The organism is Niallia sp. Sow4_A1 (genome assembly GCF_052116745.1).
Lineage (GTDB): Bacteria > Bacillota > Bacilli > Bacillales > Cytobacillaceae > Niallia > Niallia hominis.
In genome coordinates this window covers 1-57671 of the sequence record NZ_JBQKKM010000022.1, presented here as the reverse complement: position 1 = coordinate 57671, position 57671 = coordinate 1, and the positions used below count along the sequence as shown (strand labels likewise).

Annotated in this window: 58 protein-coding genes, 4 pseudogenes and 2 riboswitches (1 of these 64 running past the window's edge); of the genes and pseudogenes, 16 read left to right on the top strand and 46 right to left on the bottom strand. The window is 36.1% G+C overall.

The window, feature by feature from the left end:
• From ACTQ5K_RS13555 to ACTQ5K_RS13495, 13 genes are all read right to left on the bottom strand, one after another.
• Positions 1 to 406, bottom strand: the 5' portion of a protein-coding gene (locus tag ACTQ5K_RS13555) for a VOC family protein (protein WP_109768652.1). It extends 26 nt beyond the left edge of the window; only the first 406 of its 432 coding nucleotides appear in the window; its start codon is at positions 404 to 406; its stop codon lies beyond the left edge, outside the window.
• Positions 407 to 557: 151 nt separating this feature from the next.
• A complete protein-coding gene (locus ACTQ5K_RS13550; RefSeq protein ID WP_109768653.1) occupies positions 558 to 2627 on the bottom strand; it encodes a PAS domain S-box protein in 2070 nt (689 codons plus the stop codon).
• 70 nt (positions 2628 to 2697) lie between these two features.
• Positions 2698 to 5403, bottom strand: coding sequence for an ATP-binding protein (locus ACTQ5K_RS13545; protein WP_109768654.1), 2706 nt, complete (start codon positions 5401 to 5403; stop codon positions 2698 to 2700).
• Between the two features lie 279 nt (positions 5404 to 5682).
• Positions 5683 to 6288 carry a precorrin-2 dehydrogenase/sirohydrochlorin ferrochelatase family protein gene (locus tag ACTQ5K_RS13540; RefSeq protein ID WP_441993984.1) on the bottom strand — a complete coding sequence of 202 codons (606 nt, stop codon included), beginning with the start codon at positions 6286 to 6288 and terminating at the stop codon, positions 5683 to 5685.
• Positions 6269 to 7036, bottom strand: a complete 768-nt coding sequence (locus ACTQ5K_RS13535; RefSeq protein WP_109768656.1) for a sirohydrochlorin chelatase — start codon at positions 7034 to 7036, stop codon at positions 6269 to 6271. Before ACTQ5K_RS13535 ends, ACTQ5K_RS13540 begins: the two co-directional genes overlap by 20 nt.
• On the bottom strand, positions 7036 to 7809 hold the full coding sequence (gene cobA / locus ACTQ5K_RS13530) for a uroporphyrinogen-III C-methyltransferase (RefSeq protein ID WP_109768657.1): 774 nt from the start codon (positions 7807 to 7809) through the stop codon (positions 7036 to 7038). The genes ACTQ5K_RS13535 and cobA overlap by 1 nt, the downstream gene beginning before the upstream one ends.
• 113 nt (positions 7810 to 7922) lie before the next feature.
• Positions 7923 to 8528: an adenylyl-sulfate kinase gene (gene cysC, locus ACTQ5K_RS13525; protein ID WP_031535108.1), complete on the bottom strand. Its 606-nt coding sequence runs from the start codon at positions 8526 to 8528 to the stop codon at positions 7923 to 7925.
• 15 nt (positions 8529 to 8543) lie between these two features.
• Positions 8544 to 9692, bottom strand: a complete 1149-nt coding sequence (gene sat / locus ACTQ5K_RS13520; RefSeq protein ID WP_109768658.1) for a sulfate adenylyltransferase — start codon at positions 9690 to 9692, stop codon at positions 8544 to 8546.
• Positions 9693 to 9758: 66 nt separating this feature from the next.
• On the bottom strand, positions 9759 to 10835 hold the full coding sequence (locus ACTQ5K_RS13515) for an inorganic phosphate transporter (RefSeq protein ID WP_109768659.1): 1077 nt from the start codon (positions 10833 to 10835) through the stop codon (positions 9759 to 9761).
• 19 nt (positions 10836 to 10854) lie between these two features.
• Complete coding sequence (locus ACTQ5K_RS13510) at positions 10855 to 11571, bottom strand: phosphoadenylyl-sulfate reductase (RefSeq protein ID WP_109768660.1); 717 nt, start codon at positions 11569 to 11571, stop codon at positions 10855 to 10857.
• A 187-nt stretch (positions 11572 to 11758) separates the two neighbouring features.
• On the bottom strand, positions 11759 to 11905 hold the full coding sequence (locus ACTQ5K_RS13505) for a YezD family protein (protein WP_081836543.1): 147 nt from the start codon (positions 11903 to 11905) through the stop codon (positions 11759 to 11761).
• 179 nt (positions 11906 to 12084) lie between these two features.
• Positions 12085 to 12191, bottom strand: a riboswitch (SAM riboswitch).
• 426 nt (positions 12192 to 12617) lie between these two features.
• Positions 12618 to 13205: an ECF transporter S component gene (locus ACTQ5K_RS13500; protein ID WP_109768661.1), complete on the bottom strand. Its 588-nt coding sequence runs from the start codon at positions 13203 to 13205 to the stop codon at positions 12618 to 12620.
• A gap of 401 nt (positions 13206 to 13606) precedes the next feature.
• Positions 13607 to 14500, bottom strand: a complete 894-nt coding sequence (locus tag ACTQ5K_RS13495) for a LysR family transcriptional regulator (protein ID WP_284561137.1) — start codon at positions 14498 to 14500, stop codon at positions 13607 to 13609.
• Between the two features lie 444 nt (positions 14501 to 14944).
• On the opposite strand from ACTQ5K_RS13495, the gene ACTQ5K_RS13490 reads away from it, so the two are divergent.
• The 4 genes from ACTQ5K_RS13490 to ACTQ5K_RS13475 all read left to right on the top strand — a co-directional run bounded on the left by ACTQ5K_RS13490 (position 14945) and on the right by ACTQ5K_RS13475 (position 20433).
• Positions 14945 to 16771 (top strand): assimilatory sulfite reductase (NADPH) flavoprotein subunit, encoded by a 1827-nt coding sequence (locus ACTQ5K_RS13490; RefSeq protein WP_235248562.1) that lies wholly within the window; start codon positions 14945 to 14947, stop codon positions 16769 to 16771.
• A gap of 29 nt (positions 16772 to 16800) precedes the next feature.
• Complete coding sequence (gene cysI / locus ACTQ5K_RS13485; protein ID WP_441993983.1) at positions 16801 to 18525, top strand: assimilatory sulfite reductase (NADPH) hemoprotein subunit; 1725 nt, start codon at positions 16801 to 16803, stop codon at positions 18523 to 18525.
• 343 nt (positions 18526 to 18868) lie between these two features.
• Positions 18869 to 19489 carry a cupin domain-containing protein gene (locus ACTQ5K_RS13480; protein ID WP_031535123.1) on the top strand — a complete coding sequence of 207 codons (621 nt, stop codon included), beginning with the start codon at positions 18869 to 18871 and terminating at the stop codon, positions 19487 to 19489.
• Positions 19490 to 19521: 32 nt separating this feature from the next.
• Positions 19522 to 20433, top strand: coding sequence for an SDR family oxidoreductase (locus ACTQ5K_RS13475; RefSeq protein ID WP_441993982.1), 912 nt, complete (start codon positions 19522 to 19524; stop codon positions 20431 to 20433).
• 52 nt (positions 20434 to 20485) lie between these two features.
• Here ACTQ5K_RS13475 and ACTQ5K_RS13470 read toward each other — a convergent pair whose 3' ends face one another.
• A complete protein-coding gene (locus ACTQ5K_RS13470) occupies positions 20486 to 21286 on the bottom strand; it encodes a beta-galactosidase trimerization domain-containing protein (protein WP_235248604.1) in 801 nt (266 codons plus the stop codon).
• Between ACTQ5K_RS13470 and ACTQ5K_RS13465 the strand changes: the two are divergent.
• Positions 21273 to 21686 (top strand): annotated as a pseudogene (locus ACTQ5K_RS13465) (substrate-binding domain-containing protein); the annotation flags it as partial. The gene ACTQ5K_RS13470 and the pseudogene ACTQ5K_RS13465 sit on opposite strands and share 14 nt — an antisense overlap.
• Before the next feature lie 32 nt (positions 21687 to 21718).
• The gene (locus ACTQ5K_RS13460; RefSeq protein WP_441993981.1) at positions 21719 to 22300 is read left to right on the top strand and encodes a CBO0543 family protein; all 582 of its coding nucleotides are present in this window, start codon (positions 21719 to 21721) and stop codon (positions 22298 to 22300) included.
• Here ACTQ5K_RS13460 and ACTQ5K_RS13455 read toward each other — a convergent pair.
• The 5 genes from ACTQ5K_RS13455 to ACTQ5K_RS13435 form a co-directional block, all read right to left on the bottom strand.
• On the bottom strand, positions 22297 to 23022 hold the full coding sequence (locus ACTQ5K_RS13455) for a YjjG family noncanonical pyrimidine nucleotidase (RefSeq protein WP_441993988.1): 726 nt from the start codon (positions 23020 to 23022) through the stop codon (positions 22297 to 22299). The two genes, ACTQ5K_RS13460 and ACTQ5K_RS13455, sit on opposite strands and share 4 nt — an antisense overlap.
• Positions 23023 to 23088: 66 nt before the next feature.
• The gene (locus ACTQ5K_RS13450) at positions 23089 to 23565 is read right to left on the bottom strand and encodes a DMT family transporter (protein ID WP_109768668.1); all 477 of its coding nucleotides are present in this window, start codon (positions 23563 to 23565) and stop codon (positions 23089 to 23091) included.
• Between the two features lie 3 nt (positions 23566 to 23568).
• On the bottom strand, positions 23569 to 24282 hold the full coding sequence (locus tag ACTQ5K_RS13445) for a Crp/Fnr family transcriptional regulator (protein ID WP_109768669.1): 714 nt from the start codon (positions 24280 to 24282) through the stop codon (positions 23569 to 23571).
• Between the two features lie 12 nt (positions 24283 to 24294).
• Positions 24295 to 24720 carry a DMT family transporter gene (locus ACTQ5K_RS13440; protein WP_109768670.1) on the bottom strand — a complete coding sequence of 142 codons (426 nt, stop codon included), beginning with the start codon at positions 24718 to 24720 and terminating at the stop codon, positions 24295 to 24297.
• Between the two features lie 177 nt (positions 24721 to 24897).
• On the bottom strand, positions 24898 to 25539 hold the full coding sequence (locus ACTQ5K_RS13435) for an FMN-dependent NADH-azoreductase (RefSeq protein ID WP_109768671.1): 642 nt from the start codon (positions 25537 to 25539) through the stop codon (positions 24898 to 24900).
• Between the two features lie 194 nt (positions 25540 to 25733).
• On the opposite strand from ACTQ5K_RS13435, the gene ACTQ5K_RS13430 reads away from it, so the two are divergent.
• Positions 25734 to 26204 carry a GNAT family N-acetyltransferase gene (locus ACTQ5K_RS13430; protein WP_109768672.1) on the top strand — a complete coding sequence of 157 codons (471 nt, stop codon included), beginning with the start codon at positions 25734 to 25736 and terminating at the stop codon, positions 26202 to 26204.
• Between the two features lie 47 nt (positions 26205 to 26251).
• On the opposite strand, the gene ACTQ5K_RS13425 is transcribed toward ACTQ5K_RS13430, so the two are convergent.
• The 7 genes from ACTQ5K_RS13425 to ACTQ5K_RS13395 all read right to left on the bottom strand — a co-directional run bounded on the left by ACTQ5K_RS13425 (position 26252) and on the right by ACTQ5K_RS13395 (position 29927).
• The gene (locus ACTQ5K_RS13425) at positions 26252 to 26746 is read right to left on the bottom strand and encodes a GNAT family N-acetyltransferase (protein ID WP_109768673.1); all 495 of its coding nucleotides are present in this window, start codon (positions 26744 to 26746) and stop codon (positions 26252 to 26254) included.
• Complete coding sequence (locus ACTQ5K_RS13420; protein WP_268817950.1) at positions 26730 to 26864, bottom strand: hypothetical protein; 135 nt, start codon at positions 26862 to 26864, stop codon at positions 26730 to 26732. Before ACTQ5K_RS13420 ends, ACTQ5K_RS13425 begins: the two co-directional genes overlap by 17 nt.
• A 32-nt stretch (positions 26865 to 26896) precedes the next feature.
• Positions 26897 to 27763 carry a permease gene (locus tag ACTQ5K_RS13415; RefSeq protein ID WP_109768674.1) on the bottom strand — a complete coding sequence of 289 codons (867 nt, stop codon included), beginning with the start codon at positions 27761 to 27763 and terminating at the stop codon, positions 26897 to 26899.
• A gap of 90 nt (positions 27764 to 27853) precedes the next feature.
• Positions 27854 to 28300: a MarR family winged helix-turn-helix transcriptional regulator gene (locus ACTQ5K_RS13410; protein ID WP_251627894.1), complete on the bottom strand. Its 447-nt coding sequence runs from the start codon at positions 28298 to 28300 to the stop codon at positions 27854 to 27856.
• A gap of 106 nt (positions 28301 to 28406) precedes the next feature.
• Positions 28407 to 28880 carry a GNAT family N-acetyltransferase gene (locus ACTQ5K_RS13405; RefSeq protein WP_441993980.1) on the bottom strand — a complete coding sequence of 158 codons (474 nt, stop codon included), beginning with the start codon at positions 28878 to 28880 and terminating at the stop codon, positions 28407 to 28409.
• Positions 28881 to 28899: 19 nt separating this feature from the next.
• The gene (locus ACTQ5K_RS13400) at positions 28900 to 29385 is read right to left on the bottom strand and encodes a GNAT family N-acetyltransferase (RefSeq protein WP_235252566.1); all 486 of its coding nucleotides are present in this window, start codon (positions 29383 to 29385) and stop codon (positions 28900 to 28902) included.
• Positions 29382 to 29927 (bottom strand): GNAT family N-acetyltransferase, encoded by a 546-nt coding sequence (locus tag ACTQ5K_RS13395; protein WP_441993979.1) that lies wholly within the window; start codon positions 29925 to 29927, stop codon positions 29382 to 29384. Before ACTQ5K_RS13395 ends, ACTQ5K_RS13400 begins: the two co-directional genes overlap by 4 nt.
• 139 nt (positions 29928 to 30066) lie before the next feature.
• Between ACTQ5K_RS13395 and ACTQ5K_RS13390 the strand changes: the two genes are divergently transcribed.
• Positions 30067 to 31224, top strand: a complete 1158-nt coding sequence (locus ACTQ5K_RS13390; RefSeq protein ID WP_441993978.1) for a class I SAM-dependent methyltransferase — start codon at positions 30067 to 30069, stop codon at positions 31222 to 31224.
• Between the two features lie 48 nt (positions 31225 to 31272).
• On the opposite strand, the gene ACTQ5K_RS13385 is transcribed toward ACTQ5K_RS13390, so the two are convergent.
• Positions 31273 to 32181: an NAD(P)/FAD-dependent oxidoreductase gene (locus tag ACTQ5K_RS13385; RefSeq protein ID WP_441993977.1), complete on the bottom strand. Its 909-nt coding sequence runs from the start codon at positions 32179 to 32181 to the stop codon at positions 31273 to 31275.
• 158 nt (positions 32182 to 32339) lie between these two features.
• Between ACTQ5K_RS13385 and ACTQ5K_RS13380 the strand changes: the two genes are divergently transcribed.
• Positions 32340 to 32873, top strand: coding sequence for a sigma-70 family RNA polymerase sigma factor (locus ACTQ5K_RS13380; protein WP_441993976.1), 534 nt, complete (start codon positions 32340 to 32342; stop codon positions 32871 to 32873).
• Positions 32857 to 33984, top strand: a complete 1128-nt coding sequence (locus ACTQ5K_RS13375; RefSeq protein WP_441993975.1) for a hypothetical protein — start codon at positions 32857 to 32859, stop codon at positions 33982 to 33984. Before ACTQ5K_RS13380 ends, ACTQ5K_RS13375 begins: the two co-directional genes overlap by 17 nt.
• Before the next feature lie 445 nt (positions 33985 to 34429).
• On the opposite strand, the gene tnpB is transcribed toward ACTQ5K_RS13375, so the two are convergent.
• A complete protein-coding gene (gene tnpB, locus ACTQ5K_RS13370; RefSeq protein WP_109768683.1) occupies positions 34430 to 35611 on the bottom strand; it encodes an IS200/IS605 family element RNA-guided endonuclease TnpB in 1182 nt (393 codons plus the stop codon).
• 144 nt (positions 35612 to 35755) lie between these two features.
• Between tnpB and ACTQ5K_RS13365 the strand changes: the two genes are divergently transcribed.
• Positions 35756 to 36394, top strand: a complete 639-nt coding sequence (locus ACTQ5K_RS13365) for an SDR family NAD(P)-dependent oxidoreductase (RefSeq protein ID WP_441993974.1) — start codon at positions 35756 to 35758, stop codon at positions 36392 to 36394.
• Here ACTQ5K_RS13365 and ACTQ5K_RS13360 read toward each other — a convergent pair.
• Positions 36391 to 36948 carry a DNA-3-methyladenine glycosylase I gene (locus ACTQ5K_RS13360; protein WP_109768685.1) on the bottom strand — a complete coding sequence of 186 codons (558 nt, stop codon included), beginning with the start codon at positions 36946 to 36948 and terminating at the stop codon, positions 36391 to 36393. The genes ACTQ5K_RS13365 and ACTQ5K_RS13360 overlap by 4 nt on opposite strands.
• A 196-nt stretch (positions 36949 to 37144) precedes the next feature.
• On the opposite strand from ACTQ5K_RS13360, the gene ACTQ5K_RS13355 reads away from it, so the two are divergent.
• Positions 37145 to 38077, top strand: a complete 933-nt coding sequence (locus ACTQ5K_RS13355; RefSeq protein WP_235252572.1) for a sigma-70 family RNA polymerase sigma factor — start codon at positions 37145 to 37147, stop codon at positions 38075 to 38077.
• A gap of 52 nt (positions 38078 to 38129) precedes the next feature.
• On the opposite strand, the gene ACTQ5K_RS13350 is transcribed toward ACTQ5K_RS13355, so the two are convergent.
• Positions 38130 to 38873 (bottom strand): SDR family oxidoreductase, encoded by a 744-nt coding sequence (locus ACTQ5K_RS13350; protein WP_441993973.1) that lies wholly within the window; start codon positions 38871 to 38873, stop codon positions 38130 to 38132.
• 381 nt (positions 38874 to 39254) lie between these two features.
• Here ACTQ5K_RS13350 and ACTQ5K_RS13345 point away from each other — a divergent pair.
• Positions 39255 to 39488, top strand: a pseudogene (locus tag ACTQ5K_RS13345) (helix-turn-helix transcriptional regulator); the annotation flags it as partial.
• An 89-nt stretch (positions 39489 to 39577) separates the two neighbouring features.
• Here ACTQ5K_RS13345 and brnQ read toward each other — a convergent pair.
• Complete coding sequence (brnQ, locus tag ACTQ5K_RS13340; protein ID WP_235251581.1) at positions 39578 to 40906, bottom strand: branched-chain amino acid transport system II carrier protein; 1329 nt, start codon at positions 40904 to 40906, stop codon at positions 39578 to 39580.
• A gap of 115 nt (positions 40907 to 41021) precedes the next feature.
• A complete protein-coding gene (locus tag ACTQ5K_RS13335) occupies positions 41022 to 41495 on the bottom strand; it encodes a GNAT family N-acetyltransferase (RefSeq protein ID WP_235251580.1) in 474 nt (157 codons plus the stop codon).
• Between the two features lie 133 nt (positions 41496 to 41628).
• Between ACTQ5K_RS13335 and ACTQ5K_RS13330 the strand changes: the two are divergent.
• Positions 41629 to 42106 (top strand): annotated as a pseudogene (locus ACTQ5K_RS13330) (DsrE/DsrF/DrsH-like family protein).
• A gap of 61 nt (positions 42107 to 42167) precedes the next feature.
• On the opposite strand, the gene ACTQ5K_RS13325 reads toward ACTQ5K_RS13330, so the two are convergent.
• The 3 genes from ACTQ5K_RS13325 to ACTQ5K_RS13315 form a co-directional block, all read right to left on the bottom strand.
• The gene (locus ACTQ5K_RS13325; RefSeq protein WP_235251579.1) at positions 42168 to 43037 is read right to left on the bottom strand and encodes an aminoglycoside 6-adenylyltransferase; all 870 of its coding nucleotides are present in this window, start codon (positions 43035 to 43037) and stop codon (positions 42168 to 42170) included.
• Positions 43038 to 43157: 120 nt separating this feature from the next.
• A complete protein-coding gene (locus tag ACTQ5K_RS13320) occupies positions 43158 to 44732 on the bottom strand; it encodes a hypothetical protein (RefSeq protein WP_441993972.1) in 1575 nt (524 codons plus the stop codon).
• Positions 44733 to 44904: 172 nt separating this feature from the next.
• Positions 44905 to 45594, bottom strand: coding sequence for a CPBP family intramembrane glutamic endopeptidase (locus ACTQ5K_RS13315; protein WP_441993971.1), 690 nt, complete (start codon positions 45592 to 45594; stop codon positions 44905 to 44907).
• A gap of 90 nt (positions 45595 to 45684) precedes the next feature.
• Here ACTQ5K_RS13315 and ACTQ5K_RS13310 point away from each other — a divergent pair, with 90 nt between their 5' ends.
• Entirely contained in the window at positions 45685 to 46437 is a 753-nt protein-coding gene (locus ACTQ5K_RS13310; RefSeq protein ID WP_441993970.1) for a MerR family transcriptional regulator, read from the top strand.
• Positions 46438 to 46476: 39 nt separating this feature from the next.
• On the opposite strand, the gene ACTQ5K_RS13305 is transcribed toward ACTQ5K_RS13310, so the two are convergent.
• The 11 genes from ACTQ5K_RS13305 to ACTQ5K_RS13255 all read right to left on the bottom strand — a co-directional run bounded on the left by ACTQ5K_RS13305 (position 46477) and on the right by ACTQ5K_RS13255 (position 56658).
• Positions 46477 to 47829, bottom strand: a complete 1353-nt coding sequence (locus ACTQ5K_RS13305) for a TrkH family potassium uptake protein (RefSeq protein ID WP_284561139.1) — start codon at positions 47827 to 47829, stop codon at positions 46477 to 46479.
• Positions 47830 to 47975: 146 nt separating this feature from the next.
• Positions 47976 to 48129, bottom strand: a riboswitch (cyclic di-AMP (ydaO/yuaA leader).
• 156 nt (positions 48130 to 48285) lie between these two features.
• On the bottom strand, positions 48286 to 48789 hold the full coding sequence (locus ACTQ5K_RS13300; protein WP_109769218.1) for a hypothetical protein: 504 nt from the start codon (positions 48787 to 48789) through the stop codon (positions 48286 to 48288).
• Positions 48782 to 49258, bottom strand: a complete 477-nt coding sequence (locus tag ACTQ5K_RS13295; RefSeq protein WP_235251577.1) for a hypothetical protein — start codon at positions 49256 to 49258, stop codon at positions 48782 to 48784. The genes ACTQ5K_RS13300 and ACTQ5K_RS13295 overlap by 8 nt, the downstream gene beginning before the upstream one ends.
• Positions 49259 to 49476: 218 nt before the next feature.
• Positions 49477 to 50280 (bottom strand): ABC transporter ATP-binding protein, encoded by an 804-nt coding sequence (locus tag ACTQ5K_RS13290; RefSeq protein ID WP_109769216.1) that lies wholly within the window; start codon positions 50278 to 50280, stop codon positions 49477 to 49479.
• Complete coding sequence (locus ACTQ5K_RS13285; RefSeq protein ID WP_109769215.1) at positions 50280 to 51311, bottom strand: FecCD family ABC transporter permease; 1032 nt, start codon at positions 51309 to 51311, stop codon at positions 50280 to 50282. The genes ACTQ5K_RS13290 and ACTQ5K_RS13285 overlap by 1 nt, the downstream gene beginning before the upstream one ends.
• Positions 51308 to 52342: a FecCD family ABC transporter permease gene (locus ACTQ5K_RS13280; RefSeq protein ID WP_235251576.1), complete on the bottom strand. Its 1035-nt coding sequence runs from the start codon at positions 52340 to 52342 to the stop codon at positions 51308 to 51310. The genes ACTQ5K_RS13285 and ACTQ5K_RS13280 overlap by 4 nt, the downstream gene beginning before the upstream one ends.
• Complete coding sequence (locus tag ACTQ5K_RS13275) at positions 52343 to 53392, bottom strand: iron-siderophore ABC transporter substrate-binding protein (protein ID WP_235251575.1); 1050 nt, start codon at positions 53390 to 53392, stop codon at positions 52343 to 52345. It abuts the gene before it with no gap.
• Between the two features lie 243 nt (positions 53393 to 53635).
• Complete coding sequence (locus ACTQ5K_RS13270) at positions 53636 to 54502, bottom strand: hypothetical protein (protein ID WP_235251574.1); 867 nt, start codon at positions 54500 to 54502, stop codon at positions 53636 to 53638.
• A 101-nt stretch (positions 54503 to 54603) separates the two neighbouring features.
• Entirely contained in the window at positions 54604 to 54759 is a 156-nt protein-coding gene (locus ACTQ5K_RS13265; RefSeq protein WP_235251573.1) for a hypothetical protein, read from the bottom strand.
• A gap of 189 nt (positions 54760 to 54948) precedes the next feature.
• Positions 54949 to 55209 carry a DUF3243 domain-containing protein gene (locus tag ACTQ5K_RS13260; protein WP_419181466.1) on the bottom strand — a complete coding sequence of 87 codons (261 nt, stop codon included), beginning with the start codon at positions 55207 to 55209 and terminating at the stop codon, positions 54949 to 54951.
• A 231-nt stretch (positions 55210 to 55440) separates the two neighbouring features.
• Complete coding sequence (locus ACTQ5K_RS13255; protein WP_109769211.1) at positions 55441 to 56658, bottom strand: CynX/NimT family MFS transporter; 1218 nt, start codon at positions 56656 to 56658, stop codon at positions 55441 to 55443.
• 388 nt (positions 56659 to 57046) lie between these two features.
• On the opposite strand from ACTQ5K_RS13255, the pseudogene ACTQ5K_RS13250 reads away from it, so the two are divergent.
• Positions 57047 to 57671, top strand: a pseudogene (locus tag ACTQ5K_RS13250) (IS21 family transposase); the annotation flags it as partial.

The window sequence follows — 57671 nt, the reverse complement described above, 5'->3', positions numbered from 1 at the left end:
CATCAAAAATAGAACTCGGATTCCAAGCTACTTCCCAAAGATTATTTTCTGGATCTGCGAAATAAGAGGTTCTGCCGCCCCAAAAAGCATCACTTGGCTCTCTAAGGATTTTCCCGCCTGCCATTCTTACCTTTTCCATAACACTATCTATTTCCTCTGCTGCATTTACATTGATAGCAAAAGTAACTCCCCTAAAGCCTTCGATCGGACTTTGAAGCTCCACCCCAGCATCCTTCGCCAATTCCTCTAAAGGAAACAATGTTAAGAAAACACCAGCCGTCTTAAAAACAGCATATTCATCTGAGCTAGCTTCCGTTTCCTCCCATCCTAGAAGTTGATAAAACTTACGCAATTCTGGTAATCTCAAAGCTCCTAATGTTAGTAATGAAACCCTTTGTGGAACCATACAAATCCCCACCTTCTCCCTATTTTATATATATAAGTTCGATGGTTCTGCAAGATTTTCCTTTAAAAATATTTCGCTATTACAAAAAGGCTTCTTATTACTAAACAGAGCGAAAATCATCCAAAAAAAAAGAAAAATAGAAGACTGCTAACTAAGCCAATCCCAATTTTCCTTGCTCTATTTCAAAATATACCGAGAATTTCGTCCCCTTCTCGCTCGTCTGAACATTTATTCTTGCCATATGACGTTCTGCTATTCGATAACACACAGCAAGTCCCAGTCCTGTACCATTGTCCTTCGTTGTAAAAAAAGGTGTTCCTAGCTTCTTTAATATTTCCTCATCGATCCCATTACCACCATCAATGATTTCTAACACAAGATGCTTTCCTTTACAGAATGTTCTTATTGTAAGAATTCCTTCTGCCTCCATTGCCTCTAATCCATTTAATGCTAAATTAAGTAAAAGCTGCCTTATTTCTTTCTCATCCAAATAGAGTTCTGGGCAAACACCCAATTGAAGAATAACTTTTTTTCCTGTCAATAAGGCTTCTGCATTAATTAATGGAAATATGATTTCAATAATTCTATTTAACGAATATCGCCTCTTATCACTTGTCTTGTTTTTAGCTAACGTAAGAAATTCCTTGATTATCTTATTAGCCCGATCCAATTCATCAATCATTAATTCCATATGTTCTAATGACAGATTGGATGGATTAGATTTTCCTATTTGTAGGAATCCATGAACTGTTGTCATTGGGTTTCTAATTTCATGTGCAATGCCCGCAGCCATTTCTCCAACTAGATTTAATTGATCTAGCCTTGCCATTTCTTTTTCAAAAGCCAATCTTTCTGTTATATCATTTAATACAATTAACACACAATTTTTATTCTGAATCGTTATTATTTCGGTAGATAATAATCCCTGCTTTTGTTCTCCATTTTTTATCGTAAAAATGACTCTTTGATTTTTTAAAGGGAACTGCCAATCTTCTTCATAAAAGTTTTCTTCCATACCATTTACATCTTTAAAAATCTCCCAATGGTAGCCTTCTTCCTTAAGCTCATCCATCGTATATCCTGTGCTTTTCACCCAATTTTTATTTACAGCAATAAAAGTTGGATCTTGCAGGGAACGAATTGCCATCAAGCATGGACTTGCTTCAAATATTTGCCGGAAACGTCCTTCTGAAAGCATTAGATCATCTGTTACCTTCGATTTTTCTTCTCGTTCTCTATGTAGCTTATGATTCATGGATAACAGTTCTAGCGTCCTTTCTTCCACGGCATGTTCTAGTTGATCCACTTGTTGCTTTCTTAAGCGTTCTACCTCTTTTCTTTCGGAAATATCACGAATTGTACAAACAAATAGTTGGTAATCTTCAACCATTGCGTCCCCAATATATAGATCTACAGGAAATACAATATTATTTTTTCGTTTAGCTTTTGCTTCTATCATTCTACCAATAAAATTTGGAACTAACATATCAAAGGTAATAGGTGTCTCTATAGAAACCTCTGATTCAATCGAATGTAAAAGCACTTCAATAGAAGAACCGATTAAATCTTCTTCTACATAGCCAAACATTCTTCTTACACTTGGATTTACACTAATAATTGTTCCTTCTTCATCAAAAGTAACAATCGTATCCTGCAATGCTTTCTGTAAGATAGAAGAGAAGACTGCATTTTTAGTTAAATCCATTTTGGTTATTCTTAGTTCCTTATTCATTTTTTCCAATTCAGATGTTGTTTGCCAGTTCATCTCATGGAGGCTTTTCGTATGACTTTCATAGATTTGAACAAACTGAGCTACTTTGCTTTTCAACGCTTCTGGATTGAATGGCTTTACAATATAATCAATGGCACCTACTTGATATCCTTGCATAATATGTTGCATATCTTGGCTGATAGCGGTAATAAAAATAATAGGAATATGACGGGACTTTTTTCGTTCTTTAATCAATTTTGCTGTTTCAAAACCATTTAGCCCTGGCATTTGGACATCTAACAAAATAACAGCAAAATCATATGTCAAAATGAATTTTAAAGCATCTTCCCCTGATTTTGCAAAAACTAAATGATACTGAGGATTGTTTAACACTGCTTCTAACGCTAAGAGGTTTTCTTGTAAGTCATCTACCATTAAAATATAGATTGGTTCCGATACTGAAGCAGATAGATTTTTCTTTTGTTCTATAGATTGAGCCGAATACTGCATAATTATATTTGAGCCTCCTATCTATTAACAAGCCATTTACTAACGTTTCCTGAATATCAGTATCGTCCCTCTATTCTTTATAAAGCCAAACTTGAATGAGCGAATATAACTGTTCCAAGTTTACTGGTTTACTAATATAATCAGATGCACCCGCTTCTATACATTGTTCTCGATTATGTTTCATCGCTTTTGCAGTTATTGCGATAATGGGCAATGTTTTAAACTCCTCCTTTTCCCTTATAATTGATATAGCTTCTAAGCCACTCATTTCAGGCATCATAATATCCATTAATACAAGATCAACGTCCGGATTTGCTTCTAAAAGACTTATGCCATCCCTGCCATTTTCCGCATAAAGGATATCAATATTATACTCTTCCAATGCAGCATGGATGGAAAAAATATTACGGATATCATCATCTATAATTAATACCTTTTTCCCTTTTAAATTAGCGTTCTCATTAGAATGGATTGTATCGATTACTTCTCCATTGGCTACAGCAGTATGTCGATAGCTCTCTTCCTTTAACAATCTCTCATTAACTAATACCGCATCCTTCTGTTTTTGGCCCATTATAGGTAAATAGATAGAAAAAGAACTTCCCATCCCTTCCATACTGGTTGCCTCCAATCTACCTCCTAGCAAATGAGTAATTTCCTTACAGATTGACAACCCCAGACCTGTACCCCCATATCTTCTACTAATTGTTCCATCTGCCTGCTTGAAAGGCTCAAATATTATGTCCATTTTCTCCTTTGGAATTCCAATTCCAGTATCCTTTACGGTGAAAGATACTACTCCTTCATTAGTTTTAGCCAAATTTGTAGAATTTTCCAATCGAATTAGCAATTCTATCCTGCCATTTTCCGTAAATTTAAAAGCGTTTGACAATAAATTTTTTAATACCTGGTTCAGACGATGGGCATCTGTTTCAATAAAAGTAGGAACCTCTTCCTCCATTTTTATAGCAAAATCAAGTTTTTTCTTATTGGCAATAGGAGCAAATTGGTTTTTCAGACAATATTGAATCTCCTCCATTTTTACTGGTTCTACTAATATTTCCATTAATCCTGTCTCTATTTTTTCTAAATCCAATATTTCATTGATCAATCTTAATAATTCATTTCCAGAAAAATAAATGGTCTGCAAATATTGCATTTGTTTTGCATTTAAATTTTCATTTTCTTTTTCCACTAACATTTGTGATAAAATTAACATGCTATTTAAAGGGGTTCTAAGTTCATGAGACATATTTGCCAAAAACTCAGATTTATATTGGGCGCTATAGACTAACTGTTCCGCTTGTTCCTCTAACTCTTTCCCTATTTTTTCAAGTTCTATATTTTTCTCCTCTGAAACTCGATATTGTGTCTGTAGTTCCTCATTAATCGCCATTAATTCCTGCTGCTGAGCCTGTAACTCTTCTGATTGACTTTGCAGCTCCTCTGTTAAACGTTGCTCATCCTCCAATAATCGCTTAACTTCTAGTCGATTGATAATCCCGTGAATGGATATACCTAAATATTCCACCACCTCTTTAAGCAATCGTTGTTTAACAGGTCTAAAATATTGTAAAGACGCAAGTTCCACAATGGCTAATACTTTTCCTTCATAGGAGATTGGATAAATAAGAACTTGTTTTGGTTCTGCTTCTCCTGAACCAGATTTAATCTTTATGTATTCTTTCGGAATGTCTATTAAACTGATACTTTTATTTTCCTTCGCTGCTTGTCCTACTAATCCTTCTCCTAGCTGAATAATCGGGGACCTTCCTTGGTCATGGAAGGCATATTGAGCTATTTCTTCTAGATAGTGCGCTTGTTCCTTTTTATTTATTTGATAAAAGATGCCATATTGTGCTCCAACTGCTGGTGTAATCTGACTAATAAAATAATCAGCAAGCGACTCCATTGTTTCTACCATTGAAAAACCAGTTGTAATTTCTGCCAAACGTGAATCTAACCAACTTTTTTCTTCTGCTTTTGCCCTGCTTTCTATTTCATCTTTGGAATACTTTTCTAAAGTCGTTACCATTTCATTAAAAGCACGCGCAATTTCTCCTACTTCATCCTTTGAATCAATTTCTAATCGGGGAAATTTTATTCCCTTTTTATAAGAGACTCCAGACATGACAGTAGTGACTTTATTTAAGTTTCTTGTTAACCCTCTTATTAAATAAATGGCAATAGAAATACTGCTGACAACTCCAACAATTATATAAATATATGTCATCACTACAACGATATCGTAGGTTTTCTTTGAACTTTCTAAATCATCTTGCATATCCTTAAGTTGTATCGAATATAGAGAGTTAGCAATTTCTAACAGCCTACTTTTTTCATCATTTTCTCTGGTCCAAAAATCCGAATTCATTTTTTTGTCTTCTGCTTCCACTATTTGCTGACCCCTTTCTTCAAAGACATCATAAATGGTCGAAAACTGTACTAATAATTCCTGCGTTTCTTCTCTTTTGTCTTGATCTATCAAGAAATTGTAAGCTTTATTTATTTCCTTACGTGTTTCTTCCATTTGACTAATTGTTCTATCATTTAAATCTTTAGACGATTGCGAGGACAATTCATTGATTTCTCTACTTAAGTTATTAATTTCATTTTTTAAAATATATGCAGCATCTATTCTTTCTGTCTTTTCATTAACAAGTACATGCATGTTGTCATTTTGCTGCCGAAGCATACCCATAAGTACAATAATTAGAATGGTAATTAAAACAAAGATAATTCCTAAACCAAAATAAAGCTTTGTACTAAATCTCATGTATCCTCCTATTAATCTACCAATTTAAAAAGAAAGCTACGTTCAAACTGGTCATAATTTATTTAAAAGTTATGAAAATAATACCATTATACAAAAATTATATGTTAAACATGACAAGGATACAATATGATAATTGGATAAAAATTGAAGTTAATAGAAGAACAATCAAATGTTGGGAGCGAAGTAAAGTCTACTTCCTATAATGGAGGCAGTGATTCACACAATATAACAGCCTGTCCAAAAAAACATATATAAAAACCCCTAAACCATCTCATTTGGTTAGAGGTTCAAGAGCTTTTCATAGTAAATATAACGTAATTCACTTGAATCTTTATAGGCATTATCTAATATTTCTTCTAAGATTGCATGGGAAACTTCAGGAGGAAGTAATTTTTGCTTTAAAAGGTTTCGAACCTCATATAAAAAGTCCATATACGCAATATAGTTATCGTCATACTTCTCTTGCCATTCTTCCTTCATTCTTTTAGCCAGTTTTGGACTAGCACCATTCGTAGAAACACTTAAATGTAACCGCCCTTTTTTAAAGCTAGCTGGGAGTTGGCAATTTCCCTCTTCATAGGCAGATGCATCATTTACTAAGCTAATTGATTTAAGTCTTTGCGTGATATGACGATTTTCTTGCATATCATTTGTTGCAGCAATGGTTAAAAAAGCATGGGAAAAATCTTCTTCAACTGCTTTTCTTTGAACTAGCTTTATTTTCTCATCCTTTGAAAGCTCATTTATTTCGCTGCATGCTTTAGGACTGATTACCGTCACCTTGGCTTCTTCCTCTAAAAGCATCATTACCTTTCGATAGGCAATCTTGCCGCCACCAACTACCACACAATGTTTATCTTTTAACTCAACTAGTAATGAGATCATATTCATTACCTACCATCATTTCATCTATTCTCTCTTTTAATATCCCTGCTATTAATGGGTCATAACCTAAATAAGGAGCGAGGACGTATTCTTTATCGATACTCTTTATTTTATTTATTGTTTTTTCCATCGATTTCATTAAAATTCCGGTAAACAAAAGATATGGAATAACTAACACATGGCGATAAGAAGATTGGTCAGCCATTTGAAGCGCTTCTTCAAAGCTAGGCTGTGCAGCTGTTAAATAGCAATCCTGTACAACAATTCGGTCTACATCTGTTTCAATTAGGGAAGCGATTTTGCATAGATCCCGTTTTACATCCGGATCACTGCTGCCACGCCCAACAAGAATTACAAGTACTTCCTCCTTTGTTTTCTTATATATAGATGTACGTTTAATCTTATCTGCAACAATTTCAACCATTTGAGGATGAACACCGATTGGTTTGCCATATTTTATGTGAACATGGGGATATTCTATCGAAAGCTTTTCTAATATTTCCGGAATATCTTTTTTAGCATGTGCTGCCGTGAGAAGCAACACAGGGATGATATGAACAATAGTGGCTCCTTTTTCAATACAATTTCGAAACCCCTCTTCTATGGAAGGCTCCGACAATTCTAAAAAGGAGTATTCTTGTATCCCTTTAAATTCATTGCTCTCCATACACTTCTTTACAAAGGAGATAGCCTGCGCACTGGCTTTCTTTACCCTGCTTCCATGACAGATATATAATATTGCTTCCATTATAAAACCACCTCTTTTTGCATGTCCTCTCCGAAGCTATCTTCAAACCATTGGATTTTCTCTCGCATTTTTACTACCTCTCCAATGACAATCATACATGGATTTTCAATTTTCCCTTTTTCCGCATCTTCTATCATATGCTGCATATCCGTTACAATCGTCTTTTGCTTTAGAGTTGTGCCCCAATTTATTAAAGCAACAGGGGTTGTGCTTTTTTTTCCAAAAGAGAGCAGCTTTGACTGAATAGATGGAAGATTTTTTACTCCCATATAGATAGCAAGGGTATCAATTTGCGAAAGTGCTTCCCATTTTATATGGTCTTCCTCCCCATTTTTCATATGACCGGTTACAAAGGCAAAGGAAGATCCATAATCACGGTGCGTCACCGGGATACCAGCATAGCTTGGGGCAGCAATGCCTGCTGTAATTCCTGGCACAATTTCAAAGGGAATCTGATTTTTTGCTAATTCTTCCGCTTCTTCTCCTCCCCTTCCAAATACAAATGGATCACCACCCTTTAGCCTTGTCACTGTCTTTCCTTTTTTGGCATGCTTAACTAGCGTTTGATTAATCAATTCCTGCTTCATAGCGTGGTGATGGGGAAGCTTGCCACAATAAATCAGTTCTGCCTTAGGTCTCGCATATTCTAATAACTCTCGATTTACTAAGCGATCATATAAGATAACATCTGCATTTTTGATACATTTTAGTCCTTTTACCGTTATTAAATCTGGATCTCCTGGTCCTGCACCAACTAGATATACTTTCCCCATTTTATCCACCCTTCTCGTTGTTTCTCTTAGGTTAATGAAAAGAAGGGAAAGGAAATACCGATGAACGGATAGTTATTCCACAGACCACGCCCAGGTTTCTCCTTTTCCCTACATTAAGAGATGTAATATTCTTTTTCTTTTAAATATTGTACGATTTGTTCCACACACTCATCAATAGAATATTTTTCTGTATCCACTACTATTTCGGGATGAACGGGCTCCTCATATGGAGAACTAATCCCTGTAAAATCTTTAATGATGCCTTTCCTTGCCTTTTCGTACAAGCCTTTTGGATCCCTTGCTTCACAAGCCTCTAAAGAACACTTTATATATACTTCAATAAACTCGTTTTCCTCTAATAAAGCTCTAACCCTATCACGATCTTCACGAAATGGAGAAATGAAGGCGGTTAGTACTACATGCCCACTATCTACAAAAAGCTTACTTACTTCTCCAATCCTTCTGATGTTTTCTTTTCGATCCTCATCAGAAAATCCTAAGTCTTTATTAATTCCAAAACGGATATTATCTCCATCTAGGACATAGCTATTTGTCTGATCGTCAAATAATCTTTTGGCGACAGCATTTGCAACCGTTGATTTTCCAGAGCCAGATAACCCTGTAAACCATAGGACATAGCTATGATGCTTATTTTTTTCTCTTCTATCCTTTTTTGTTACAGCATGATCATGCCATGTGATATTTGTACTTTGGCTCAAAGCTTACTCTCTCCTTTAAGAATGGATTTCTTGTTTTTGTAATCCTTTGATTAGCACTTCCACTACTTCTTTACGGCTAAATGTACTTGGTGGAATTTCTCCGTTTCTTAAAAGCTCACGAACCTTTGTACCAGATAAAATTTCATGATGTTCACTACCGTGTGGGCAAGTCTTTGTAGAAGCCATGTTTTCACATTTCTTACAATAGAAACTATGTTCAAAGAATAAAAGATTAATGCCTAGCTCATCTTGGGTAAATTGAGCAAAGATTCTTTGTGCATCATATGTTCCATAGTAGCTTCCAACTCCTGCATGATCACGACCTACAATAAAATGAGTACAGCCATAGTTCTTTCTTACCATCGCATGGAACACCGCTTCTCTTGGGCCTGCATAGCGCATAGCCGCTGGAAATACAGCTAGAAAAACACGCTCTTCTGGATAGTAGTTTTTCAATAGCACTTGATAGCTTTCCATACGAACATCTGCGGGAATATCATCAGACTTTGTTTCTCCTACCAATGGGTTTAAAAATAGACCATCGACAATTTCAAGCGCTGATTTTTGAATATATTCATGGGCACGGTGAACTGGATTTCTTGTTTGGAACCCTACTACTGTCTTCCAGCCCTTTTCCGCAAACACAGCTCTTGTTTCTGCTGGATCTAAGTAAAAACTACTAAAATCTGTTTTATCTACTTTCTTTACTAGTTTAATGGGTCCGCCAAGATAAATATTTCCTCGATCAAACATTTTCTTAACACCCGGATGTGCTAAATCATCTGTACGGTAAACAGATACTGCCTCTTTATCTTTATCTGGAATGTAAATATCCTCAACTGTCAGTACACCATACACTTCTCCTTGATATACTAACTTTATCGTATCGTGAAGATTAATAGATTCTGATTGTTCCTGTGAAATAGGTAATGTAATAGGAATACTCCACACTTCTCCAGTAGATAAGTGCATATTTTCCACCACTGCTTCATAATCTTTTTGTGATAGAAATCCTGTTAGCGGGCTATATGCTCCGTTTCCAATTAGCTCCAGATCACTAAGTGCAACCGTGTCAATTTCTAGTTCTACCTTTAGTTCAGATACATCAAATTTAGGATCGTATAAATTAATTAATTTTCCACCGTGTGGTTGACTTAAAGCCATTTTTAGCACACCTTTCGTTTTTGATTGTTTTTTTAGGTATAAAAATCCTTTTTTCAGTTTGTTCTATTAAATCCCGCCACCGTCTTCATAAATAGTGCTATTATCTTCTCGAATGGTTTTCATCAAGCTTATAATTCCAAGTGTTGCAATACAAACACTGAGAATTATAAGTACATTATAGATATCTGCTTTTATGAATAATTGAATTAGACTATAAGAAATAACTAATGATAAGACTGGCGAAACAATCCATACCTTAAATATTCTGAGCACTAATTTCTTTTTCAGCATTCCATATCCATTCTTTGATACTCCAATGCCAATAATTGCTGAACTTGTGACCTGTGTTAATGGCACTGGCAATCCAAATATAGAAGCAATCATAACAAGTGTTGCACCTGTTCCTGAAATGAGTCCTCCTTCGAGCTTGCTAAATTGGACAATTTTCTTTCCATTAGTCTGGAGTACTCTTCCGCCTAACAAAAAGGCTCCAATTGCAATGAAAAAACCACCTACAACTACTCCTGTTTGCATAGATATCATGTTTGCGCCAACTAATGGTCCAATAGAGTTTGCGACATTGTTCATCCCAGCAGAGAAAGCTTCAAAGCAGCCAACAATAATGACAAAAATAGATAAATATTTTTCATTACTTGGATTACGTATCCATTCATTTTGACTTTCAAGCTTTCTTATATATTTTCCAGCCCCTAAAGCAATAAAAAAAGAAACGATAGGAACTAAAATCCAAAAAAAGACAATCCATAATATATTCGCAATATATAAGCTTTTAAAAGCTACACCTACTCCTACTACACTACCAACTGTAATTTCACTTGTTGAAAGGGGAATCCCCATTATATTAGCAATAAATAAGGAAAGAGCAGCTGATGATAAAATAATTAAAACGATTTTGGCATCAAGGATATTGCTTGGAATTAACCCTTCTCCAACTGTTTTTACTACTTCACTTCCGCCAATAACTGCCCCTAGTAAGATTGCAACTGCACATATGAGCAAAGCTACTCTCTTTTTGGGAATAGCGCCTGATCCATATGCAACACCAAGACTTGCTGCTGCACCACTTGCGCCAATGTTCATTGCAAAAAACAATGACATAATACCTGCTAGAACAACGATCATACCCCTGTACCTCTACTCATTATTGTAAGTGTAACCCGCATTCTGTTTTTCCTTTTCCTGTCCATCTTCCAGAACGTAAATCATCCATATTAATAGCTGGCTGTGTACATGTTCTGCAGCCAATGCTAGGATAACCTTTATCATGAAGAATATTGTAATCTAAAGAATTCTTATGGGCGTATCTCCAAACATCCTTCCATGTCCAATGAATAAGTGGACAAACTTTAATCGACTTAAATTTATTATCTTTATTAAGATATTGTGTGTTTTTTCTTGTTTCCGACTGTTCTCTTCTAAGTCCAGATATCCAAGCAATCGGCTCAGATAGTACTTCATTTAAAGGAATCACCTTCCTAATTTCACAGCACTTATTTGGATTAGATAGCCAAAGCTCCTCTCCATATTGAGCTGCCTGTTCTTCTAATGTAATAGCCGGCTTTTTCATTTCTATTTGCAAATCAGGATACCGTTTTTTCACTTTATCAATTAATTCGTAGGTTTCATCAAAATGTACATCTGTATCTAAAAAGACAATATGAGCATCTTTTTTTATTTTCGAGATTAAATCAATTAGCACAATCCCTTCAATTCCAAAGCTACATGCATAGACAATATCATCTTTATACGTATCATAGGCCCACTTTAAAACTTCTAAAGCTCCCTTTGTCTCCGTTTCACTCGAAAAGTCAACAGGAGGATACGTATCAATTGTTTCATAGGTTAATAACTTACTCATAAACAATCCTCCATTCCTATTAGAAAAGCGTAAGCATCTGGTTATCTGCGTATAACCAACCATTATTTTCTTTAATCGACTATCCCGTTGATTAAATGCCATTTTATGCAAAAAGGCAGCTTTAACCACTTTCTCAGTTAAAGTTGCCTCTAGTTTATCTAGTCAGCTTCTTTATAAAACGCCTAAATTATTTTCCTAAGCGTATTTTTTCATTTTTTTCAATTTGAATAATTTTCCCATCCTGTACCACTAACGTGACAGATCCAAATTGCATTGTCTTTAAAATTTCCTCTAATTGAGTCTTCACTTTGTCCAGCTGATTTGTTTCCCCCACCAACAAATCCCTCCTTAGAAAGGTGAAATCCTTATTAACCATTTGCATAGCGCTTGCGCCAGACATTTATTGTACCGAAAACTCTTAGCAAATGACCGCTTGGATTTATCCATTGTAGAAATCATGCATAAACGCTAAAAAAATCCTTCCATTTGGAAAGATAGCAGGTAATTATTCTTACCTTATCTTTCAAAATGGCTATCCATTTTGGTGGATTTGGCACCTTGCACTTTAGCAGGTTGCCGGACTTCTTAGGGCCAATTCCCTCAGTCACTCTTGATAAGCATCGTTATTTTCTAAATTTTATCATAATTGCTATTATTGTCAATAAGTTTTTCTAGTTGTTTAGTCGGAATTATATTTTTTTATTTCCTAGTATTTAAGAAGGAATAATTATTATCATTATATAAAAAAACATTTTACTGGTGCATGACTGATAATAAAAAAATAACCTTGTTGCAAAAATAAGGCAGGGACAAAACGAAATAACCAATCTGTAAAGACTAACAATCTCTAATTTATCTCTTAAATAAAGCTTCTACTTTCACATGATGGTTATCTATGTTTTTAACTTTAGTCACGTGTATAAACTAAGTAGTTTTTATACCTTTATCTGAAATAATAAATACGAACATGAATGCGAATTAATTACATTATAGATTGTGTTTATTATTGATTGAAATGCTTATGTCCCAGCCTCATTTTCTGTTCCTTATTTTTTTCTTATCTTTAACAACGGCTTTGCTATAATTGGTGTAAGAATACCTGATAGAATTGCTTCTGGAACACCATTTGTGCCAACTATCGCTAGTATTGCTGGCAGAAGATCTTCAACATTCACTCCAATTGCATTTGCATAGCGCTCTCTTACAAATAAGTAGACAAATCCTAACACAAGAATCGTATTGGTTAGTGACCCTACCACACCAGAAATACTCATCGCAATCGTCTCATTCATTCTATTCTTCAGCACTTTATAAAATAACAGCCCTGCCACTACTCCAATCATCACTCTTGGAAAAACAGATATTAATGGGTTTGTAAAAATAATCGGCGCAAGGGGACTTGTTGGATAGGTGAACGCTCGAACGAACGTAATGACTCCCCAAACGCCTCCAATAATTGCACCATCTACTGGTCCTAATACGATAGCTGCAATAATAACCGTAACCTGAATAATCGTTAAACTCAGTATAGGAGTCGGAATATATCCTAATATCGGAATAATAGTTTGAATAATAATAATTGCGGTAAGCAGACCTAGTAGAACCAAACGAGTTGTTTTATTTCTTTTTTTCATAGGCAAGTAGTTCTCCTTATTTAGAAAAAGCAGTTACTTGCTTTTCCTTCTTTTAATAAAATTCCTTTGTTATCATACTACAAACACTAGTTATTTTTCTATGATATAAGAAGGATTTTCTGCTTTTTCCTTTAGAATGAGATTAATTACTTGCTGTTATACATATGCCCCACTTTAAATGATATGGCTATTTTCGTAAAGTTTGTTACGATTACCCGCAGCCGGAATACACTTCGCTTTCCGTGGCGCTCGCGCTTAGCCTCCTCCGCTTCTCCTCCGGGGTCTCAGACTGTCTCGCTAATCCCACAGGAGTCTTTATGTATTCCGGCTGCTCCATTTTACCAACTAATTCTTTTTCCTATTGAAAAAACAACAATCCTTTAGAAAACAGCCAATGATTATTAATCATTATAGGGAAATGTCTCCTTTAATGTCTCAATAAAGGTAAGAACATTTTGTTTCTCCTTCATAATTGGTGCAAATAAATAGGATAGCCTTCTTGTAAAGCGAGTATTTATCACTGAAATAATACACAGATTCCCGTTGTTTACATCCCTTTCAATGACACTTTTTGATAAAAGCGATAAACCATTTCCATTAATCAGTGTCTCCTTGATGCCTTGATTACTACTAATGGTTAAGAAGGATTGGGCTCTTAAGCCATTGGAGCGAATGACATGATTTAAGTATTCTCTCGTCCCTGATCCAACCTCTCTTGTAATCCACGCTTGATCATGTAGTTCTGAAATCGAAATTTCTTCTCGGTATGCTAAAGGGTGATTCATAGATGCGACAATGTATAGCTCATCTTCCATAAAAGGAATAACCTGCAGTTCCTTATCATTTGTCTGCCCTTCAATTAAACCAATGTCTACTTCATATAATCTTACTGCTTGGACAATTTCTTCTGTGTTTCCAATCGTTACTTGTATTTGCAATTCAGGATGCTGCTTTTGCAAATCAAGCAGTACGGAAGGCAAAATATATTCGCCAATCGTAAAACTTGCGCCTATTTTCAGTTCCCCTTTTATTGCATGATGGTGCTCCAAGATATGCTGTCTCGTCTGTTCATATAAGCGAATCATCTGAACGGCACAATCATATAGCATCTGGCCTGTTGGCGTTACTTTTAAATACTTTGGTGAGCGTTCCAATAATTTTGTCTGGAATTCTTTTTCGAGGTTTTTTATATGCAGACTAACACTAGGCTGACTCATAAGGAGCATTTCTGCTGTCTTTGTAAAATTCTTCACTTCAACAAGTGTCACAAATGTCTTTAACGCATCATATTGCATACTTTTCCTCCATCTTAGCTTTCAGTTATTAGAATTACTAATAGTTGCAATTAATTATATGTATTTTACTCATTCTTTTATTTACAGTAAAGTACAATTAGAGTACGTGTAATACGAGGAAAGTTTAGGCAGACCACTTTCATGGTTGAATTGTATGCCATTATGACGCCTAACAACTTGCAGTCATTTATTAGGTGAATCCTTATCAGATAGCTTTTGTAGTGCTATTAAAATTATAAAGACTAATCTTTTTAGAAGATATATCATCCCCCTGCTTGTTCAAAAAAGTAACAGGCTACTTTTATATTTCTAATCCGATTTGTCTGATAGGATTAATAAATTCGCAGTGACAATCCTCTCTTTTCATTATAAAATAAATCTCAAGAATTATCTTACTAATCAAACTATAAAAAGAAATGCTATTATCTATGCGAGGTGAAAGTGTTGCAGCTTCAAGTAATAAACAGTCCCTTTAATCAAGAACAAACCGAATTATTAAACCGTCTTTTACCAACTTTAACTGAATCACAGAAAATTTGGCTAAATGGTTATTTATCTGCTTCCACAGCAGCAGTCGCAACAACAGCAGGAGAACCTAGCCTAACTACTTCATTAACGGAACAACAGGTAGCTACTCCGACTACAAAAGACATTACCATTCTTTTTGGATCGCAAACTGGTAATGCACAAAGCCTTGCCAAGGGTCACGGCAGTCGTTTAAAGGAATTAGGATTTAATGTCACAGTACAGTCGATGGCTGATTTTAAGCCTAATAATCTTAAAAAAATACGAAATCTTCTTATTATTGTTAGCACTCATGGAGAAGGTGATCCACCAGATACCGCAATAGCTATCCATGAATTCTTACATGGAAAAAGAGCTCCAAAGCTTGAGGATTTCCAATACTCGGTGTTGGCGCTTGGCGATAGCTCTTATGAGTTCTTTTGTGAAACAGGAAAACAATTTGATACACGTTTAGAAGAATTAGGCGGAACAAGACTATACCCACGTGTGGATTGTGATCTCGATTATGATGAGCCAGCAAGCGAATGGTTCTCAGGCGTTGTTAACAGCTTGAACCTTCAAGGAGAGTCAACAGCCCCTAATCCAATAAGCACAACACCACAATCTATTCGAGATTCTGGCTATTCCCGCAGCAATCCCTATTATGCGGAGGTACTTGACGTCATTAATTTAAATGGTCAAGGTTCCAATAAAGAAACATTGCATGTAGAGCTTTCTCTTGAGGATTCTGGTATTAGCTTTGAGCCTGGTGACAGCCTCGGGATATTTCCTAATAATGACCCAGATCTAGTAGATCTTTTAGTAAAGGAACTAGGATTCTCTCCTACAGAAAGTGTATCGATAAATAAACAAGGGAAAGTTCTAGCATTTCGCGAAGCTTTATTAACATACTATGAAATTACTGTTTTAACAAAGCCACTGTTAGAAAAATTTGCAAAAATAGCAGCAAATCCATCTCTAGACGAGCTACTAGCTAAAGGAAATGAAGAAAAACTAAAAGCATATATAAATGGTCGTGACATATTAGATCTTATCCGAGATTTTGGACCGTTAGAGACAAATGCACAAACATTCGCATCCTTGCTTCGTAAACTGCCGACTCGTCTTTATTCCATTGCCAGCAGCTATAAGGCAAATCCAGATGAAGCACATCTAACCATCGGAGCCGTGCGTTACCATGCAAACGGACGAGATCGCAGCGGTGTCTGCTCTGTTCAAATTGCTGAGCGTATTCAGCCAGGAGATAAGCTGCCTATCTATATACAAAACAATGAAAATTTCAAGCTTCCAGAAAATCCAGACACACCTATTATTATGGTTGGTCCTGGGACAGGAGTTGCACCATTCCGTTCTTTCTTGCAAGAAAGAGAAGAAATAGGAGCAGAAGGAAAATCATGGCTATTCTTTGGAGACCAGCATTTTGTCACAGACTTCCTTTATCAAACAGAATGGCAAAATTGGCTTAAAGATGGTGTGTTAACGAAAATGAATATTGCTTTTTCTCGTGATAAAGCAGAAAAGGTATATGTTCAGCACCGTATGCTTGAGCATAGTAAAGAGCTATTTGAATGGCTGGAAGAAGGAGCTGTTCTTTATATTTGTGGAGATGAAAAGCATATGGCGCATGATGTTCATCAAACTCTTCTTGCTATTATTCAAAAAGAAGGTCAAATGTCCTTAGAACAAGCTGAGGAATATGTAGCAGCCATGAAACAAAACAAACGTTACCAACGAGATGTTTACTAATAATATTGCAGGAAAGGAGTTTTTCTAAAATGGCAAAACAAGTATTAAAAGCCCCAGAAGGACCACCAAGTGATGTGGAGCGCATAAAAGAAGAAAGCAATTACTTACGTGGAACTTTAAAGGAATCCATGGAGGAAGAATTAAGCTCAGGCATTTCAGAGGATGATAACCGCTTAATGAAATTCCACGGAAGCTATTTACAGGATGATCGTGATATTCGAAATGAGCGCGCAAAACAAAAATTGGAGCCTGCCTATCAATTTATGCTCCGCGTCCGAACTCCTGGTGGGGTAGCTACACCAGCACAATGGTTAACAATGGATGAATTGGCACAGAAGTATGGAAATAATACATTAAAATTGACAACACGCCAAGCATTCCAAATGCACGGCATTTTAAAATGGAATATGAAACAAACAATCCAAGATATCCATCAATCCTTATTAGATACAATTGCAGCTTGCGGTGATGTAAACCGTAATGTAATGTGTAATCCAAATCCTTATCAATCAGCATTGCATAGTGACGTATATCAATGGTCTCAAAAATTAAGTGATCATTTATTGCCTCGTACACAAGCTTATCATGAGCTATGGTTAGATAAGGAAAAAGTAGCTTTCACTCCAAGTGTGGAGGAAACAGAAGTAGAGCCAATGTATGGAAAATTATATTTACCTAGAAAATTTAAAATTGGAATTGCAGTTCCTCCTTCTAATGATATCGATGTATTCTCCCAAGATCTTGGGTTTATCGCTATTACGGAGAAGGAAGAATTAGTTGGCTTTAACGTTGCCATTGGCGGCGGAATGGGAATGACCCATGGAGATAAAGCAACTTATCCTCAGCTCGCAAAAGTAATTGGATTCTGTACACCAGAACAAATTTTAGAACTTGCTGAAAAAGTTATTACCATTCAACGTGATTACGGAAATCGCTCTGTTCGTAAAAATGCTCGGTTTAAGTATACCGTAGATCGCCTCGGCTTAGAGAATGTTGTGGAAGAATTAGAGAATCGTTTAGGCTGGAAGCTGCAAGAAGCGAGAGAATTCCACTTCAATCATAATGGTGACCGCTATGGCTGGGAAAAAGGAATAAAAGGAAAATGGCATTTCACTTTATTTGTCGAAGGCGGTCGCATTAAAGACTATGAAAGCTATCCTTTAATGACCGGTTTACGCGAAATTGCTAAAGTACATACTGGCGATTTTCGATTAACAGCTAATCAAAATTTAGTTATCGCCAATGTATCAAGCCGCAGTAAAAAGCAGATTGCTCATTTAATAGAGCAATACGGCATAATGGATGGCAAACGTTTCTCCGCACTGCGTCGCAATTCTATTGCCTGTGTGTCCCTACCAACGTGTGGGCTTGCGATGGCAGAAGCAGAACGATACTTACCAGTCTTAATTGATAAGATTGAAGAAATTGTCGATGAAAACGGGTTGAGAGAAGAAGAAATTACGATTCGTATGACAGGCTGTCCAAATGGCTGTGCTCGCCATGCTTTAGGAGAAATCGGCTTTATTGGGAAAGGTCCTGGAAAATACAATATGTACTTAGGCGCTGCCTTCAACGGAAGCCGTTTAAGCAAACTATATCGCGAAAATGTCGGCGAGGAAGAAATCTTGTCTGAACTTCGCGTCTTGCTCCCACGTTTTGCAAAAGAACGCATAGAAAATGAACACTTTGGTGATTTTGTCATTCGTGCTGGCATTGTTAAAGAAGTAACAGATGGTATGAATTTCCACGATTGAGATTAGGTTATGAATATATTGCACCACTTTAATCATTTTTGATTGGGTGGTGTTTTTTGTTTAGGTTTGGAATTATATTTTGGCGTTTGGTTCATATTTTCATCGTTTGGATCATATCTTCTTTTTTCGGACTATTTCTGCGAAGTTAGATTGTATCCCCTTAATTCGGAGCATATATTATAGCTTCCCCTAATCCTTTCAAACTTTTACTCAACTCCACAACTCTAAATCATCTCCATTGCAAATCAAAACTAATTTTCCACTCATAGGCCAACCTCGTTTTGTATATATTTAAGCTAGTAATCCATATTAATTTTCTACTTAAAAAATAGGAGGCTTGTATATGTCTGTTAATCCAGCTTCTCCTTCCTTCCAGCTCTTTGGTGATTCGACCCAGTCTGTTAATTATAGAAGGGATTCTTATAATTACATTACACAATTATTTTCTGATCAAATGCCGGCTATACATACTGGATTATTCAATGTGCATCTTAATCAGGGAATCATTGTTCAGCCGCACTGGCACACAAATGTAAATGAACTTGTATTCGTCATTAGTGGAGAAGCTATGACGTCTGTCTTCAATCCCTTTACTCAAAGCATTATGACTTACCATCTAATGCCAGGGCAAGCATCCCAATTTCCCAAAGGTTGGTTTCATTGGATAGTAGCATTGCGAAACAATACGCATTTCCTTACTATCTTTGATCAGCCCAAACCGGATATTGTGTTTGGTTCTGATTTTTTACGCTTTTTGCCAAAAGAGATTGTTAACAGAGCTTATTGCGTAAATGAATCAGCCTATGCAAATACAATAGCACCAATTAATCAATCTACTATTCTTGGACCACCACCGGGGTGTGACCAAAACGGAGGAACCATGAACCCAACTTATCATTCCACGCAGCCTTCACCTACTACCCATCCTTATCTCAACCTTTCCTCTCCACCCTACCCATATTGAAACCAAGGTTACTAAGTAACCTAAAAAAACATATGGAGGTTAATTTTGTGACGAATAAGAAGCATTATGGATCTGAAACAAAATGTGAAGAAATTGAATGGACTTTTCCGCCGCAACACCAATCAAGACAGCCTGGTTTTGAATACCTGATGGATCCCTTGCCCATTTTTGATAATCCTAAATATATCGGAACAGGTAAATTAAAAGGACGTATTGCCATTATCACTGGCGGGGATAGTGGAATCGGGAGAGCGGTGGCAGTGGCATTTGCAAAAGAGGGAGCAAATATCATTATCGCTTACTATGATGAACATACAGATGCCGAAACAACTAAACAGGTAATCGAGCATTATGGAAGCTCTTGCTTGCTTATTCCAGGAGATCTGAGAAGAAAAGAACATTGTGAATCTATTGTCCAGAAAACGCTGGAAACATTTGGTAAAATTGATATTTTGGTTAATAATGCAGCTGTTCAATTTTTTCAGAATGACTTAACAGCGATATCTGATGAACAATGGGACCTAACCTTCGATGTTAATATTCACGCTTATTTTCACTTAACAAAAGCAACCTTGCCTCACTTGAAAAAAGGAGCTAGTATTGTTAATACAACATCACTAGTTGCCTATATCGGCGTAAGCCAATTGATTGACTATACAACTACAAAAGGGGCCATTGTTAGTTATACAAGAGCATTAGCTAATAGTCTCGTCGGTAAAGGCATCCGAGTGAACGCTGTCGCACCTGGCCCATTTTGGACACCTATCCAACCCGCATCGCAACCAGCTGAAAATATTGCTACATTAGGTTCGGATGTGCCGATGAAACGTGCTGGCCAACCATACGAAATTGCCCCAGTATACGTACTGCTTGCCTCAGACGACGGCTCATATATGACGGGACAAACGATTCATGTAAACGGCGGTGCTATGGTCACAACCTAGCACGCACCAAAAAGACGACAATATCTGTCGTCCTTTTTGGTTATTGCCTATATTACTTTTCTTTTTTCAATACCATTACTTCATAAGGTAAAAGTTCTATATGCTCTTGCTTTATCTCCTCTGTAAGCAGGTCGTATAAAGGCTCTTTTACCGTAATCGATTGCTTTTGTTCTGTAAAATTCATGACAAATAAATAGCAATGCTCATCCGATTCCCTTCTTTGGACCGATACACCATCTTCATGGACAATTTCGTTTTCCACTTGGAGATTCATTTCCTTTTGGATATCCCCATATAAATCATCTAAAAATGCTTGTTCCGTTCTAGCACCTATAAAATAAGCTTTTCCCTTCCCATAGCTATTTTTTACAACCGCAGGATTTCCTTGATAAAAGTCTTCCATATAAGTGCCTAACACTTCTGCTTCTTTCGCTTCCAAAATAGTACAGTAATCCTTTATTTCATATTGCTTTCCATTATAAGCAAGCACATTTCGATCTTTTGGATAAAGTGTATCTGTTTCTTTTACTCCCATCCCAAATATACGTTTTAAGGACGTTGGCCACCCTGATAGATGGGCAAGGTCTGTCTCATTAACAAGCCCACTAATATAAGAACTTACGAGCGTTCCACCATTTGCAACATAGTTTTCTAACTTTGAAATGGTTTCATTAGACATCATATAAAGCATTGGTGCCATCACGAGATCATAAGAAGTAATATCTTGATTTAGGGTTACAATATCAACACTAATATCCTTCTTCCAGAAACTATGATAATGCTTTTGAAGTGTCTGTGGATATTGCTTGGTTGCATTGGAGAACCCTTGTGCATCATTTAAGGCGTTTCGAATGCATATGAAGGATTTGGGAATACTTGACGAAAGGTATATTTTTGGCGAAAGACATTTTTCCGTAAATGATGGCTACAGGGTTACAAAAAAAGTAATGGACGACTTAAAAGAGGAATTGCCCACAGCCTTCTTTATTGCTTCTGACCCGATTGCAGTTGGCAGTCTTCAGGCTTTTAATGAATATAATATATCCATTCCAAACAGAGTTAGTATCATAAGCGTGAATAATATTAGTGTCGCAAAGTATGTCTCACCTCCATTGACTACCTTTCATATTGATATACCGGAACTATGTAAAACAGGTGTTTCTTTACTCCTCGAACAGATTCTGGATCAACGAAAGATTCCAAAGACTGTTTTACTTCAGTCGGAATTAATTAAACGAAAAAGCGCATTATAAAAAAGAAGATTTTCTTAAAAGCATCAGAACAGATGCTTTTTTCATATTTTCTCTCCCTTTGGATAAACTATGAAAAAACTATCCCTACCATATGGACGGATATATTGCTAATTAGACAGGTGATGAAAGTGGAACGGAAAATATTAAGATTCCTTTTCCTTTTGGGAATTGGACTTTTACCAGTTATCTTTAGAAAAAAACCAGCAAAGGACTGGTTTCTCGTCTTCTTTTTTAATGGATATTTATCCAGTTTTGTGGATAGCATTGTCACTTCAAAAAAATGGCTCAATTTCCCTGTGCGGTTTCTGCCAAAGCATTTTCAAATTAATATTTTATTTGATTATTTATTATTCCCAATCACTTGCGTTGCTTATAATCAAATAAGCCAACATTCCAAATTGCCTGGAATTATACTCAAATCATTTTACTTTAGCATTCCAATGACATTTATAGAGGTTCTATTAGAAAAATACACAAATTTAATAAAATATAATAAAGGCTGGCATTGGTATGATACTTTATTGACAGAAACATGCACTTTTCTCCTTTCAAGAACCTGCATTGGTTTTGTTCGAAAATTAGACAAGGATAATAAAAAACAATCGTTCCTTTAATGGCTCGATTGTTTTTCTCTCTTTAAAAGAAGGAATAGCTCTTCTAATTTTGCGATTTCGTAGGTTGGCTGAACATCCAAGCTATTATCCATCTTTAGTGGGTTAATCCAGCAAGTATCGATTCCCGCATTATGCCCGCCTTGAATATCTGCGCTTAATGAATCGCCAATAATTAAAGCCGTTTCCTTGTTAAAGGAAGGAATTCGGTCGAAACAATAATCAAAGAACTCCTTCATTGGTTTTTGATAGCCCGTATCCTCTGAGACAAAAATAGCTTTAAAGAATGGATATAGACCAGATGATTTTAATCGTTTCTCTTGTGTTGCCGACATGCCATTCGTCACAATATATAAATCAAAATGATTTGAAATCTTTACGATTAAATCCATCGCTCCATCTAGCAGCTGGTTTCCCTCTCCTAAATATTCACGATAGCTTTGTTCTAATAAAGCTCCATCTACTTTCTTGCCCATCTTCTCAAAGAATAAAGTAAACCTTGTATTAACAACCTCATCACGCGTAATTCCCCCTGCTTCAAACGATTTCCACAAGCCTTGATTTAGCTGCTGGTACTGTCTTTTCCATTCTTCCTTATAAGAGACTCCTTGCTCCTCCAGCAATAACCGAAAAGCTTGGTCTTCCGCAGCCGCAAAGTCCAGCAGTGTATCGTCTACATCGAAAAGCAAAGTTTGATACTTCTTTACGCTCCTTACTTCCTCCATTACTTGATTATTCTTCGCGATTGCTTTGCCATCATCTTTCCTTATCCCCTGCATACAAATACTCTCCTATCGTTTCGCCAGTTCTTTCACAGGCTGTTTCTTTTCTGAAGCTCCTCCCATTTTGAAAACAAGAATTCCACCGATAATGACTAGGACCCCTATTAACTGCTGTGGAGTAAATGGAACCTTCTCTAATCCCAATAAGCCAAAAGAATCGAATAATAAGGCAAAAACAAGTTGAGAGGACAGGGAAATCGAAACGGCATACGTTGCTCCCAAATGCCTGATTCCTTTTGTCATACAAACAACAACACCAACACCGATAATCCCGCTGAACCAGTACCATGTCTGCATATTTTCTAGATGAAAAAGACCCATTCCTTCTGTAATAAAGCCCAGAATAAAAGAAGCAATAAATCCTAGCGCTAATACTAAAGTAGTCGTAGCCCAAAGACCCGCCTTCTGATTGACACGATTATTAAAGATGTTTTGTACCCCAACAAGACTACCGCTAATAAACGCAATAAGTAAGCCATATATCATGTTTTATTCACCCAATCCTTCTTCATAAATACTTTTTCCAGCTAAGCTGGTTAAACCATCCCGATTTTTCACCACAATAAATCCCTTTTTCCGTTCAATCAGACCAGCCTGACAAAATTGCTGTATCACTCTATTTAAGTGGCGATAACTAGTGCCAATTAAATTCGCTGTATCCTTTAAATTAATTTCATTTCGTTCCTGATTGTATAAAGGATCCTCTTTATCAAAAGAAACAGACAATAAATAACTAGCCAATCTTACTTCTACGGGATAGAACAAATTGAATCGCATTGAGCTCGATTTGATATAGAATTTCTTTGTTATGATATCCAGCAAAAACTGTAGGAATGGTGCATAGTCACTCGCATATTGCTTTAAATGCCGCTTATGGACACCTATTACCACTACATCTGTTATCGCTTCAACTGTATTAAGAATATCAGTATTTCGTACATATTCAACGTCCCCAACCATTTCTATTGGTGTTTTAAAAGAAAGAATTAACGTTTTTCCTTCTGCTGTCGTTGTATATATTTTCATCTTTCCATCTACCAAAATGTAAAGATATTCAGATGCCTGTCCTTGCGTACAAATAAATTCTCCTTGGTTAAAAGCATAAAGATGTAAATGCACTTTCAACTTTTCCGGAAAAATAGCTTCTAATTGAAATTTACGCATATATTCTTCTACTTGCTCTACATTTCCAATCTCTTTCACGGATGGGTCTCCTTACATTTTTAATAAAAGAACACCTAATATCATCATGCCAATTCCTATAAACTGCGGCATCTTCATCTGCTGCTTCTCCAAACCGAACCAACCATTGCTATCTATAATAAAGGTCATAAACAGCTGGGCAATTAAAGCAGTGGAAATCGTTAGTGTGGCCCCTACTAAATGCATCGCTGTAATCGTGCTAAAAATAACGACCGATGCAAAGGAACCTCCCGCTAAATATAATGGCTTAACTTGTTTATATTTTGAAAATGCTTCTTCTTTCACTACTAATAAAATGATAAGGGCTAACACAAATCCCGTAAACTGAGTAATAGTAGCGGCTTGCCACGAACCAATATCCTGGCTAATCCTTGCATTCGCCACTCCTTGCAAGGTAATAAAGGCACCACCCATAAACGCAAATAATATACCTCTCATTTTTTCGACTCCTTGCTATTTAATTTCCTTTATAAAGATAATCGAATTCTAAAAATAGGAAAAGGACATATGTCCTAAATTTGCCCTTTTCCTAGTATAAACTTTTTCCCATAAAAAAACTCCGTTTGAAAAATTATTTTCAGACGGAGTTACTCTATTTAATCTAGTTAATTTCTATTAAACAGTTTGTGCTACTAATTTATTTGCAACAGCAGCAACTTTTTGTAAACCTTCTTCAATGATAGAAGCAGCTTTATCAGGCATTGCGTTATGTCCTTCGATAATAACCTCATCCATAATTTCCATTCCAAATACGCCACCAAATACTGCACGCATATAATTAACAGCCATTTCAGATGAAGCAGCTTCTGGAGTAGAGTAAATACCACCACGAGCGTTTAAAATAATTGCTTTTTTATCTGTCATTAGTTGAATCATGTTACCTTCTGCATCAAATTTAAATGCAAAACCTGCAGCATATACATAATCAATAAACGTTTGTAATTTAGCTGGAATAGTTAAGTTCCAAAGCGGGAATGCGAATACTACTAAATCAGCAGCAGTTAAAGCATCCATTGCTTTTTGTTTTGCAGCTAATAAACGTTGCTCTATATCTGTTAATTCTGTTCCGCTTTGTACTTTACCGAAAGCATCGAATAATTCTTGACCAAAGTAAGGAGTATCTTCTGCATATACATCATATACATTTACATTAAGGTTTTCAGCACCTTTAATAGACTCCATAAACGTTTCATACATTTTGCTTGATACAGCTTCAGAAGCTGGGCGATTGTTTGCTTTTACTACTAATACATTCATTTTATTGCATTTTCCTTTCCCTCTTACAAATTTAAAACTAATGTGAATATCATAACAAACAAAATACCTCTAAGGCAAATATTTTTAAATAAAGATATTTCATTAAATATTTCCAGTTAAATTATGCATAATCCATTCCACTCGAATAAGGAAAAAAGTAAAATAGGAATAAATAATTAGAAAGGATTGATGGGATGAAAATTATTATCGATCATGTTACCTCAAAAGAAGTCATTGCTTTATTGGAAGATCACTTACATAGCATGACCCTCCACTCCCCTCCTGAAAGCATACATGCATTAGATGTGGAAGGATTGAGAAAACCAGAAGTAACCTTTTGGAGTGCATGGGAGGACGGGGAGCTAACCGGCTGCGGTGCATTAAAAGAACTAGATAACAAGCACGGCGAAATAAAGTCTATGAAGACATCTCCTCATCATTTGCGTAAAGGCGTAGCAAAAAAGCTACTTCTCCATATTATCGCCGAAGCCAAAAATCGCGGCTATAGCCGATTAAGTTTAGAGACAGGTTCCATGGATGCTTTCCTGCCTGCCAAAAGACTATATGAAAGATTAGGATTTGAGTATTGCGAGCCATTTTCGGATTATGAGGAAGATCCGAATAGTGTGTTTATGACGTTGAATTTAGAGCAACCTTCCGTATAATCTGAAAGAGTCGAGAAGGTAACCTTCCTCCTTCTCGGCTTAAAAAGTCAATATTTCGTACTTCTTCTTTCCATCAATACAACATCTCTCCACTCACCGTCTAGCTTTCCAATTTTCTCACGAATCCCAACACTTCTGAATCCGCAGCTTTTATGAAGCTGGATACTCGCAATATTTTCTGGAAAAATACCTGATTGCAGTGTCCAGTAGCCATTTGATTCAGAATGTTCAATTAATTCATCTAATAAGAATTTCCCATAACCTTTGTGATGATAATCAGGATGTAAATAAACACTATGCTCCCCAACTCCTTGATACACACAGCGATTCGATACTTTACTGATAGCAGCCCAACCAATCACTCTATTCGCCTCTTCATCTATTAAAACAAAACTGGTAGACAGATCTTTACTACTGCTCCATTTCTCCCAATCTGGAACATCAGTCTCAAAAGTGGCTTGTCTAGATTGAATACCCAATCTATAGATAGCTGCTATCTCTGTCCAATGCGCTTTCAAAATCTTCTCAAGCTTTACGCTCATCCTTTCTCTCCTCCTTTCCCTCGCAGCAGCCCTCTTGCTTTTCTCCTACTTCTTCTATCATAATGTTACAGCAATCATTTTTCTGCTCTTTTTTGAATATTTTTTTCAAAATGTTCATGATAAATCATTCCTCCTACGAATTGGTTTCCCTTATATAAAATAAAACAAAAAGCCTGAAATCGTGGACATCGAGAAAACGGATAATACAAACGCAAACACTAATTTTCGCTTAAAAATGCTATTTAATAAGCTTAACTCCGGGAGACTTGCTCCTGCTGAGCTAATCATCATTGCCATTACCGGTCCAAGTGCCATCCCTTTGGCAATCAGAATTTGAGAAATCGGAATCATTGAAGATAACCGAATATATAAAGGAATACCGATAATTGCAGCAATCGGAATCAGCCACCAATTCTCTCCGCCTAAGTAGGTTGCAACAAACTCTGTCGGCACGATTCCTCCTATCACCGCTCCAATACCTGCCCCTATTAACAAAAAGGGATAAACAGTTTTCATTAAGGTTAAAATTTCTGAAACCGTGTTTTTTAAGCTAAATCTCTTCTCTGCTTGAAGATCATTTTTTATAATGACATTTTTCACTTCTTTTTCGAACCCCCATCTCTCTAGTGCAAAGCCAAGGATAATCGAAAGAATCGTCGTGATTACTGTATAATAGAGAGCTACTTCCCATCCCATTAGAACAACCATCACGGTAAGGATAGTTGGATCTAGAACTGGGGAAGTGAATAGAAAAATCATAACGGTGCTAAAACGGATTTTATTTTTCAATAAATTCACCACAACCGGTATGGTAGAACAGGAACAAAAAGGGGTGATAAAAGCAAAAACAACTGCAATAAGCGCACTAACAATGGGTGGGGTCTTTTTCATCCATATCTCCACTTTGTCATAGCGAACAAAGCCTTGTAGCAAGTTAACAACAAAAGATACAACCACAAAAAGAACAGTTAATTCCATTACTAACCATGCGAAGTTTTTCAGCACTTCGTACCACATCTAACATCCCTCCTTTTACTTGTAAAATACAAGCATTATACACAGGCTATATTAGGAAATATATCTAACACAGCCACTTTATTTTCCTCATTACTTAACTGGATGACAGCACATATTGCTTTTTGCCATGGAACTATTCAATAACTTTAGCGAACGAATGACGGTTTCTTTTTCAAAGTCTGACATAAAAGAGAGAACTTCCTCTAAATATTGATTCATTTGCGTATCAATAGAAGTCGCAATTGCTTTTCCTTGTGTTGTTAATTGGAGTACATATACTCTTTTATCTGTCATGGATTGCTGCTTATTCACTAATTCCATTTTTGCTAAAGATTGAATTTGCCTACTAAAGGTTGTAATGTCCATTCCAAGAAGCTCTGCTATTTCTTGCATTGACGGATTACTTCTCTTATCAATTTCATATAAAATATGACTTTGGACAAGCGATATTTCTGTTTTTCCAACAGAACAACAATTTTTATCAAGCACACCGAATCTTCTCATGGTAATTTGTAAAATCTCACGGAGATTTTCCATCCTAGCTCCTCCTTCCTTTGTGAAAATATTGAAGCTACTTTCATTATAGTTTATTATTTGCATTTTGCAACTATTGTTTTTTACTGTTCTTTAAGAACAGTCCTATCTATACTTTCCGATTGAAAATAATTAGTTCTCCTTTTCTTCCCATCACTCTTCTTCCAGTATCCTCAAACCCTGCTTTCTGATAAACATATTGCGCTCTAGTGTTTTTCACATTAACAGCCAAAATTACTTCTTTTTTTGCTGGATAATATTTTTTCACAAAAGGGATTAATAACTCCATAGATTTCCTTCCTACCCCTTGTCCCTGAAAAGAATGCTGGATAGAATAAGCCCGCATTAGAATAGCCTCTTTATTCTCACTATATGCCTTTACTCCCTCCCATCCATGTAGGACAAAGAAACCAGCAACCGCACCATCCTTTAAAATGACGATAGGATGACGATTTTCTTCTGTTATACATTTTTCTAAAGCATCAAGCGGCATACTAGTATAGTATAACTGCTCCTCCGATAAAAAATATTCTTCTAGTTCCTGCTTATATTTTTCTTGATAAAGTTCCAATGTTATAGCCAAATTAATCACCTCAGCGTCATTATTTTATAGAAAGCGTCTTAACAAGCACCACTTCATCTCTAATAGGAATACCATGGTTCCCAAGCAAAGGTATTTCTGGTTTGATCTTTCTAGCTTCCTTTACTGCGTCCACTAACAATTCCGATAAGTAATAGCCTCTTTTTTGGTAAAACTTTAATGCTAGTACATTATCATTTGTGGTAATTATTTTGACCTGATTGCATGGAACTTGTTTGGCTGATTGTTCAACCGTGCGTAAAAGATTTGTCCCTACGCCTTTTCCTTCCTCTATACTGTCTAAAGAGATAATTTCACACTCTGTATCTCTTAATATATAGGTTATTAAACCAATCATTGCTCCTTCTATATTCCAGGCAATAAATCCATCTAAAGCACTGCAATCATAAATACCTGTAGAAAGTACCATTTCCGCGCTTCCCCAATGAGATTGGAAAAATGATCGTACATTTTCACGGTTCGTTTCGGTAATAGCGGTAATATTCATATTAATTCCTTCTCCATACAAAGATATTTTTGATGTCCAACAGGCTTAGAGACAAAGATAACCTCCCCCTTTTCTACATATCCATGCTTTTTATATAACTTAAGAGCTTGAGGGTTTCCGGAAAATGTATCTAATCGGATGCTATCATATTCATTTAAAAGAGCGTATTCTTCCATACGCTTGACCATTATTGCCCCTATTCCTTTACCTTGGTAACTGGGGTCAATCATGAGAGAGTGAATAATCAAAGGATTATTTCCAATCCATCGAATGGTCTTCCACTCCTCTGTTTGCCATTCATTTAATACCACATGTCCTACAATCTTATCTCCTTCTAATAAAACGAATAGCATTTTATTTTCTATGCATTCTTGAAAATAGTCCACATTTGGATAGTGTTCGTCCCATTGAAAGATATTTTTTTTGATTAGATTTTCTTTGCACTTTACATATATTCTATTAATTTCTGCTAACCTATTGGCTTCTGCCATTATAAATTCCATTTGATTCCCCTCTTTTTCGTTTATACTGCCTATTTCCATCTTACCATTCTCCCCCTTGCAAGGAATGATTTTTTCCTCAAAATATCCACCTATTATTCCATTTGAGCATATTGACCACATATTTCATGAAATAGAGGTAAAATTATACATAAACAATGGAGATTAAGGGGTGAATGGTGTGTTCGAGAAAACCATGTATAAATCTATTTTAAGCAATTCCTTCACCATTCCAGTTAAAGTTACTTATTGGGATGGTAAATCAGCTGTCTATGGTAACGGCGATCCTGCAATAGAACTTATTTTCAAAAAGCCTATTCGTATGAAAGATATTTACAATAATGCTTCATTAGCTTTAGGAGAAGCGTATATGGATGGAAAAATAGAAATAAAGGGCAGTTTAGAGGATTTAATTGCCTCTGCCTATGAAAATGCATCCAGCTTTATGCAAAGTAATAAATTTAGAAAAATTCTTCCCAAACAGTCCCATACTAAAACAAAAAGTAAAGAAGATGTCCAAAATCATTACGATATTGGCAATGATTTTTATAAAATTTGGCTAGACCGTTCCATGACCTATTCCTGTGCCTATTTCCAAACTCCTGAAGATACATTAGAAACTGCACAGCAAAATAAGGTTGATCATATTTTAAAAAAATTAAATCCAGCTCCTGGCCAACATTTATTAGATATAGGCTGTGGGTGGGGAAATCTTATTTTTACCGCTGTAAAAGACTATCAAGTTAAGGCAACCGGCATCACCTTAAGTCAAGAACAGTATGACTATGTGATGAAAATGGCAAAAGAAAAAGGATTATCAAAAAGCATAACCGTCTATTTAATGGATTATCGTGATTTAAAGGATAAGACATTTGATCGCATTACTAGTGTGGGGATGTTTGAACACGTAGGCAAAGAGAATCTACAAGCATATTTCCAGCAGGTTCACCATTTGCTAAAAGAAGATGGAGTAGCCTTGATTCACGGAATATCACGACAGCAAGGTGGCGCAACCAACGCTTGGATCAATAAATATATTTTCCCCGGCGGATATATTCCTGGTGTCTCGGAGCTTGTTAATCATATGACAACAGCAAGTCTACAATTAGTTGATTTAGAAAGTCTTCGCCGCCATTATCAAAAAACATTAGAAATTTGGCATGGTAACTTTATTGCTAATCTAGGGGAAGTTCGGAAAATAAAAGATGAACGTTTTATCCGGATGTGGGACTTATATTTACAAGCATGTGCCGCTTCCTTTAAAGCAAGCAATATTGATGTTATTCAATATTTACTCGTTAAAAATAGCAGCAACCAGCTGCCAATGACAAGAGGATAGGAAATCATTTCTAATGGAAGCAGGAGGATTCTACTCCCTCCGCTTCTTTTAAAACTGCTCCATTACTAAGTCTGTATTTACTGCCACCCCGGTCCTACTACCGTCTGCAGCAGAAAGGACGACAGTGGATGCGCCTGCTTTTTCTGCTTCTCCTGCCACATAAACATTTTTACAAGTGGTACGACCAAATCCGTCCGTCGCTACAACTCCATTAGGATGAACCTCTAACCCAAGCTGCTCCACAAATTGATTAGATCGATAATAGGAAGGAACGATAAAACCACCTGTTCTCGTAATCCTTTGTCCAGATTTAAACTCGACTTGCTGAAGATAGCCATTTTCCCCTAATAGCCTTTTAATCGGTTCTGTTATGATAGAGATATTTCTTTTCTGAAAATCCTCTGTTATTTTCTCTGAAACTGCCGCTCCATTTGTCGCAATGACTAAATCTTTTGACCAATTATAAACCAGTTTCCCCATATGTAAGACTTGTGCTTCGGTATGGGCAATAACAATTAGCGCTTGATCCCGTAATTCCCATCCATCGCAGTAAGGGCAACTGAACAGACTTTTCCCATAATATAGTCTTGCATTCGGAATTGGGATTACCTCTTGAACACCAGTTGCAATAATAAGCTTTTGCGTTAAGTATTCATCATGATGTTTTGTTTTAACTAGCAGTAGTCCCCTTTCACCTCTAGCCTTCTCAATGTTGGTTACCCTAGCTTTGAAACAAGAAATATTCGTGTATTTCATTAAATCATCCATTCCTAACTCTTTAAACATCTGAGGGCATATCCCGTCTCTTGTAATAAAACCGTGGGATTCATGGCTAACCCTATTTCTATTTGTCCCATCATCGAATATGGCAATATTTCGCCTTGCTCTCCCTAATATGAGCGCAGCACTCATTCCTGCTGGACCTGCACCGATAATAACGCAATCGAAAATATTCACCTATAGCACCCCCTCTGCTTCCTCTTTTGATTATATGAAGAGGTTAGTAAATATAGTGCTAGAATTAATTTATATAAAATGGTTCAAAAATCCTTAAATAAAGAAACCGTTCTTCTATTTGTTTTGTCTAAATCAATAGATAGAAAGGGGAGGGGAATTTGGAGAAGCAAGAAAGAGATAAATTGCTTACAAACGCGATGGATACCTATGGTCATTATTTAACCCGGCTTGCTTTTGCTCTTGTGAAAGACAAACAAAAAGCCGAGGATATTGTGCAGGAGGTGTTTATCCGTTATTACTTACATCTCGATCAATTTGAAGGTAGATCCCGCATTAAAACATATTTATACCGGATAACTGTAAATGAATGCAGAAATTATTTTAAAAGCTGGGCTATTCGAAAAATAGAAGTTTCCAAGCTTGCTAGTACATTTCTTATTGATAAAGAATCACCAGAAGATGCTTATTTAAAACAAGAAAACAAATCGTATATTGCTGCCATACTTAATAGGCTTCCAATAAAATATAAGGAAGTAATTTGGCTATATTATTATGCAGAATTATCGGTTAAAGAAATTAGTGATATATTAAATTGTTCCAGCAACACAGTTAAAACTAGATTAGCAAGAGGACGAAAAAAAGCGCAATTAACAATTAGCGAGGAGGAGATGAAACATGTCAAAAAATATTAAACAATTATTAGATGAAACAATCCCTAGTGATATAACTCTTTCCAAAGAAAAGAAACAAAAAATTTTACAAACTGCCAATACTCACATGAAAAGATCAGCTCCTCCTAGAAGAAAATTATTCCGTCCTATATTCAGTACACTCGCCATCATAGGTCTCCTTATTATTTTAATTGGACCTTCTCTATTAAATCGGCTTTCTTCACACGAAACATTTGACACACCATTAGAAAAGATAACCATTCCAAACGTAGATTACTCTTCTTTCATTCGTTCTATTTTTATAAGAAGTACGAATGAATTAATTTTTGCCGATAACAAAATAATCTATTCCTATTCACTTACATCTCACTCACAGCAAGTACTTGTTAAGTCTACGGAAGAAATTGATATTTATAAAATGGTCGCGACTGAAAATTGGCTTGTTTGGGGAGAAGGAAACGATGACGTTTATATTTTAAATCGAAAAACACAAATGCAGCCAATACAACTAAACAATGTTATTGGGGATCTACAGCTTAAAGAGAATAGAATGATTTATAGTGATGGTTATGGATATAACTGGATAAACTTAACAACCATGGAGGAAGGCATTATACATGAAAACTTAGGAATTGGAAGAAATAGCAAGGCTGATTTATATGAGAACATCCTTGTTATTCCTGAACAATTCAAAACAAATAACAGCCATGAAACAGCATTCTATGTCTATGATATTACAACTCTTGAACAGATTGGAAAATATAAAGTTCCTTATAAATCAGCAGAATATGTTACCTTAGTAAACAATAAAATATATGCGGCATTTTCAAATGAGGACGAGAGCCCAACTATTTTAGGCTACATTGATCTCTCTGATGGCAATTTTCATCAAATAAAAACGCCTCCGTTTAATAATTTTGCTATATATAAGGAATTCATTGCATTAAGTGTAAAGAAGAACAACTCTGATACAGTAAAATTATATCAATTACAAGACGATGTCTTAAAAGAACTACCAACTTTTAATAACATTAACGAACGATTAGTCGTTCCACGCTTCACCAACGATGGAACCTTAATCGTAAATGGAGAATCAGCAGATTTTTCCATGTATGTACTGGATGTAGAATGAAGCAAAGGGATGGAAGGAACAGTTCCTTCCATCCCCTCTTTCCAAGAATTAATAAAACTGTCGCTCTCTTTCTATTAAACAACATATTCCCTATAACGATTATAGTCTTCTTCCTACTACTATCGCTTTTTGTCTTTCTTCCATTTATATTCCTCCATTCTGCTTATAAAAAAACACAGGTCTTTGCAGCCTGTGTTTTGAAATAACTGGAAGGAAGAAAATAGAAAATACAAAAGAGAGGACAATTCTCCCCCTTTCCATCCCATTTATAACCGCTAATGAAAGGCTTATTTAAAAATAGGCATACTAATTCCGATTACTCTACACACAGGCAGAGCCTTTAAGTACTATTAAATTAGTTACTTGAACTACTCACCCCTTATTGACCTTACAGTCTGATTGAAGGGGGAGATTCCTACGAACACCAAAGTATCCTTCAGTTATCTTAGTAGGCTACCCCCGCAGTTCCTGCGGTTAGAAGTCTTAACGCTTCCTTTTTGAGATTGATTGCTGCGTTAATATCTCGATTTTCATGATGGGTATGGCATTTTGGACATTCCCATTCACGTAAGCCAAGATTTTTAACAACTTTGTTTTGGTAGCCACAACAGGAGCAAAGCTGACTGGATGGAAAGTTCTTTGCCACTGTCACCACTTGTTTTCCATACCATTTTGCCTTGTATTCCATCATGGTTTTGAATGCTGACCATGATACTTCACTAATGGCTTTAGCAAGGTTGTGATTTTTTAACATATTTGATACGGACAAATCTTCCATCCCGATTATGTCGTGGTTTTTGACAATATCAGTGGAGATTTTGTGCAAGTAATCCTTTCTTGCGTTTGCCATTTTCTCGTGAATGCGGGCCACTTTTCGTTTGACTTTATACCAGTTTGAGCCACCAACGGTTCGTCTGCTCATGATTCGTTGAAATTCAGCTAACTTTTCTTCCAATGTGCGAAAGAATTTAGGGTTAGAGAAAGTTGTACCATCTGAAAGAATAGCAAAATTTTTTAGCCCAACATCTACTCCAATAGCGGAATGTGTTTTAGGTAACTCTATCACTTCCACTTCTGCACAGATGGAAAGGAAGTATTTTCCTGACGGATTGCGTCTAATGGTAGCACTCCGTATCTTGCCTTCGACTTCACGACTTTTGGCAAAGCGAACAAGGCCAAGTTTAGGCAGCTTCATATAGTTACCTTCAACCGCAATATTTCCGTTTGTATGCTTTGTCGTGTAGGATTGCACAGGATTCTTCTTCGATTTAAAGCGTGGGTACTTATTTTGCTTTTTGTAGTATCGTTTAAAAGAATCAGCCAAGTTTTCAACCGATTTCTGCAAAGCAATACTATCCACTTCTTTCAGAAAAGAATAGTGTTTCTTTAATTCTGGAATTGCCTTTACTGTTTCATATTTGTTCAAACATTTTTCTTTCCAATTATTCGTTGAAAGTTGACTATTTTGAACCATTTTTTCAACAATATACCAATAAGCGTCTTTGTCTTTCTGCTTACCTAGAAAGAAATTGTATGTGAACCTCACACAACCAATCGTTTTATTGATGAGTTCCATTTGTTTTTTATTGGGATAGATACGAAACTTATATGCTTTATTAACGATCACTGCGCTCACTCCCCTAACACGAATATATGTTCTTATTTTACTATAAGAGGATGTGTTTTGGCTATCGCAAACCGACATCCATCTCCCTCTTTTTGTTAGGCTAAAGCCCTGCACACAATGGAAGAAGGAGTCTTCTGTCGGAAAATGACGAAAGCATTGCTGCCAGAACTAAAGAAAGCGAATGGTGCAAAAGTTGTCCAGATAACCTCAAGAGCTCATTGGTTCTCTCCTTTTCATTTTGGTGATCCTAACTTTATCGACACCCCCTATGATAAGTGGGTGGCTTATGGGCAATCAAAAACAGCTGTTTCCCTATTGAGCGTTGCGCTTGACGAATTATATAAAAAAGACAATATTCGATCTTTTGCGGTACATCCAGGAAGTATTGTTACAAACCTCTCTCATAATTTAACAGATGAAGAATTGTCGGAAATGGGAGCAATTAATAAGAACGGAGAACGAGGCTACGACAGCTACAATAATGAACACAAAACCATCAAAGAAGGTGCTGCAACCATCGTATGGTGTGCAGTTAGCCAACAACTAGCAGGATATGGTGGCGTTTATTGCGAAAATGGAGACATTGCTCCCTTAGCTACAGACGACACCGATAGAATCGGTGTCAAACCATGGGCTATTGATAAAGAAGCTGCTCTTACATTATGGGAAGTCCTCTTTTATTTAAGTAATTACAAGGACAGTTGTCCCGCTTCCCTTTATCATATTAAGAACAAAAAAGCGAGGGATCAGGAGAATGCCTATCTGATTCCCCCGCACTCTTAATTCCCATGAAAGGAACAGCTACTAATGTGATCGTTAACTATCCCGATGGCTTGTAGATAGGAATAAATGGTTACAGGGCCGACGAATTTGAAGCCTCTTTTTTTCAAATCTTTACTGACTTTTTTTGAAAGATCGGTTTCTGCAGGAATTTGGCTATCATATTGCCAGTTGGATACGATTGGACTTCCATCTACATAAGCCCATAAAAATTCCGCAAAACTGCCAAACTCTTTTTGTATCTCCATAATTGCTAATGCATTGCTTTTAACGGATTTAATCTTTAATGGATGTTTCACAACTTCCGTATTGGTTCTGATTTTTTCCATATCTAATTCTGTTAAGTTTGCACAGTATTCTAAATCAAAATGATGAAAAGCTTGTCTATATGCATCTCGCTTTTTTAACACGATAGACCAAGATAATCCAGCCTGTGCTCCTTCTAACACCAACATTTCAAACAAGTACTGATCATCATGACTTGGCACACACCATTCTTTATCATGATAATCTCGCATCATTTCACTAGAATTTGCCCATGCACATCTAGTTTCCATATAACCATCCTCTTTTCATTAATATTACTAATAGTATAAATCATTTACCTAGACAACATCATGTCATATTTAGATTCAATCACCTCGCTTCTCCTTTCTTTCGATGATAAAATTAACCAAATAATATACATATCCCGTATAATTCTGCACTACCTAACCGTTATACATGTGAAAGAAGTTAAGGAGGGAAAAAACAATGGAAAAGCATTTTACAAAAATTTTTACCGATGAATCAAGAAAATTATTACATGAATTTGAAGAAATGATTGCATCCCACTCCAAAGCCTTATGGAACTATTGTAAATATATTACAGGGTCTCCATGGGATGGAGAAGACTTATATCAAGATACCATCATTAAATCGTTTGGAATGGCTCCGCAAAGGTGGCATGAGATTACAGATAAAAAGAACTACCTTTTTCGAATTGCAACAAACGCTTGGATTGATCAATGCAGAAAAAGAAAAAGAGAGATTGGAATATTAGATGATATTCAAACTCCCTCCATTGCTTTTTCTGATCATTTACTCTTAGAAGAGATTCTACTTTCCTTGGAATCAAATTTAACGCCGAAACAAACAGCGGCCTTTCTTCTTCTCGATGTTTTCCACTTTAGCGCTGAAGAAGTTGCTGGAATTGTAAAAAGTACTCCGGGTGGGGTATATTCTGCTGTTCAACGGGCTAGGAAAAAAATCGCTTCTTTAGACTTTTCTAAATCCGAAAATTATGCAGGAACTAATTCTGCACAGAAAGAAACGATTCAGGCATACTTGCAAGCTTTCAATGAAGGAAATTTAGATAAGATGTTACGCCTATATAGTGATCAAGCTCAATACGAAGCATTCCTTGGCTTCCAAGAATATTCTAAAGACGAAATGCGTAACGGCTCCCTAATCTATGGGTTACCTGGTCATACAGCAGTAGAAAAAATACTATGGGGAAAACCAGTTATTATCGTTTTAGCCGCAACCGACGACGGATTAAAAATTCATGATATTCAATCACAAGAAATAGAGAATGGCAAAATCGTGAGCCATCAAAGCTACTTCTTCCGAAAAGAATTTATTTTAGCTGCAGCACACGAGCTAGGAATACAAGCCCAATTAGATAAACCACCATTAAAATGGTAACAGAGGGACGGTTCACTACCTAAAAGGAAGGGAACCGTCCCTCTAAAAACCATTACGATAACTGGGCAGTCGGTCGTATAATTATTTCATTGATGGATGTATCTTCGGGTTCATCAATCGCAAAGGCAATGGACCTTGCTATACTTATGGGTGAAATAGAAAACCCCTCTGTTTTAGACACCATTTCCTTAACCTCTCTGGAACTTATTGAATTTGTTAATTCTGTCTTCACAATCCCAGGTGATACGATTGTAGTACGGATGTTTGATTCTGGTGATTCCTCTTGTCGCAACCCTTCGGTAATTGCTCGGACAGCATACTTTGTCCCACTGTATACCGCTGAAGTGGGACTTGTTTGATAACCAGCAACAGAAGAGATATTGATTATATGTCCTCCTTTTTGGTTTCGCATGGTTGGTAAAACAGCAGCAATACCATACAATACACCTTTTATATTAATATCAATCATTCGATCCCATTCATCAACTTTTAATTCCTGCAATTGTGACAACGGCATAACTCCTGCATTATTTATTAGTACATCGATTCTTCCATAATGTTCTAAAGTGAACTTTATTAATTCTTGCATATCTTGAGTAGAAGAGACATCCACTTTAAGAAAAATTGAGTCTCCTCCCTCTTTTTCTATTTCGTTGCATACCTTTTGGAGTCGATCTTCTCTTCTCGCCGCAAGAACAATTTTTGCTCCCTTCTTTGCAAGCAATTTTGCTGTAGCTTCCCCAATACCGCTAGAAGCTCCTGTTATGATTATAACTTTCGCTTTTGTTTGTTCCATTCCTATCACTCCTATATTTTACTTACATTTCTAATATAAGGAGGAGGCTGGGACAAAACTAAATAACCAATCTTTAAAGACGAACAATCTCTAATTTAGCTCTTAAATAAAGCTACTTTCTCATGATGGTTATCTAAGTTTTTAAATATAGTTAAGTGTAAAAACTAAGTCGTTCCATTGCGCTACAGACGCACGATGCGCCGGGGAGGAAGCTAAGCCTCCTCGCATGCGCTGCGGGGTCTCAGCCTTTCCTCTATTTCCCGCAGGAGTCGAGCGTCCTCCGCTCCATTTCACTTCGTTTTTAAACTTTTTTTCAAACTGAAAAACACGAACTTTTATGTATATTAACTATACAAAAGTTCGTGTTTATTATTAGTTGAAATGCTTTTGTCACAGCCTCAACTTTTTTTAAAGGATTCATTATCTAGGATAAGGAGCGAGCTTTTACATATGAAAATAAGTAGATTGTTTCAAATTGTCTATATCTTACTAGAAAGAAAATCGATAACAGCAAACGAATTAGCCGAGAAGTTTGAAGTTTCCGTTCGAACAATTTACCGCGATATTGAAACACTTACCGAATCAGGTATCCCTATCTATACGACGAAGGACAAATTTCAAATTTAGAAGCTGATTTAGAGTAAATAAAAAGACAGTTCTTTTGCTTCCCTAAAAAGGAAGAAAGAGAACTATCTTTCCTTGTCCTATTTACGAACCAAATACCCAATCAAAGCTCCAATAAATGCGGGTAAAACCCAGCCCAATCCTATTTCATAAAAGGGAAGAATATTTTCATACAAATTCCCAATTTGCTCAAAAAAGCCGAGCTTAGCTTCTGGAATGCTATCTATAAGTGCCTGATAACCATCCAGTATACTTACGAACAACGTTAAGACAATGGCCGTTAAATAAACACTCTGCTTTCCTTTAAATAATGGCGAAAAAAGTGCAAGTAAGATAAGCACAATCGCTAAGGGATATAAAAACATAAGCACAGGCACAGCAAATTGAATAATTTTGTTTAAGCCTAGATTTGCAAATAAGAAAGAAACAACACATAGGATTAGCACAAAGGCTTTATAGCTAATCTTCGGGAACGCCTCATGAAAAAACTCACTGCAAGAAGTAATTAATCCGATACTAGTTTTTAAACAGGCAAGTACAATAATAATTGCAAGCAGTATTCCACCGAAAGAACCAAAATAATGTTTTGCGACAGCGGCAAAGATAAGCCCGCCATTTTCAAAAGATCCCACAGCTTGTACACTTGAAGATCCCATATAGGTGATAAATCCATAAATAAGCATCATTAACAACATGGCAAAAATTCCTGATTTCCAAGTTGTTTTGGCAATACTTTTTACATCGCTAATCCCCTTCCCTTTGATTGCATTAATCACAACAATCCCAAAGGCAAGTGATGCAAGGGCATCCATTGTATTATAACCCTCTTTAAATCCAGTCATAAAAGCACTATTTATATAGGTTCCTTGTGGCTCTTGAAAGCTCCCCATTGGACGAACAAGACTTACAATAATTAATAAAAATAAAAACACTAAAAAAGCGGGCGTTAAATATCTTCCAATCACATCCATAATCTTTGCTGGATTTAATGAAAAATAGTAAACCAGCAAAAAGAAAAGAAAACTAAAAATAGCCAAAAAAAGCGGAATATATCCATTCTCTATATATGGCTCAATCCCAACTGCAAACGGAACTGTAGCTGTACGAGGAATCGCAAAAAACGGTCCAATTGTTAAGTAAAGAAAGAGAGAAAAGAGAAATCCGAATGCTGGGTGAACACGATCCGAAAGCTCGCGCACACCGTTACTTCCTGATAATCCAATTGCTAATATTCCGAGAAATGGCAGTCCAATAGCCGTAACCAGAAACCCCGCTAGTGCTAGCCAAAAGTTCGTACCAGCAAGCTGTCCGAGCTGGATAGGAAAAATTAAATTGCCTGCTCCAAAAAACATACCAAAAAGCATCGTACCAATCAGAGCATAGGTGGAAAAAGAAATTCTTGATTGCATGATCTAATACTCCTTTAAAAAATTCATATAATTTAGATAATACGTGAACATATAAACATATTCAACCACTTCTAAAAGATTTTCTAATAATAGTTCCTTTTTTTGGTCATTCTCTTCATTCCTTTCTTAAAACCTCTCCAGGCAAACCATCCATGTCTCCAATCCATTCAGAAGTAAACCCCAGCTTGATTAAGATTTTCTTCGATGCAATGTTAGTCGGATCAATAATTGCCTTTACGACCTTTACATTTGTTTGTTCTGCTAATGATAGTATGATTCCCGCGATTTTACTTCCATATCCTTTCCCCCATGCATCAGGTAAAAGCATATAGCCAAGTTCTGCCTCCTCCTTTTTCCGTTCATTTACAGTCAAATGACCAAGTCCAATAAACGCTTCCGCTTCTGGATGAAAAAAAGCATAAGAACCAAACACATTATATGTCTCATTGCGATATAGTAATTTCTGAAAATTTATTTTGGCCTCTTCTTCTGGTATTGCTCGCTCTGTAATAAGTGCCATCACACTTTTATCAGATACTAGCTGATAATATAATGGAAAATCATTTACTGTAAACTTTCGATAGTACATATTAGTTCTTCTCCTCCCGTATCTTTTATTTCCCTTTTCCCTCCATTAATTATGACAATCTAGTGAAGTCTGTATACCAAACACCCTTTGATAGGATGCTAAGAATATTCTAAAACAAAGAAGGGATAATTCAGTGGAAAAAAGATTAAATTTATTAATGTTTAGTGGCGAATATGATAAAGCGATGGCAGGCTTAATTCTTGCAAATAGTGCCCGTGATTTAAATATAGAAGTTACGATGTTTTTCACATTTTGGGGCCTCTTATTGCTTAGAGATCCAGAAAAAAATCGATATGGAGGGTAAGTCTATTTATGAAAAAATGTTTGGCGTTCTTACCCCAGAAGACGTGGAAAAGCTCCCTTTATCAAGAATGAACTATGCTGGCATCGGTAAAAGGATGATGCAAGAGATGCTCGATGAAAAAGAGGCACCTCCACTAATAGCTTTCTTAAAAGGGGCTCGAAAAAAACAAATAAAGTTTCTTGCCTGTAAACTATCTGTAGATATTCTAGGATTCAAACAAGAAGAATTTTATCCAGAAGTAGAAATTGTTGATGCAAAGGTGTATTTGGAAGATGCCTTAAAGTCGGATATCCAGCTTTTTATTTAAAAAAAATACACACTTTTCTAAAAAGGCGGTCAATCTGCTTTGCAAATGACCGCCAAAAACTTTAATATATTTCCGTTGCATCAGGCTGTAACTTATAAACATGCCTTAAATGGCTTTTTACCTTATCCGTCTCTTCCAATGGATAACAAAAATCTAACTGTTTTCCAACTTCTAAAGCCACTCTCTCAAATAATGCCGTCATTGAAAATAATGCCCTCCATATTTGGTCATACTCTCCATTAGGATAGGTCTCCAGCAGTTTCTCCCATGAATGCTCATCAAGATATTGCTTTAAGTACTTACTATTTTTGCCCACACTAAGCGAGAACTCTGTTTTGATGCCAACATTCCATTCTAGCATTTTTAAAAGCATTGCTCTTACTATATTCATATGATCAATCGCATAGAGGATTTCTTGCCTCCATAATCCCTTAACCACATAAGTGGATACCCACCAGAATTCATTCACACAGTCAGCGAATTGTTCCGCTGTCGGCTTTTTTACCCAATATTCCTTATCTGTACTAGGCGGGACATGTGGAAGATTACCATCCTTATCTAATAAAACCAATGTCAGCCCATCCTCTTGGAAGTAGCTCTCCTTTTGCTCAATCGGAATAAGCGTTAAATCAATCCGGTTCCCATCTGCAAATAACATAAGATAAGAGAATCGCCCACCAAGCGTTGATGGGAATAGAGAAGAATCTTCTGGTGTTTGCATAATGATTCGTTCTCCAAAGACATCCACCCAATCAGGCTCATTCAAAAAAGATTTCATATTATCCACGATATACACAATATCAAAATCTTGAAAAGGATCTCTTGGTACATTGGGATTGGTTCTTGATCCATTCATACAAACAGCTCTCACTCTATGATTCCCATTAGCCACTTTCAGCACTAAATCTTGCATCTGCTTCTCTGTCCGCATTCTATTCCCTCCAATTATATGAAATCGGCTATTCCTCTATTTATAATTGGTGGTGCCCGAATCCAAATAAAATCTCGTTATATAAAGTGCTCTCCATCATTCATCTTCTTCCCACTCCATTTAATAAATAATATATGGTCCAAAAAATATCGTTAATAAAATAATATGTACACCAACAAAATAGATAATTCTTGGTGCCCCTATCCATTCATTCACATGTTTCGTTAACATAGATAAAAGATATGCGATAACGGCAAATAATAATAGATAGACATAAGGACTGCCTGAAAAAGTTAAATATCCCGGTGCACTTGATAATATATTAGGTACAAAGAAACGATCCTTAAATAGTACGGCGGCGACTAAATAAATACCGATTCCCGTATAAAAAATCCATGGTCGATCATAATCTACTTTTCTACTGAAAAACAAATACATAACTATTACAAATAGGATTGGCCATATTAACCAAATGAAAGAAAGAGCAAAAGCAAAAAAGGAAGTAGAAAGCATTCCAAATGTTTTTCCAAGCGCCTGCAGCCAATCTTCCGATGTATGTTTAATTTGCTTGTTTATCCCCGACAGGTCATTGGAAGAAACATAAACTTTATTGCCATCTCCATCAAGATCCATCCAAACAATTGTATTCTCATCTAACCATTGAGGAATAGTGGAAATCGCCGCTGTATTACTGCGCCGTTCCGTTTTGGTATCTCCCTCTTCTCCTATTTCAGATTCATAAATATTGAATCCACTCTTCTCATTATATTTCGTTTCCGTAAAACCATTCGCTTTAAATAAAAGACTCGGTTTTCCATCCCTATAAGTAAAGGCGACATCTGAAATTTCCGTTAATTTCCCGTTCTCTATTGCAGGATCCTGAAATGCTAACTCATACTGTACAGGCGGTTGGGTGCTTGCAATATCAATTTCTACAAAATAGTTAAAATACTCAGGTTTACCTTGTGTTAACTCCAGCTCTTCTTGAAGTAATAATGCTAGTTTCTGTTCCTCAAAAGTGAAGGAAATCCCATTTACTATCTTTCCAGGATCAACCTTTACCTTTGTTTCATATAAATGATTTATTTTTCCATCCTGAAGACGGTATAAAGTTAGCTCGACATTACTTTTTCCCTTGGTAAACAAGAGAAGATGTATGCCCTCATCATTCTCTTCAATGGAAATATTTTCCTTATCTAGATTGATCTCCATCAGTTTCGAAGATTTTTTTGTTTCAGGATTTAATAGAAATAGCGTATTTTCTTTTACATATAGAATAGACGAATCCAGCGGGTAGAATTTCTCTACATCAGCAACTAATTCCGTCTTATTTTGGTCATAAATATTTTTATAGTCAAAATAAATAAGCTGATCATTTCCTTGATAAATTTGTGTCCATTTATCTACCGGAATATCATATTCCTTCTCTTTTTCTATACGAAACTCCTTATTCATTGCTGCCGTATTTAATTTATTTTTCTGAAAAAAGGAGAACAAGTAATGGCCATCCTCTGTTTCCTTTATTGCTGGTAATTTATTTACCTCAGATTGGCCAACTAATAATCCTCTGCTCCAATCTGATTCCGGCTGTGCTGTCACTTTGGAAAAGTTTTGGACAAACAATAAAAACAGTCCTAATAAAATCAGCACACCTGGTATCATCCAATATAGATTTATTCGCATCCAGGTCTTCATCTTATTCCCCCATGTTGTTTCAAATGCAATCTCTTTGTTTTTCGAATATAACAATAATAGCATATTTTCTGACAAAATATGCTATTATTCTACTATTAAAATGTAATATCACAATTTGATACAATAAAATACAAAAAAATTCTATCCTAATTAGTGAATAGATCATTTAATATCAGAAAGACATCGTAGTCAAAATCACAGCAATGCCATTAAACAAACCATGAATAATAATCCCCGGCATAATAGACCCACTCTTTTCATAAGTCCAAGCCAATATAACTCCAGAAACAAAGTTTACTGGTAACGTGTTATAGGTTGGAATATGAACAATCATAAAAATCAAGGAACTTAATAATATGCCCAAGACTTTTCCCCACCTCAGCCGAAACCACTTGTATAAGAAACCACGATATAAAAGCTCTTCATATATAGGCGATATTATTGCTGCAGAGATAAAGGCTATACTAAAAGTAAACCAAGTACTTTCCTCCTTCAATGCTTTCGTTTTACTATTATCTATCCCTATTTTCATAACATCCATTATAAATAAAATGATAATGCTCATTACAAATAAGAGAAGAAATCCACCTACTATTACTTTCCAATCACTCCTCGGAAATGGCTTTAGCCCGATAGCTACCCACTTCAATTGTTTTGGTTTTAATACAATTAGATAAAGTCCACACATAAACACCACCGCCATTATTAATCCGGTCAATGTTCCTGCATACAAGTTATTTTGGAAGATATCTTGAAATATACGCTGTCCTATATTTTCAATAATAATTGGAACAGCCACAAGAATGAGCAAAAGAATCGCGAACAGTTCCTTATATCCCCAAATCAATTTTTCCTGCTTCATTTAATTATTCCTCCTATACAGTTGATATGTTACATTTAGCTTAAATGGTCACGTTACGTAACCTGCAAGCACTTATTAGGGGGCATTTTTATGAATTTTTATACAACAGGAGAAGTTTCCAAAAAACTAACTATTTCAATACGGACTCTACGATACTATGACGAAATTGGATTAGTTGTACCTTCTAAGAAGGAAGATAACGGAAGAAGATTATATAACGATAATGATGTTTTTTTACTTGAAAAAATTATTTTACTAAAGGCAGCCTCTATTTCTTTACATGATATAAAGCAGATAATCAACCATATCACGATTTTCGAAACACTCACCATTCATAAAGAACAACTAGAGAATCATCTCAAACAGCTTCAACAATCCCTTAATTATACGAACACATTACTTAATATTCTTAAATTAGAAGAAGAACTCGAATGGAAAGAGCTCATTCCTTTATTTACAAAAGAAAAAACAGAATTAAATAAGAAAGAAAAAATAATCAAGTTTATATTTAATAAAGAGGAACAGAGGTTACTTAATGAAAAGCTACCGAAATTAGAAAATGATCCTAAAGATATAACGAAATGGATTCACCTCATTAAACGAATAGAATATTGTTTAGAAGAACAAAAAGCACCCCATTCAAGGGATGCACAACTGATAGCTGAAGAAATACTGTTATTATCTTCAGAAACATTTAATGGGGAAAAAGAATTGGAAGAAAAATTCTGGGAGGTTCGTAAATCAGAAAAAATCTCATCCAGTCTAAATCTCTATCCTATCAGAAAGGAAATTATCGATTTTTTAGAAGAAGCTATTCTTATATTTGAAAAAGAAAAGCATTAAGGAGTGGGAGAGTTCTCTTCCCATAGATATGAACTCTCCTCACCCAGTTAAAATATCTTCTTTCGGATATCGAATTTTTGATTTATTTGGTTTTGCTAAAGAAAAGGCTAACGTTAACGGTCCTATTTTTCCAACGAACATAACAAAAACAATCACCATTTTCCCTATCGGCGTTAATTCACCTGTTAATCCCATCGATAAGCCTGAGGTGCCAAAAGCAGAGACTACTTCAAACACAATTTCAAAGAATCTTGCATTATTCTCGGTTACATCCAAAATAAAAATAGCTACACATATAACAGAAAGACTTATTATTGTGATTGCCAATGATTTTACAACGGTTCTATCATCAATAGATCGATTAAAAACAACGATTTCATCTTTATTTCGTAAGAAAGAGAGAACGGATAATACGATAGCAAGAAAGGTTGTTAGTTTAATACCTCCACCAGTAGAACCACTTCCTGCCCCTATAAACATAAGTAGAATCATTAAAAACAAGGTTGATTCATTTAAGGCTCCAATATCAATTGTATTAAAACCAGCCGTTCTTGGCACTACACCTTGAAAATAAGCAGCTTGGATTTTCCCAGACAAGGATAAATCTCCTAATGTTTGAGGATTATCATATTCAAAGCTGAATACAAGAAACACGGCAATAATATTAATGACAAATGTTCCAACTACCATCATCTTTGTATGCAGGGTAAGTTTTTTAAACTCCGATTTCTTCCACAAATCAAACACAACAGTGAAACCTATTCCCCCAATAATAAAGAGAAAAGAAATAATGATATTAACGACGGGGTCTGCTACATATCTAGTTAAATTGTCTGGCCAGATAGAAAATCCAGCATTATTAAAGGAAGAAATAGAGTGAAAAATTGCTGCATAACTCCCTTTTCCCCATCCCATTTCTGGAACCCACCTGATAGCTAGTAGAACTGCCGCAACAGTCTCAAGAATAATGGAAAATAAAAATAACTGCTTCGCTAATTTAATAATTCCGCCAATAGATGTTTGCCCTAAGGCTTGCTGGATAAGAAGACGTTCCTTAAATCCAATCTTTCTCCCTAAGGTCATAAAAATTAATACAGCAAACGTCATAATTCCTAATCCACCAAGCTGGATTAAACATAATATCACAATTTCTCCGAATAAGGTAAACGAAGCTCCGGTATCAATTACGGCTAAACCAGTAACTGTCATGGCAGAAGTAGACGTGAATAACGCATCTATCCATGAAATGTTTCCATTTGTAGCCAAAGGTACTTTTAAAAGGACTGTACCTAGTATTGTAAAAGCTAAAAATACGAAAATAAGAATCTGAGGTGGGCTTAATGCAATTATATCCTTTTTCTTAGGAATCCTCATTCTTTCCCCTTCTTCCATCCAACATAACGTCCTACAAAATGATTCTTTCATAGCTTGCGCGGAATTTTAGATTCCATCATTTTTCATTCTAAAATTCACACGCCAAAAAACCACAGAGGTATCCTACTGTGGTCCATGAATTACGCAATGAGCACAAGTTCGATTCACTCTTCTTACAACGCTTGCGAAGTTAGCAGTCGGATTCGGGTCTAAGAAATAACCCTACCTTTCATAAAAAGGACTCACCCCTAGTGATTACTCACAAAAGAATTGGGTCCTCCGCTCCTCCTACAATGGAGAATTCAGCGACATTACTTGAAATTTATTATTTTTTTGTATCTTACTCCTGTTAATAGAGGTTTGTAAAGGTCTATTTAGGTTAAAATTCAGGCAAAAACAAGAAGTAATATCTTCTTCTCATTCGCATTCTTTCTTTTTCTAATCAAGGCTATTATTTATACTTATCAAGGATAGCTAATATTGTTCCTCTCCATATTCTTGAATCATTCTATAAAAGATCACCCAAATGCTTATCACTAATAAATAAATAACAAAAGAATAATAGATGGTATATCCATGTTGGTAGTGGAAAATACCAATGATACCGCAAAGCCGCTCAACTCCAACACTTACAAGTGCCCAACCTAAAATATACAATATAATAAAATTAGGTTTGATGTTAAAGAGATCGTATAAATAAAAGAAAAGATAACTGATTGGCGCATACATCACATGGGATAAAAAATCCATAAGTTCAAAGGAAGAACTATCATTGATTATATAATAACGAACTGGCAATACACTTAAAGTATGATCAAACAAGAAACCAAAAAAAACGCCACACATGAGATACACACTGGTTGTCTTTTTGGGAAATCGTTTTGGAAGTATGAACACCACCAAAAATCCAACAAGGAGTGAAATGATAATACTCCACTCATTCGTATTAAAACTATTATCGTAGCGTATTTCATTCATTTTTTTTCATTTCTCCTTTATCTAGGCCAATAAACCAGCGTGCTATCCACCATACTGATAGCATAAACACCCCATACATAAGAACAGAGTAATATTCGTTCCATTTAAGGAATGTAAGGATATCAGTTCTCAAATATATTCGGTCTTCTAATGATAAGCATAAAAGAATGGTTGCCGCAGCTCCCCATCGCCATTTTGCTTTCCAATTAGATTGAAGTACACATACAGACAAAAGAATTTGAAAGGGTATTACAATAAAGCGACATATATACATGGCAAAAGAACCTTCCACACTTCGAGTAAGTGGCACCCATTGCAAATTAACATCAAGTATAGTAAACAAAGTAATCGTTGATATTCCGATTATAAAGTAAAAAAAAACCATTTCAGTAAGTGTTAACCCTTTAGGAACAATCGCAAATACAATCAACACGAAACAAGCTAACAATGCTAGAATAGCGAGGGACATGATAATCATCCTTTAAATTGGCATATAACAGATAATATTCCCAAAAATTATAACGTTATTTATAAAATAAAGATTTCTCTAAGGAAATGGTTCTAAAGACTTTCTTTCCACAAGTGCATTTTGCTCCATATATAACATCTTAAGCAATCGAAAAAACCCTTCAAGCTTTAAAACTTGAAGGGTTTTTTTCCATAAAAATATGCCTATATTGATTTCCTCTATATTTTGACGTGATACCTGCCCTTAGGGACAACTAAAGGAGTACCAGAGACTGGATCATTAATAACTGTACAATTGAGGCCAAAAATATCTTCAACTAATGTACTCGTAATAATATCTGCTGGTTTTCCTTCTCCTACAAGTCTCCCTTGTTCCAGCGCAAAAATATAATCTGCATAACGTGCAGAAAGGTTGATATCATGTAGAACCATTACAATCGTTGTCCCGTATTTCCGATTTAGATCGGTTAACAGATCTAAAATTTCTACTTGATAAGTGATATCTAAGAAAGTTGTCGGCTCATCAAGAAATAAAATATCTGTTTGCTGGGCTAATGCCATCGCAATCCAAACACGCTGTCTTTGCCCACCGGATAGCTCATCAATATCACGATTGGCAAATTCCGTTATCTTCATAATTTCCATTGCATCGGCAACCGCTTCATAATCCTTTTTTGACCAACCACTCAAGAAAGATTGATGAGGAAATCTCCCTCGTCCAACTAAATCTGCTACCGTTATTCCTTCAGGCACAATAGGAGATTGCGGTAAAATGCCAAGAATTCGAGCCAATTGCTTTGGTGGGAACTTACTAATCGACTTTCCATCAAGGGTAATATTACCAGACGAAGATTTAATTAGATTAGATAGTGTTTTTAAAAGAGTTGATTTCCCGCAGCCATTCGCTCCGATTATCACACTTATTTTATTACTCGGAATCTCAAGCTCAATATCTTCTAAGATCATTTTATTTTCATAGCCCGAGGTTAACTTTTCCGCTCGAAATTCATGTATCTTATCCATTACAATTCCTCCTTTCGATTCATTCGAATTAATAGCATGATTAAGTATGGAGCACCTAGTATACCTGTTATCACTCCAACTGGGTATCTAGCAACAAATGCAAATTGCCCAATAAGATCAGATGCTAAAACTAAAATAATCCCCACAAGACCTGCTGGTATAACACTAGAAAAACCAATACCTACTAACCTTTTTGCGATAGGTCCAGAAAGGAATGCGACAAATGCAATGGGTCCTGTTGTAGCAGTAGCTAAAGCAATGATTAGTACCGAACTGATAATCAAAGTAACCCTTGTTCTATCTGTATTAACTCCAAGAGACGTTGCTGTTTGCTCCCCAAGCTCTAACATATCTAATCGCTTTCCAAGCAAGATAATGATAGGTGCAAAGATAAGGACAGTAACCATAAGGGCATAAAGATTCTCCATTTTAGCTCCATTTAAACTACCACTTAACCATCTCATCGCTGTAGGAACATCATGATGCTGTCCGATAAGCAATAAATAGGATATTACCGCATTTAACATTGCCTGTATTCCAATTCCTATCAATATTAACCTACCAATCGAAAAAGAACTTCCTTTTGATAATAGAAAAATGACGATTACGGTAGCTAGTCCACCGATTATAGAAGCAATCGAAACAAACGTACTACTTGCATGAAGAACAATAATACAAAAAACCGCAGCAGCACTTGAACCCGCTGTTATTCCAATAACATTTGGGTTTGCTAAAGGATTACGAAGCATTGTTTGAAATACATGTCCAGAAATACCAAAAGCAAATCCTGCGAAAACACCGGCAACCATTCGTGGAAATCGTATCGTTCCGACCGAAAAGGAGGCTCCTTTTACCTGTTCACCTAGTAACACACTAATTACATCTGTAACGGGATAAATCGTGTTTCCTAACATAAGCATCGTACAGCATAGCGCAAAAGCAATGATTGCAAGAAGCCAAGTTACAAGTATAAAACGACGACGTCTTTTTATTCTACCTACCATAATTAGACTCATTGATTCATTCATCATAACGCACGCATTTTCGCTTTCATAGTTATTAAAATTAAAATTGGAGCACCAATAAATGCCGTGACTACTCCTACTTCGAGCTCACCAGGACTACCAAGAAGTCGGCCACATACATCTGAAATGGTTAGTATAATCGCTCCAGCTACAGCTGACATGGGGATAATATAACGCAAATCAGGTCCAATAAGGAGTCTAATCACATGTGTTGCAAGCAGACCGATGAAGCCAATTGGACCTGCTAGCGCTGTTGCTGCACCACACAATAATACTCCTCCAAATGCCGCAACAAGTCTAAGTGTGCCGGTCCGTACACCCAATCCTGTAGCTACTTCATCCCCTAATGCTAAAGCATTTAAGGCTGGAGCAGAAAAAAAGGCTATTAATATACCAACAAGAAGAAAAGGAACGAAAATAGAGATAGAATCCCAATTTCCAGCCCCAACACTGCCCACCTGCCAAAATCTAAATTGATCCATCACATTGGATCGCGGAATCATAATGGCCATTACTAGAGAGGATAAAGCAGCACTTGTCGCCGCCCCCGCTAAAACGAGCTTAAGGGGGGTGGCACCGCCACTCCCCATCGAACCAATTCCGAATACAAAAATGGCAGTTAAGATTGCCCCTGCTAATGCAAACCAAATGTATTGACCAGCAGTGCCAATATGAAAAAAGGATATTCCACAAACAACGAATAGTGCTGCACCTGTGTTTACTCCTAATATGCTAGGATCTGCAATCGGATTACGTGTGACAGATTGCATAAGAGCCCCAGAAACTCCTAATGCAGCACCACACATTAAACTAAATACAGTTCTAGCAATTCTTTGACGAACAACATTTGCCCCATGGGACTGTATGTCAGGATGGAATAATCCATCCATTATTTCATTCCAGCCAACTGTACGAGAGCCAAAAGCAAGAGACGCCAATATACTTATACCGAGTAAGATAATAGAAAATAATAATACGCTCATAAACTTTCTCGGTATTACTAACTGCTTATTTTTTAAAACGGATGTATGATCCATTTAGTTCACTTTACTTACAGCTTCTGAGAGTAATTTTAAGTACTCATCGAGAGTATATTCAATGGAAAGTGTACTTGGTGTTCCTGCTGCTGCAAGTGGCGTATTATCCTCAATAATCACAACAGATCCTCTCTCTACAGCTGGAATTTTCCCGAAAATCGGATCAGCCTGTAAAGCCGCAAGTGTTTCATCATTTCCATAGGAAACGAAAATATCAACATCATTTAATATATCAGCATTTTCAGCACTTACTTCCAAATAGAAACTAGTTGGGTCCGTCATTTGACTTGTTATACTTTCCGGATACTCCATCCCTAACTCTGTAAGGAATTCACCACGAGGATCTGTTGGAGAGTAGATGTAAAACTTCGATAAATCAGAACCATTCATGCTTACGAATGCTGCTTTTTTCCCTTTTATTTCAGGATATTGATTTGCTTTATCAGCAATAAACTTTTCTGTATCGGCAATAAGCTGTTTTCCTTCTTCTTCCATGCCCATTCCCATTGAATTGTACGTTACTTGTTCACGCCAAGACGCTACCCAAGGACTTTCTTGATAGGCAACCACTGGTGCAATTTCACTTAAAGTATCATATTCTTCTTGTGTAATACCAGAATATGCTGCAAGAATAACATCCGGATTCGAATCGGCAATCGCTTCAAAATCTAAACCATCAGTATCTTGATAAATGGTTGGATTTTCTTCACCTAGCTCTTCTAGTTTTTCTGCCGTCCAAGGTAACATGCCGCTATCATCTTGAACACCATAATTTGCTGCAGAGAAACCAACTGGAACAACGCCTAGTGCAAGTGCAACATCTTGGTTGGACCACGCAATAGTAGCAACGCGTTCTGGCTTCTCTTCAATTACGCTTTCACCAAACGCATGTTTAATCGTGATTGGATACTGAGAATCTGTATTGGAATCAGCGGACTTTTCTTCATCCGTTTTCGGAGATGACTGACTTGAACAACCTGCTAGTAAAAGAATTGCAACAACTGAGAATAAGAAAATTTGAATAAATGACTTTTGGCGTTTTTTAAACATATGTATGTCCTTTCCTTTTTCTAGTCTTTATAATAGTTAATGATTATCATTCTCAATTATAATACTTGGTTTTTATTTTTCTGTCAATTATAAATGAGAAAAATAAATGCTATTATGAATGTTTCTGTCGAAAAATAGAGAAAACGATTAAAACTGTTAAAAAGCTACTATTAAAAAGGCAATAATTCCAGAAGAATTATTGCCTTTTTTCGAAATATCCACATTTAAAATAGCGCTGCTGGCCTATCTATTATTCACTTCAAAAAGCTCATAATAGCGTTCTTCCTCTAGTTCTTCTACTTCTAAATCTAGATCAAACCACTTCCGCGTTTCTTGATCCATTTCACCTACATTAAAAGGAATATTATTCTCCTGTGATATTGTCTTTATTTTAACCATTTCTTCTAAACCAGATTTTGTCACTAAAGTATAATGATAAATTACTTTCTCTTTTTGATTATTAGGTTGAAAGATTACTTTCCAAGAAAATTTAGTGTCATCGGAAGGAATATTCAAATTTGCATAATGAACATAAGGTTCCACAAAGACACTTTCTATCTCCTCAAAACCTATAATGTCTTTCTCCCCTTTCCAATTGCTTGATATCAATCCCTTTTCCTCATGTATTCCCCTATAATCAGTGAACATAAAATAATGGAATCCAATTAAGAATACTATGGTCCCTATTATGATGCTATTTAGTAACCCTTTCCGTTTTAAACCCGGATTAAGAAATCGTCCGGCAAATAAGGAGAGAAGAATCATAAAGCCAACAAGCGCTATCACTCCTAAATCCCCTGATGCAGGTTCATAAGTGATAAACTGTTCATCTACAAAGGTAGTTTCCTTTAAATCCTGATAACTCTCAAATAAAAACATTAGTAAAGGGAGAATGAGAAAGAAAAATAGATAAATAGATACCCAACGCTTGCCTCGCTGTTTAAATTCATATTTTGAAGTTCTAATTAATTGACCACTGATATAGAGCGGAAAACTAATCACCCATAATAGTATATTGGCAAAGATAAAATCATCTTTAAAACTCAAAGCACTAGCAAAAGCTAGTACTAAACTAATAATAATCATTACTATCCCACTGATTTTTCTCATACAATTCCCCCTAATCGTTAATTGCACTTATCAGACCTTTACAGGCAGCTATCTCCCACCTTGATTCTCAGCTACATGCGGCTGTGAGCTAAACAGTCTTTCTACCTCTTCCGTATCAACCCAATCTCTGTACTTTCCTTTAATGGATAAAGTTCTTTAGCTAAATTAAAATGAAAGCCGTTCTTCCATTGCTGATTAAGACCTGGCTTCAAAACAAGACCAGGAAAGGTAGAATCTATATATTCTTTTAAATGCATGTTTTCTGCCTCCCTGTTATTACAATCTATTACTGTTTATCATTCATCCTATATATGATGCTTCTCTATTTCTTCTACGAAAGACTTAATCATTTGGTCTCACTTTATTTTAATTTTTTGCAAAAAAAGAAAACTCGCCAAAGACGAGTTTTCTTTTTATCTCCCGAGGAATGGAATCCTGAATAAATATTAATTTGCCAATTTCACAAGCATATGTGCTAATTTATGGCGTTCCTCTTCGTTACCTACCTTCCACAGTTCCTGAAGAAGTGCTTCCTCCCGATTTTGCGGTTCAGCATTTTTAGCAAGATAACCAGCAACCTTTTCTGCGCCTTTCGCTAATTGTTCTTCATCCATGCCGAGATTTTTTCCTACTTCTATTTTACTGCTAAGGTAAGATTTAAACTCATTAAAATTCTCTAGCTTGTCATGGATTGCTTTTCTGTCCATGTCCTTCACTGTTTCTTCTACCTTGTTGGGATCTGCATTATAATTATTCATCAATAATCCTCCCTCCAATTGTTTTAGTCCTTTAACTATTCCCCAGAAATGCTCCTCAAAACTTTATATCGATTTAGCAATAATCTCCAGTTATTCATCCTTCTTTCTGCTTCCTTTGTACAAATACACAAAAAAACGAAGGTCTACCAGAAATACATCGAGACCTTCGCTAAAGATAAGCTATTTAATGGAGCCTACATACCGATCTCTTGCTGCTCCTAATCCAAATACAAAGAGCAACAATGACGCGCCAGCTAAAATGAATAACGGAATAGTCCAGCTATTCGTTACATCATGTAAATATCCGAAAAGGGTGGGACCAATAGCAGCGAGTAAATAACCAACTGATTGAGCCATCCCAGATAGTTCTGCAGCCTGTCTACCATTCTCCGTTCGCAAGCCAAAAAACATCATCGCTAAACTGAAGGCACATCCTCCCCCAATACCTATCATGATGATCCAGCATACAATTAAATTCGCACTTCCATACATTAATCCAAGCGTTCCTGCAAGAAGTAAGGCGCTAGTTATAATGACTAAGGACTGCTGGCTTTTCATTCGCCCTGCAATAATTGGCACGATAAAAGTAAAGGGAAGTAACGCTAATTGCATAACAGAAAGCAACCAACCAGATTGGTCTGAACTTATTCCTTGTTGCTGTAAAATCTCAGGCAGCCATGCGATAAGTATGTAAAAGACCATCGATTGTAACCCCATAAACAGGGTTACTTGCCATGCCAGTGGAGAACGCCACAAATTCACCTGACTATCCACTACTTTATTTGAAACAGCGACGGTTTCCTTTTTGAGATGTTTTACTTGAGGCAACCAGAATAAAATTGATAAGAAGCTAAGCATCCCCCAAATCCCTAATCCACCTTGCCATCCAAATCCAAGCCCAATGGCAATTGGAACACTAATTCCCGACGCAATAGCAGCTAACAGGTTCATCGAAATAGAATATACACCTGTCATTAATCCGATTCGTGTTGGAAATTCTTGTTTAATCAGACTAGGTAATAGCACATTAGAAATCGAGATCGCCAAACCTAGCACAGCAGTACCAATATATAAAGCAGCCACCCCTGATAATGAACGTAAAATAATGCCTAGTGTAAGAAAGATAATAGACATCAAAATCATGACTTCTACCCCAAATTCACGAGCCAATTTAGGTACAAACGGGGAAAAAAGGGCAAAAGATAATAATGGCAATGTGGTAATCATCCCTGCCAATGTATTGGAAAGTTGAAGATCATCCCTAATAAATCCTACTATTGGACCGACTGATGTTAACGGAGCTCTTAAATTGGCAGCAATAAAGATTATTCCTACAATAATCATCCAAACGGCTGATTTATGAACAGCTCGATTTAATTGTATATGTTGATTAGTCATTGTTTCCTCCTGATTATTATATTTAATTGTCACCTCAATAACTTTATTTCATTACTTTATTAACCGGCGGATTGTATATAATAATATATTTTTATTTTAATAAAACAAAGTATAATATACAAAAACACATTTGTCCATTTATGATTGAAAATCGATTGAGTCAAGTTTTTGTGGGAGTTTTTTTAGCTCCCTTTTTATAAAATAAAACTTTTAATTTTGTATCCGCTTTCTAAACATTTTCTTTCATCAAAATTTCGTTTTTTTCTTTTTTTAAAAACCTTTTAATCCCTTTAAGGCATAGAAATGATAATTTAAATATGTACAAACGTGCTTGAATAAAGATGTACAAAATTGATTATGAATTACATACTAATATTGGGTGATTAGTATGTACATAAAGTTAAATATTGAAACAGATTTTGAGATTAAGAGTCTTTCAGATTTAGGAAAATTCAAACAAGTAATGGAGCAGTTAAAGATGAAAATTAATAAAAGTGAATTAGCTAGGGAATTAGGGGTAGATCGTAGAACAATCGATAAATATCTCAATGGGTTTATTCCAAAACGTACAAGGAAAAAGGCATCTATGCTTGATGAATATTATGAAATTATAGCCGCACTTTTATCGGAGGATTCGAAACAGAAGTTTTATTATCGGAGGGTGCTTTGGCAATATTTAAAAGATAATCATGGTCTTGATTGTTCGGCTTCTACATTTAGGGCGTATATAGCTAGAATACCAGAATTTAAAGCTTATTTTGATGAGGACAAAAAGATTGCCTCCCCCAAAGGGGCAGCTCGTTTTGAAACAGCACCAGGTAAACAAGCACAACTAGATTGGAAAGAAAGTATTCTATTTGATACTAAGGATGGTCAACAGGTAGAAGTGAATGTGGCCGTTCTTGTTCTTTCTTATTCAAGGTTCCGCACGTTCCATCTAAGTATCTCTAAATCACAAAGTACATTGTTTTCGTTTTTAACGGAAACATTTGAAGCACTTGGTGGTGTTCCTT

Excerpts from the sequence above, each read along its gene's own strand:
- ACTQ5K_RS13335 (WP_235251580.1), bottom strand. The coding sequence starts at position 41,495 with ATGTACTATCGAAAGTTTACAGTAAATGATTTTCCATTATATTATCAG.
- ACTQ5K_RS13430 (WP_109768672.1), top strand. The coding sequence starts at position 25,734 with ATGAAAATTATTATCGATCATGTTACCTCAAAAGAAGTCATTGCTTTA.
- ACTQ5K_RS13265 (WP_235251573.1), bottom strand. The coding sequence starts at position 54,759 with ATGCATTTAAAAGAATATATAGATTCTACCTTTCCTGGTCTTGTTTTG.
- ACTQ5K_RS13355 (WP_235252572.1), top strand. The coding sequence starts at position 37,145 with ATGGAAAAGCATTTTACAAAAATTTTTACCGATGAATCAAGAAAATTA.
- ACTQ5K_RS13480 (WP_031535123.1), top strand. The coding sequence starts at position 18,869 with ATGTCTGTTAATCCAGCTTCTCCTTCCTTCCAGCTCTTTGGTGATTCG.
- ACTQ5K_RS13275 (WP_235251575.1), bottom strand. The coding sequence starts at position 53,392 with ATGTTTAAAAAACGCCAAAAGTCATTTATTCAAATTTTCTTATTCTCA.
- ACTQ5K_RS13365 (WP_441993974.1), top strand. The coding sequence starts at position 35,756 with ATGACGAAAGCATTGCTGCCAGAACTAAAGAAAGCGAATGGTGCAAAA.
- sat (WP_109768658.1), bottom strand. The coding sequence starts at position 9,692 with ATGGCTTTAAGTCAACCACACGGTGGAAAATTAATTAATTTATACGAT.
- brnQ (WP_235251581.1), bottom strand. The coding sequence starts at position 40,906 with ATGCAATCAAGAATTTCTTTTTCCACCTATGCTCTGATTGGTACGATG.
- ACTQ5K_RS13360 (WP_109768685.1), bottom strand. The coding sequence starts at position 36,948 with ATGGAAACTAGATGTGCATGGGCAAATTCTAGTGAAATGATGCGAGAT.
- ACTQ5K_RS13415 (WP_109768674.1), bottom strand. The coding sequence starts at position 27,763 with ATGTGGTACGAAGTGCTGAAAAACTTCGCATGGTTAGTAATGGAATTA.
- ACTQ5K_RS13285 (WP_109769215.1), bottom strand. The coding sequence starts at position 51,311 with ATGATGAATGAATCAATGAGTCTAATTATGGTAGGTAGAATAAAAAGA.
- ACTQ5K_RS13540 (WP_441993984.1), bottom strand. The coding sequence starts at position 6,288 with ATGATCTCATTACTAGTTGAGTTAAAAGATAAACATTGTGTGGTAGTT.
- ACTQ5K_RS13295 (WP_235251577.1), bottom strand. The coding sequence starts at position 49,258 with ATGTCCCTCGCTATTCTAGCATTGTTAGCTTGTTTCGTGTTGATTGTA.
- ACTQ5K_RS13440 (WP_109768670.1), bottom strand. The coding sequence starts at position 24,720 with ATGAGAGGTATATTATTTGCGTTTATGGGTGGTGCCTTTATTACCTTG.
- ACTQ5K_RS13460 (WP_441993981.1), top strand. The coding sequence starts at position 21,719 with ATGCTTTTTTCATATTTTCTCTCCCTTTGGATAAACTATGAAAAAACT.
- ACTQ5K_RS13515 (WP_109768659.1), bottom strand. The coding sequence starts at position 10,835 with ATGATCGTTGTTCTAGCAGGTATTATGTCATTGTTTTTTGCAATGAAC.
- ACTQ5K_RS13425 (WP_109768673.1), bottom strand. The coding sequence starts at position 26,746 with ATGAGCGTAAAGCTTGAGAAGATTTTGAAAGCGCATTGGACAGAGATA.
- ACTQ5K_RS13305 (WP_284561139.1), bottom strand. The coding sequence starts at position 47,829 with ATGGAAGAAGGGGAAAGAATGAGGATTCCTAAGAAAAAGGATATAATT.
- ACTQ5K_RS13510 (WP_109768660.1), bottom strand. The coding sequence starts at position 11,571 with ATGAGTAAGTTATTAACCTATGAAACAATTGATACGTATCCTCCTGTT.
- ACTQ5K_RS13420 (WP_268817950.1), bottom strand. The coding sequence starts at position 26,864 with ATGAACATTTTGAAAAAAATATTCAAAAAAGAGCAGAAAAATGATTGC.
- ACTQ5K_RS13260 (WP_419181466.1), bottom strand. The coding sequence starts at position 55,209 with ATGGACAGAAAAGCAATCCATGACAAGCTAGAGAATTTTAATGAGTTT.
- ACTQ5K_RS13395 (WP_441993979.1), bottom strand. The coding sequence starts at position 29,927 with ATGGAAATAGGCAGTATAAACGAAAAAGAGGGGAATCAAATGGAATTT.
- ACTQ5K_RS13320 (WP_441993972.1), bottom strand. The coding sequence starts at position 44,732 with ATGAAGACCTGGATGCGAATAAATCTATATTGGATGATACCAGGTGTG.
- ACTQ5K_RS13550 (WP_109768653.1), bottom strand. The coding sequence starts at position 2,627 with ATGCAGTATTCGGCTCAATCTATAGAACAAAAGAAAAATCTATCTGCT.
- ACTQ5K_RS13435 (WP_109768671.1), bottom strand. The coding sequence starts at position 25,539 with ATGAATGTATTAGTAGTAAAAGCAAACAATCGCCCAGCTTCTGAAGCT.
- ACTQ5K_RS13325 (WP_235251579.1), bottom strand. The coding sequence starts at position 43,037 with ATGCGGACAGAGAAGCAGATGCAAGATTTAGTGCTGAAAGTGGCTAAT.
- cobA (WP_109768657.1), bottom strand. The coding sequence starts at position 7,809 with ATGGGGAAAGTATATCTAGTTGGTGCAGGACCAGGAGATCCAGATTTA.
- ACTQ5K_RS13300 (WP_109769218.1), bottom strand. The coding sequence starts at position 48,789 with ATGAATGAAATACGCTACGATAATAGTTTTAATACGAATGAGTGGAGT.
- ACTQ5K_RS13455 (WP_441993988.1), bottom strand. The coding sequence starts at position 23,022 with ATGGAGGAAGTAAGGAGCGTAAAGAAGTATCAAACTTTGCTTTTCGAT.
- ACTQ5K_RS13350 (WP_441993973.1), bottom strand. The coding sequence starts at position 38,873 with ATGGAACAAACAAAAGCGAAAGTTATAATCATAACAGGAGCTTCTAGC.
- ACTQ5K_RS13475 (WP_441993982.1), top strand. The coding sequence starts at position 19,522 with ATGGAGGTTAATTTTGTGACGAATAAGAAGCATTATGGATCTGAAACA.
- ACTQ5K_RS13255 (WP_109769211.1), bottom strand. The coding sequence starts at position 56,658 with ATGACTAATCAACATATACAATTAAATCGAGCTGTTCATAAATCAGCC.
- ACTQ5K_RS13290 (WP_109769216.1), bottom strand. The coding sequence starts at position 50,280 with ATGGATAAGATACATGAATTTCGAGCGGAAAAGTTAACCTCGGGCTAT.
- cysI (WP_441993983.1), top strand. The coding sequence starts at position 16,801 with ATGGCAAAACAAGTATTAAAAGCCCCAGAAGGACCACCAAGTGATGTG.
- ACTQ5K_RS13375 (WP_441993975.1), top strand. The coding sequence starts at position 32,857 with ATGTCAAAAAATATTAAACAATTATTAGATGAAACAATCCCTAGTGAT.
- ACTQ5K_RS13410 (WP_251627894.1), bottom strand. The coding sequence starts at position 28,300 with ATGGAAAATCTCCGTGAGATTTTACAAATTACCATGAGAAGATTCGGT.
- ACTQ5K_RS13535 (WP_109768656.1), bottom strand. The coding sequence starts at position 7,036 with ATGGAAGCAATATTATATATCTGTCATGGAAGCAGGGTAAAGAAAGCC.
- ACTQ5K_RS13315 (WP_441993971.1), bottom strand. The coding sequence starts at position 45,594 with ATGAAGCAGGAAAAATTGATTTGGGGATATAAGGAACTGTTCGCGATT.
- ACTQ5K_RS13310 (WP_441993970.1), top strand. The coding sequence starts at position 45,685 with ATGAATTTTTATACAACAGGAGAAGTTTCCAAAAAACTAACTATTTCA.
- ACTQ5K_RS13495 (WP_284561137.1), bottom strand. The coding sequence starts at position 14,500 with ATGCAATATGATGCGTTAAAGACATTTGTGACACTTGTTGAAGTGAAG.
- ACTQ5K_RS13450 (WP_109768668.1), bottom strand. The coding sequence starts at position 23,565 with ATGATATATGGCTTACTTATTGCGTTTATTAGCGGTAGTCTTGTTGGG.
- ACTQ5K_RS13280 (WP_235251576.1), bottom strand. The coding sequence starts at position 52,342 with ATGGATCATACATCCGTTTTAAAAAATAAGCAGTTAGTAATACCGAGA.
- ACTQ5K_RS13270 (WP_235251574.1), bottom strand. The coding sequence starts at position 54,502 with ATGAGAAAAATCAGTGGGATAGTAATGATTATTATTAGTTTAGTACTA.
- ACTQ5K_RS13500 (WP_109768661.1), bottom strand. The coding sequence starts at position 13,205 with ATGAAAAAAAGAAATAAAACAACTCGTTTGGTTCTACTAGGTCTGCTT.
- ACTQ5K_RS13400 (WP_235252566.1), bottom strand. The coding sequence starts at position 29,385 with ATGAATATTACCGCTATTACCGAAACGAACCGTGAAAATGTACGATCA.
- ACTQ5K_RS13545 (WP_109768654.1), bottom strand. The coding sequence starts at position 5,403 with ATGAGATTTAGTACAAAGCTTTATTTTGGTTTAGGAATTATCTTTGTT.